This is a genomic window from Enterobacter cloacae complex sp. IR5428, from assembly GCF_049238585.1.
In the GTDB taxonomy this organism is placed as follows: domain Bacteria; phylum Pseudomonadota; class Gammaproteobacteria; order Enterobacterales; family Enterobacteriaceae; genus Enterobacter; species Enterobacter intestinihominis.
This window is the reverse complement of record NZ_JBMKHV010000017.1, coordinates 1-57,671: the sequence shown is the minus strand read 5'-3', so window position 1 is coordinate 57,671 and position 57,671 is coordinate 1. Positions and strand designations below refer to the sequence as shown.

The following is a 57,671-nucleotide window of genomic DNA, read 5'->3' as shown; positions in this document are numbered from 1 at the left end:
GACGGACACGGTGGAAAGGGTAAACGGGATGCCTTTGGCATCTGCGGCGGCGGCGGCCTGCACTTCGCCCCGGCGGGCATACATGCCGCATAAGCCGACGGGCGCAAGCGCCACCGGCATGGAGAGCGTCTCGTTAAACAGCTTCGTCTCAAGGCTCAGGTCAGACATATTCTTCAGCACGCGCTGGCGCAGGGCCACTTCCGACAGGTCCTCCACGTTGCGGCGCAGGGTATATTCGGCGTACGCCCCGCCGTCAATGTAGTGGAACAGGAATGGCGGCAAAATGCGCTGTGCCGCGGCGCGATAGTCACTGGCTGCGGAAATAATCATGCTTTGTTCTCCCTGGAAATATCACTCTCGCCAGGCAGACGGGTAATACGCGCCTGTCGGGCCTGATCTTCATCGAATCGTTTAATGGTGGTATGCACGAAGCCGAGATGCGCCATCATCGCCTTGCGCGCGGCCTCGGCATCACCGGCCAGAATGGCGTTGAGCACCGCCTCGTGCTGTTCGGTCAGTTGGGCAAATACCGGCGGCACCAGATACATGCGCTGGCGGCTCTGCTTCACGGAGGATTGCAGCAGGTCGAAGAACCCGCGCATGGTTTGCAGCAGAACTACGTTGTGCGAGGCCTCGGCAATCGCGAGGTGAAAACGCACGTCCGCCTGGGAGGCGATGTCCGGATCGCTGCTTTGCGTGGCCTCAAAGCAGGCTTTGAGCTTCTCTTTGTCGGCCTCGGTTGCCCGCATCGCCGCATGCCACGCGGTGCTGGTTTCGATGGCGTGACGCGCTTCGAGGATGTCAAAGCTGTAGTCCGGGTCGTTTTCCATCAGCGTTTTAAGCGGCTGCACGATGTTTTGTTCGGACCAGTCGTCATGCTGCCAGCGCACGAAGGTGCCGCCGCCTCGACGGCTCAGCAGCACCCCTTCGCTGACCAGCGTCGCCAGCGCCTCGCGCAGTGAATTGCGCGACACGCCAAGCTGGGCGGCAAGCTGACGCTCGGCGGGCAATCTCATGCCCGCTTCCAGCTGTTGTTCTTCTATCAGCGCCCGTACGCGAGTGGCAATCTCGTCGGACAGGCGTCTGGGCATCACTATCATGGAATCATCCAGGTTAAGACATAGGCCTGCAATGTGGTGATCACGCCCACCATGCAGGTAAATATCAGGCTGTGTTTAACGGTAAAGCGGAACAGATCCGACTCTTTGCCTACCAGCCCCACCGCGGCACAGGCAATGGCGATGGACTGCGGTGAGATCATCTTCCCGGTCACGCCGCCGGTGGTGTTCGCGGCGACCAGCAGCACGTCCGAGACGCCAATCTGCTGCGCGGCTGTGGCCTGTAGGGCGGCAAACAGGGCGTTAGATGACGTATCTGAACCGGTCAGGAACACCCCCAGCCAGCCGAGGAACGGCGAGAAGAAGGTAAACGCGTGGCCGGTATGCGCCAGCGCTAACGCCAGCGTCGACGACAGGCCGGAGTAGTTCGAAATAAACGCGAACGCCAGCACCATGCCGATGGAGTAAATCGGCAGCATCAGCTCTTTAATCGTCGCCGCAAAGGTCTGCACCGCGGCGGCAGGCTTCATGCGCAGCCACACTACGGAAAGGATAGCGGCAAACAGGATCGCCGTGCCGGTGGCTGAGAACCAGTCGAACTTAAACACTGCCGCATACGGCGTGGCGTCGTGTACCACCGGCGGCATACGAGCGACCATCTTGTCGAGGAACGGCACGGAGATATTAATCACCATGTCGTACAGCGCGCCGCCCGGGGCGAACAGGGCCTTAAACGGCGGAATGCTCCACAGCGTCACGGTGGCGGTCAGGAACAGGAACGGTGACCATGCGCGTACAATCTGTCCGGCGGTATAGCCGGTGCGCGCCAGCGTCTGATCCACGTGCGATGCGCCCATGTCAGCAAAGCGGAAGATACGTACCGGCTGCCAGCGTTTCAGGAACAGCGTCAGACAGACCAGCGACACCAGGGAAGAGATTATGTCCGGCAGTTCCGGGCCAAGGAAGTTGGAGCTGAGATACTGGGCAATGGCGAACGAACCGCCCGCTACCATCACCGCAGGCCAGGTCTCCTTCACGCCGCGCCAGCCGTCCATAATCGCCATGATCCAGAACAGCACGATAATGGTCAGGAACGGCAGCTGGCGGCCCACCATCTGGCCGATCTCGAAGCTGTCCAGCCCGGTCACCTGGCCCGCCACCAGAATAGGAATGCCCATCGCGCCAAACGCCACCGGGGCGGTATTCACAATCAGGCACAGGCCAGCGGCATACAGCGGGTTAAAGCCCAGACCGACCAGCAGGGCGGCGGTGATGGCCACCGGTGCGCCGAATCCTGCCGCCCCTTCCAGAAATGCTCCGAAGGAGAAGCCGACGATCAGCATCTGCAAACGCTGGTCCGGCGTGATGGAGAGAATCGACGAGCGAATAATGTCGAACTGCCCGGTTTTGACCGAGATTTTGTAGACAAAGACGGCGGCGATGATGATCCACGCAATCGGCCACAGGCCGTAGAAGAAGCCATAGACGACGGAGGCCAGCGCGCGATCGACCGGCATTTTGTAGAAGAACAACGCCACCATCAGGGCGATGGCAACGGTATACGTCGCGGCGAGGTAGCCCTTCAGCTTGAGCTTAATCAGCGCAAAGAAGAAAAACAGGATCGGTAGCGATGCGATCAGGCTCGACAGCCAGATATTTCCGGCCGGATCGTAGTTTTGTTGCCAGAGGCTCATGCAGGTCTCCTGAGGACCACACAGTGTTCGTCGGGTGAGTCTCTGCTCATCTCTGCGTCACACTTAGTGTAAAAGTGGTCCTTCCAATATTGTGATGTAGGGTTAATGACAACAAATGGTTAACCAAGTGTTGCTATTCAGCAATTGTTTTGTGAAGTGGAGCATCGAAATTGTGAACGATGGATAGCTTTGTACGTGATTGGTAGGACCAAACCCGCAAAATCAAATCACCGTGTGCATTGGGAGCGGTGGTCAGGTGGAGAGCCTTACATTCGCCTTTTAAGCAGATACGGCGCGTAAAAGAGGTTATATAAAAAGGAGAGGTGATAATATTGCGTGAATTGAATGAGGTTTGTTTGTTTTATTTGTGTTTTTGAGAAGCTGTATATGTGTGAGCATAGTGATATATTTCCTATAAATAAAAATTTTTTTTGGTTAAAAATGCGAAATCTAAGCTGTAGCAAAAAATTTTAATTAAGGTAAATTTCACATATAGATTTTAACAGTGTATTACAAACGATCAATTGATGATCGATAAGGAAATATCCTGTTCAATTGCGGTTTTTCAGGATAAAGGGTAAGAATTTTGCGCTGAACAGACATTTTTTTGGCTAATAATATTCTGAAATAAATTGATCAAACAATGATCAGTTGACTCTCTTGTAATTTAGTTGCGGTATTAAAAGCAGATTAATAATTATTATGGCAATCGAAAGGGGTTAAATTTGTTAGTTGAGTGTTAATTTCTGAGTGTTTACAGACACGGCATATTGCTTTTCAATGCGTAGACGTTAAAAGGCATTTGATTTACTATTTATTCAGAAGCAACGTAACAGAAGATTTTAAATTTATTACTAACCACAACGTATTCAGTGTTATTTTCGGCCAGAAGTCATTCCTCAGTTGAAGGATATCTGTGTATGGCCTTCTGAAAATATACGGATTATCACCATGGGATGGACCCTGCTTTATTCTATAAGGTCGCGTCACCCATTCTGCTAAAAACCTTTCGGTGGCATTTTTAAATCCTTATAGCGGTTATTGTACCTGGTACAACAAGTCTATATCTGTTTAATTTACAGAGGGGAAAGTGTTCCAAATGAAAATCAAAAATGTGGCGCTGGCGATTGCCGCGGCGGGGCTGCTGTTATCTTCTCAATCAGTACTGGCAAGCAGTGATTCTGGCGTTAATGCTTCTCTGGATACCGGTGCGGGTTCGCAAAGTACGGGCGGGGTGATCAATTTTACCGGGAAAATTACCCTTATTTCCTGTGATATTACTCCGGCCTCTAAAAACAAAACGGTAGACCTTGGGGCGTGGGCAAAAAGCTACTTTGACGATCACAACGAAACGACGCCGCGCGAGTTCAAAATCAACGTGGAAAACTGCCCGGAGACGGTTGAATCGGTTGCGGTACTGTTTGACGGAACCAAAGATACGGTGAATGACACACTGCTTCAGGTTACGCCGGGTGAAGGTATGGCGACGGGTGTCGGCGTGAAGCTTTATAACAGCGATCGCAGCACGGCGATTAAACCGGGTACGGTATCTGAAACAACCGCACCGGATGATGAAGGCAATGCTGAATTAACTTTCTATGCCGCACTTGACAAAGATGGCACGGAAATCAACGCCGGCGATGTTAACGCCGTATCCAACTTCCTGATGGTTTATAACTGATTTCACTGTCAGCCACCTCCAGAGATAATAATGATGAAACGTTTATCGTATATTATGCTCACTGCATTAATGGTTAGTTCTGCGTCAGTTTCTGCTGGCGTTGTAATGGGGGGAACACGGATCGTATACCCGCAAAACAGCAAGGAGGTGGCATTTTCTGTTTCTAATATGGAAAGTGCGGTTCCCTATCTTATTCAGTCGTGGGTTGAAGGCGATGGGCCGGATAAAAATAACGCTGCGCCATTTATTGTCACACCACCTCTGTTCAGACTTGATCCGGAGCAGACCAACACGCTGCGTATTCAATATACCGGCGCTCCGCTGCCCACAGATCGTGAATCTGTATTCTGGCTCGATATTAAAGCGATAGCGCCAAAGCCAAAAGAGAGCAGCAACGAATTACAGGTAAACGTCAAATCGAAATTTAAAATATTCTACCGCCCGGACAACCTGAAAGGGGACGCCGCCACGGCCTGGCAGAAAATAACGTTTTCGCGAACGGGAAAAGGGCTTAAGGCCGCTAACCCGACGCCATACTACGTCTCTTTTTATCGTCTGACCGTTGGCGGGCATAAAATTGAGCAGCCGGGCATGATCGGTCCAGGGGAAACCCGGGAATGGCCTGTGTCCGCCTCCGGGGGCGTAAGCTGGTCGGCTATTAATGATTTTGGTGCCATCACCGCCACCCACACCCAGCCTCTTTAAGACCATGCGTTTTCGCCTGTTTCGTTATGCGCCGCTTTCGGTGTTGCTGCTTAGCTTCAGCCGCACGGGGATGGCCGAGGATTACTTTGATCCCGCCGCGCTGGAGCTTTCCTCTACTGAACAGAAAACGGCGGATCTGCACTATTTCTCTGAAAAGGGCGGGCAGATGCCAGGCACCTGGCTCGTGACGCTGGAGATTAACGGACGCGAGGAGCGGCATCAGGAGATCACCTTCGTCAATGAGAAAGGCAGCCTGCAACCCGTTTTTAGCGTATCGCTGCTGGAAGCGCTTGGCGTAAATGTAGGGGCCATTCCTGCATTCTCCCGGTTGCAGGAGGGAGAAACGTTCACGCACCTCGAGGATTTTATTCCGGCAGCGCGAACCTCTTATGATTTCAACCAGCAGCGTCTCTTTCTCAGCCTGCCGCAGGCGGCAATGAAACACCGCAGCCGTGGCTACGTGCCGCAGTCGCAGTGGGACGATGGTATCCCGGCGGCATTTACTGATTACAGTCTGTCGGGCGGTCAGGCCCGTCATCAGAGCGGGGTCACAACATCCAGCTATCTGAGCCTGCGTAACGGCATCAATCTGGGGGCGTGGCGGCTGCGTAACACCTCGGCCTGGAGCCACAGCGACGCGGGCGGCGACCATTTTCAGTCGCAAAGTAGCTGGCTGACCCGGGATATTCGCCGTCTTAACAGCCAGCTACGGATCGGTGATGCCTGGACCACAGGCGACGTCTTCGATAGCGTGGCGTTTCGCGGGGTACAGCTCTCATCAAGCGAAAGCATGTTGCCCGACAGCCAGCGCGGCTTCGCACCAACCATCCGCGGCGTCGCACACAGCTTCGCTAAAGTCTCCGTTTCGCAAAATGGCTATGTGATCTATGAAACCTGGGTGGCCGCCGGGCCATTTATCATTAACGATCTGTTCCCGGGCGCACAAAGTGGCGATCTACAGGTTACGGTCACGGAAAGTGACGGCTCAACGCGCGTCTTTACCCAGCCCTATTCTGCGGTGCCGTTTATGCGACGTCAGGGCAGCCTGAAATACAGTCTCAATGCAGGACGATTTCACTCCGGCTCCGGTGATGCGCGTTCGCCCGAATTTGTTGAAGGCGCTTTCTTCTACGGTCTGCTCTCCAGGATGACGGTGTATGGCGGCTTTCGTACGGCGAGCAACTATCAGGCCGGTGCAATTGGCGTAGGCAGAGGGTTTGGCGCATTTGGCTCGCTGGGTATTGACGATACGCTGGCAAAAAGCCGTTTACCCGACGGCAAAAGCGCGATGGGGCAGGCGTGGCGCATTCAGTACCAGAAAGATTTCAGCGCTACCGGCACCGCCTTCAACCTGGCGAGCTATCGCTATGCCTCGCGCAATTACTACGAATTTAGTGAACTGAATCAGTCTGACAGCCAACAGCTGCAACTCAATAATCGCCGTAGCCGCTCGCAGGTCACTTTTTCACAGACGCTGGGTCAGTTCGGCAGCCTCAGCGTCTCGGCATGGATGCAGGATTACTGGCATACGTCCGGGCAGGATAAAACCATCCACATCGGCTGGTACACCAGCTGGCGGGGTATTTCCTGGGGCGCGGGGTATGACTACACCGACTCAGCGCTTGAGCAGCATCCCGATCGCACCGTGTCGTTTAACGTCAATGTTCCGCTTGGCAACTGGCTGCCGGGCAGTTCGGTCAGTTACTACGCCAACCACAACAATCGTGGGATGACCACGCAGCAGGTGTCACTCAACGGCAGCGCGCTGGCGAACCGCAACCTGAATTACAGCGTTCAGCAGAGTAAGACCAGTGAGGGAGAGGCCGACAGCACCAGTCTGGCGCTGCAATACAACGGTGGCTACGGCAACGTCAGCCTCGGTTATGACCACAGCCGAAACGGTAGCAACGCGAGTCTTGGACTCGCCGGAGGCGTTATCGCCACGCAGTATGGCGTCACGCTTAGCCAGCCGCTGGGCGATACCGTCGCCCTGCTGCGCGTGCCCGGCGCGGCGAACGTTGAGCCGGAGGGCTACAACGGGATCCATACCGACAGCCGCGGCTATGCGGTCATGCCAACGCTCTCGGCGTATCGCAAAAATACCGTCAGCCTTGATACGGCGACGCTGGGTGAGAACGTCGACATTGAGCAAAGCGGTCTGACGCTCATTCCCACCAGCGGCGCGGTGGTGCTGGCCAATTACACAACCCACATTGGTTATCGCGTTCTGTTTTCCCTGCGCTACCACGGCGAACCGTTGCCGTTTGGCGCGCAGGCTGAAGTGGTGGAGCAGAACCGCCATTCTGCAAACCGAAGCATGGTCGCTGACGGCGGTCAGGCCTACCTGAGCGGGGTACCAGAGCGCGGCACCCTGCGCGTCACCTGGTATGAAAACGGGGAGCAGCAGCAATGCCAGACACCTTTCAGACTGGGGAAAGCTCATATGGCCCCCGGTATCGCCACGCTGTCCGTTGAGTGCCATTAGAGGAATATCATGCGTCGTTTTATTCACTGGTTTTTCTATCTGAGCCTTCTTTCGCTTTTTGGCATGCTGAGTTTTCATGCGCACGCTCAGGCCTCGCCCTGCCGCACCACGCGCGATCAGTGGGTTGTCCAGGTACCCTACGCCATTGGATATGCTCCCGGCACCGCGGATTGGACGCCGGTTTCCGCGCCGATACAGTCTACCGGGCAAGACTTCTACAACTGTGATGGCGGTAGTGACCCCTGGCGTAGTATCGGATTTGTCGAGCTGGATAACCCCGTCGGCACCGTGGTGGGGGAAGACGGTGCGTCGCGGCACGTCTACAAAACCCAGATTGACGGCATCGGCTACGCGCTCGGGTTCCGCGAGCAGCAGTACTGTGGTGCGGATGCCGTACAGTATATTGACGGCACCAGCCCGGTAGACGGCAACGAGTCCCGGCGTATCTGCGATGCCTCACAGAATCCTGCCTTTGCCAGCGCCCCAACGTATAAATTGCAGTTCTGGGTGGTGTTTTACAAAATCCCGACGACCAGCCCCATGCCTGACGATAACGCCAACTCCCAGGAGCAAAATGTCGGATCGCTGATATTGCAGGCGGGAGAAAATCAAGCCAGCGCCACCAACGTGGCGACACCAGTACAGATTCATCTCGCCAGCTTCACCGTCAGGCGTACCAGCTGCTCAGTGGGCTCTCGCAGCATTCTTGTTCCCATGGGGAGCGTGAGCCAGCGTGAATTTCACGGCATCGGCTCCCGTGCCGGAGGCGGACGCTTCAGCATTCCGGTGACCTGTGAAAATAACACGGCGGTTAAGATGGGTTTCTTTGGCGATACCACGCCGGGCAACGATCGGGCGCTGGCGTTGACGAAGCAGGAGGATAGCGCCAGCGGTGTCGGGATCGAACTGCTTTACGGTGACAATACCGGTTCGGTTCAGGGGCAGGTGGTATCGTGGAACACCCCGCAGGTGTCAGCGCTTGGCCAGGTAGGGGATAACCAGACGCAGACCTTCTGATTTGATGCGCATTACATTCAGACGGAAGAGAACGTAACGGCGGGAAAAGCGGATGCGATGGCCACGTTTAACCTGATTTACAACTGAGTTTCCCCTGCGCAGCGGCAGGGGAGAGCGATCAGAACGCGGTCTTACTAAAACCCGTCATCTCTTTCAGGCCCATTTCGCGGCCAAGCTCAGTCATCGGGTGCACCACCACCAGGCCACGGACGCTTTTCTTCAGCTTGCCCATGTCGGCCTGCTCTTTTTTGGTGATCGCGCGGCGATGCGGCATGTTCATCAGCTTCTGCGCCTCTTTACTCAGCTTCTGGCCTTTCACATCGCGCAGGCGCTCAATTTCCGCCTCCAGCTTCACGGACTCTTTTTCCAGCTCGGCATATTTCTCGGCGGAATCAACAAGGGAGAGGCCAGCCATTTGATGGCGGATCAGATCCAGACGGTCGCTCAGGCGTTTAATTTCGTTCTTTTCGACTTCTTTCATGACAAATAACTCTGAAAACGGGGAATTTACAGGGAAGGATACACCAATGTGTGCGGGCTTACTTCTGAAACGCTTTTTTTAAGCTGATTTTAGAAATCAGCTCAGTCAGGGAAAGCACCATGGTGGAGCGGACAACTTGTTGATAACGCAGCTTTTGCATCATGTACAGCTCTGGGTCGCTGTCATCAAACTGAGGTGCGGGAGGGAGCGCGGCTACGCAGTGCAGTTCGCCGAAGGGCCCGAGTATCTCATCATCGGTGAAGGTGTACTCATTGCCGTCATGATTGAGCTCTTCGCGCAGCGCCATTAACAGCTCGGCGTCTTCATACTCCTGACGGTTGAGCACGCCAAGACCGTAGATCAGCTTCAGCCGTACCGATAAATCGCCCAGCGGTCCGTCTCCGTCCAGTAACGGTTCTACAGCATACTTTACCGCGTAGTCGTCTTTGCGAAACACCTGAAGCACCAGAATGTTCACCGCCTCGGTTAACAGCTCGACGGCGGCGATCAGGAAACTTCGTACGGTTTTGCCAGCATTCAGACGCTCAAGCACACGATTTTCAAAGGCCTGGGTTTGTTCCATTATTGCCTGCATATCTGACAATCTGTTATTCGGGCGCAGGCTAACCTGCGCCGGACTCTGCATCATTTGGTTGCGTTGTATGCGCTGACCGCCTCCGCAACCACGTCACTGTTGGCATCCAGACCGGAAATCTGCGCCAGCGCAGCCTGTGCGCCTTTGTCATCAATCAGCTGAGCCAGCTCAATCGCCTGCGGGTCCTGCTCGCTGCGGTAGTGCATTGCGGCAGCAATCCCTTTCACCAGGTTAGCGTGCGGCAGACCGTATTCCAGCGTGCCCAGCAGCGGTTTAATCAGGCGGTCGCCCGCGCTCAGTTTACGCAGCGGCTGACGACCCACGCGCTCAACGTCATCTTTCAGATACGGGTTTTCAAAACGACCGAGGATTTTCTGGATGTATGCTGCGTGTTTATCAGCATCAAAACCGTAGCGTTTGATCAGCACCGCGCCGCTCTCTTCCATTGCCCCTTTGACCACCGCACGGATGTTCTCATCGAGGATCGCGTCACGAATCGTCTGATGACCGGCCAATTTCCCGAGGTACGCGGTTATAGCATGCCCGGTGTTCAGCGTGAAGAGTTTACGTTCGACAAATGCCATCAGATTATCGGTTAATTCCATTCCCGGAATGGTCGGCAGCGCGCCTTTAAACTGAGTTTTATCAACGATCCACTCGCTGAAGGTTTCCACCGTCACTTCCAGCGGGTCGTTGGTGGCGGATTCTGATGGCGGAACGATGCGGTCAACGGCGGAATCCACAAAACCAACGTGCGCTTCAACCCAGGCTTTATCTTCCTCAGCCACAGCGGCCAGAACGTGGCCTTTCAGCTGCGTGGTGCCGCGCACCATGTTTTCACAGGCGATGATGTTCAGCGGCGTTTCAACGCCTTGTGCTTTACGCTTCGCCAGGCCTTTCGCGACCGCCGGGGCGATACGCTCAAGCACCACCGGACCCACGGCTGTGGTGACCAGATCAACGCTTGCGATGAGGTCAATCACGTCGTCGCCAATGCTGCTTACCGCGTTGACGCCAGAGACCGTTTCAACCTGTTCGTTTTCACCCACCACGTGAACCTGATAGCTATGACGGGCATTCAGGGCATCAAGAACCACCTGATTCACATCGGCGAATGTCAGGGTAATGCCTGCGTCTGCCAGCAGTTTACCGATAAAGCCACGTCCGATATTACCTGCGCCAAAATGTAATGCTTTCATAGTGTTAACCTTCATCAATGTTTTTACCCGAGAGGGCTGGGGTGAGGAACGTTTTCCCCCTCACCCTAGCCCTCTCCCGGGGGGAGAGGGAAGAGGCGCTGTTACTTGTTAAGCAGAGCCAGAACTTCTTCAACGCTGGTGGTGTTGGCCAGACGCTCAATAACCGTTTCGTCATCCAGCGCGTTGGTCAGGCTGGTAATCACCTGGATATGCTCGTTGTTGCGAGCGGCGATACCAATCACCAGACGGGCGATGTCGTCCTCTTCTTCACCGAAGCGCACGCCATCAGGATACTGACAGAACACCACGCCGGTTTTCAGCACGCGGTCTTTGGCTTCAACCGTACCGTGCGGAACCGCGATGGATTCACCCAGGTAGGTTGGGGTCAGCTTTTCACGCTCCAGCATCGCCTCAACGTATTCCGGCTGAACGTAGCCGCCTTTCACCAGCTGCTCACCGGCGAAGCGAATGGCCTCTTCTTTATTGGTCGCCGTGCGGCCAAGGAAGATGTTTTCTGCGCCCAGTTTGAACAGATGCGCGTTGCTCTCGTCGAAGCTGTCTTGCAGGCTGGTGCGCACCTTCACTTCGTTATCTTCATGGCGCTGGGCCGCAACCAGACGTTCGGTCAGGCTGGTGTACAGGCCGCTGTCGAGGAAGTTGGTCAGGGAAATGTGCTGCGCCTGCGGCACCTGACGCATGGCGCGCTCGGTCAGATCGCGGTGCGTGATCACCAGGTCAACGTCCGGCGGCAGGTTGTTAATCGCGCTGTTGGTCACGGAGATGTTGGTCAGACCCGCATCCTGCACTTTCTTACGCAGCACGCCCGCACCCATTGCGCTGGAACCCATACCGGCATCACAGGCCACGATAATTTTACGCACGTGGCTCAGGTCGTTAGAGACATCACCCGCCGCCAGCGGCGTTGCGCCTTTGGATTCGGCTTTCATGTCATGCATACGACGGGTTGCCGCTTCGATATCGTCGTCTTCTTTCACCTTGCTGGTTTTCAGCAGGATAGCGGAGACCACGAAGGAGACGGCCATGGCCGCACAGATCGCCGCGATGTTCGCGAAGTAGGCGCCTTTCGGGGTCATCGCCAGCACCGCCAGAATAGAGCCTGGAGAAGCAGGAGACACCAGACCACCGCCCAGTACGCTCAGGGTGAACACGCCGGTCATACCGCCAAGGATAACGGCCAGGATCAGACGTGGGTTCATCAGCACATACGGGAAGTAAATTTCGTGAATACCGCCCAGGAAGTGAATGATAGCCGCGCCGCCAGCAGACTGTTTCGCGCTGCCGCGACCAAAGAACATGTACGCCAGCAGAACGCCCATACCCGGACCCGGGTTCGCTTCAATCAGGAAGAAGATGGACTTGCCGAGATCGTGTGACTGCTGGATACCCAGCGGTGAGAAGATACCGTGGTTGATGGCGTTGTTCAGGAACAGGATTTTCGCCGGTTCAACGAAGATAGACGCCAGCGGCAGCATGTCGTGCGCCACCATGAAGTTAACGCCCGCCGCCAGCAGCTTGGAGAGCACTTCAACCGCAGGGCCAATGCCGAGGAACGCCAGAATCGCGAGGATCATCCCGATGATGCCCGCGGAGAAGTTGTTCACCAGCATTTCGAAGCCGGATTTGATCTTGCCATCAACCCAGACGTCAAATTTCTTGATCGCCCAGCCGCCCAGAGGACCGGCAATCATCGCACCGAGGAACATCGGCATATCCGCACCGACAATCACCCCCATGGTTGTGATGGCACCCACGACACCACCACGGTCACCGCCCACCAAACGACCACCGGTATAACCGATGAGCAGCGGCAGCAGGTACGTAATCATTGGGCCAACAAGTTTCGCCAGCGTTTCGTTAGGCAACCACCCTGTCGGAATAAATAATGCGGTGATAATACCCCACGCGATAAACGCGCCGATATTTGGCATCACCATGTTGCTGAGGAAACGACCAAAGCTTTGCACTTTGATCTTGAAATCGGATGACATAAAACACCCCTTCTTATGTTTACGCTTAGGCTTGTGGCCCGAGGTTTATCGTTAATGTGCGGCGGCAGAGGTAGCCGGGCCCTGTTCTGATGCTGTGAAATCTGGCACTGAATCGTTCAACTGTCCAGACAGCGGAATTTTGTGTGATCTGAATCACATGAATGTAGGGGGTGAGGATATTAATGAAGTGATCGCGATCACATAATGGGTGTGTAAAAAAAATACATTGCTCAGAATTACGCCAAAATGAGGGCTATTTTGTGATTAATATCACAATGTTAAGTTGGTTGTTTGTTTCCAGATTGTGATTTGATTCACAAAATATTTTTATGCAGATTTCTCCCGTATCCCCTCACGGCAGGAATGCGATACGTACACCTGCCTTTTTTCACGGCTTGATCCATACTGACCTCTTTATGGGCATTAAGGATAAGCAATGAAACTCATCGGCAGTTATACCAGTCCTTTCGTGCGTAAGATTTCGATTCTCCTGCTGGAGAAAGGGATTGAATTTGAATTCGTAAATGAACAACCGTACAACGCAGAGAACGGCGTTGCGCAGTACAACCCGCTGGGGAAAGTCCCGGCGCTGGTAACGGACGAGGGCGACTACTGGTTTGATTCCCCGATCATTGCGGAGTACATCGAGCTGCTTGGCGTTGCGCCAGCCATGCTGCCGGCGGATCCAAAAGCAGCGCTGGCGATGAAGCAAATTGAAGCCCTGGCGGATGGCATTATGGATGCGGCATTAACGTCCGTACGCGAGCAGGCAAGGCCCGCCGCCCAGCAGTCAGAAAATGAGCTGCTGCGCCAGCGCGAAAAAATCAGCCGCAGCCTGGATATGTGCGAACAGCTGATCCGCGACGGGAAAATTCAGAGCGATAGCCTGAATCTGGCGACGATCGCCATCGCCTGCGCCATTGGCTACCTCAATTTCCGCCGCGTCTCGCCGGGCTGGTGCGTGGATCGTCCGCTGCTGGTCAAACTGGCGGAGACGCTCTTCCAGCGCGAAAGTTTCGCCCGGACTGAACCACCAAAGGCTTGATGCGGGTTATAACACTTCCTGGCGGGAGGCGGTACAATCCCCCCACATGTTAACTCCCTCTCCCGTCGGGAGGGGGGAAGATATTTACTCGCCAGGCGCATTCATGACTACTCATCATTCCCTCTACAGCCAGATCCCCGCTACCGATCGTCTGCTTCGTGATCCGCGCATCACTGCGGTGCTGGAGCAGTTTGGCCATACTGCAACGGTCGACATGCTACGCCAGCTTCAGGACGATGCGCGTCGCCATATTCAGGCTGAAAACGCGCTACCCGGCTGGTGCGAGGCATGGGCGCAGGAAGTTGAATGGAGGCTGAGCAAGCACGCGCAAAGCGCGTTGCGCCCGGTTATTAACCTGACGGGCACGGTTCTGCACACCAATCTGGGCCGGGCACAGCAGGCAGAAGAAGCAATAGAGGCCGTCACCCGGGCCATGCGCTCGCCGGTGACGCTGGAGTACGATCTGGACGGCGCCGGGCGCGGGCATCGCGATCGCGCACTGGCGGATCTTCTCTGCCAGATCACCGGCGCGGAAGATGCCTGCATTGTGAATAACAACGCGGCGGCGGTGCTGTTAATGCTGGCGGCCACCGCGAGCGGAAAAGAGGTTGTCGTCTCTCGCGGCGAGCTGGTGGAGATCGGCGGGGCGTTTCGTATTCCGGATGTCATGCGCCAGGCGGGCTGCACGCTGCATGAAGTGGGCACAACCAACCGTACCCATGCAAAAGATTATCGCGCGGCGGTGAATGAAAACACTGCCCTGCTGATGAAAGTGCATACCAGTAATTACCACATTGAGGGATTCACCAAAACGGTGGAAGAGGCCGAACTGGCCGCCATCGGGCGCGAGCTAAACGTGCCGGTGATTGCCGATCTCGGCAGCGGGTCGCTGGTGGATATGCGCCAGTACGGTCTGCCGAAAGAGCCAATGGTGCAGGAAATGGTTGCTGCGGGCGTAAGCCTGGTCAGTTTCTCCGGCGACAAACTGCTGGGCGGGCCGCAGGCGGGGATTATCGTCGGCAAGCGCGAACTGATTGCGCAGCTACAGCAGCACCCACTGAAGCGCGCCCTGCGTGCCGATAAAATGACGCTGGCCGCGCTGGAAGCCACGCTGCGGCTCTATCTCCACCCGGAGAAACTGGCTGACCGCCTGCCCACGTTGCGTTTGCTGAGCCGTGATGAAGCCTCTGTTCGCGCGCGGGCGGAAGCGCTACTGCCGCAGGTTGCTCCTCATTACCCTGAGTTTGACGTTCGTATCGAGCCTTGCCTGTCGCAAATTGGCAGCGGCTCGCTGCCCGTGGACAGGTTACCGAGCGAAGCGCTGACGTTCACCCCGCGCGACGGACGCGGAAGCCAGCTTGAGGCGCTGTCGACGCGCTGGCGCGCATTACCGACGCCAGTGATTGGCCGGATCGGTGATGGTCGTATGTGGCTGGATTTACGCTGCCTGGAAGATGAAGGGCGGTTTCTGGAGATGATGTTGAAATGATTATTGCCACCGCCGGTCACGTTGACCACGGCAAAACCACGTTATTGCAGGCCATTACGGGCGTGAATGCCGATCGCCTGCCGGAAGAGAAAAAGCGCGGCATGACCATTGACCTGGGTTACGCCTACTGGCCACAGCCCGACGGTCGCGTGCTGGGCTTTATCGACGTGCCCGGCCACGAGAAGTTTCTTTCCAATATGCTCGCGGGCGTGGGCGGGATCGATCACGCTCTGCTGGTTGTCGCGTGCGATGACGGGGTGATGGCGCAAACGCGCGAGCATCTGGCGATCCTGCAACTGACGGGAAACCCGCAGTTGACCGTCGCCCTTACCAAAGCGGACCGTGTGGATGAGGCGCGTATCAACGAGATGCGTGAAGAGGTACTGGCGGCGCTGAGTGAATATGGTTTTAAGGATGCCGCTCTGTTTGTCACCGTGGCGACAGAAGGCCGCGGTATCGACGCTCTTCGCGACCATTTGCAGCAGATCCCGTCTCGTGAGCATGCCAGCCATCACCGCTTCCGTCTGGCGATCGACAGGGCGTTTACCGTGAAAGGGGCTGGGCTGGTGGTGACCGGTACCGCGCTGAGCGGCGAAGTTAACGTGGGCGATACCCTGTGGCTGACGGGCGTGAACAAACCCATGCGCGTGCGCGGGCTTCACGCGCAAAACCAGCCGGTGGAACAGGCCCATGCCGGGCAGCGTATCGCGCTGAATATTGCTGGTGATGCCGAAAAAGACCAGCTTAACCGCGGCGACTGGCTACTGGCCGACGCGCCGCCGGAGCCTTCTGAACGGATTATCGTTTCTCTACAGACCCACACGCCGCTGACCCAGTGGCAGCCGCTGCATATCCATCACGCGGCCAGCCACATCACCGGACGCGTGTCGCTGCTGGAAAACGATCTCGCCGAACTGGTGTTCGACTCCCCGCTCTGGCTGGCGGATAACGACCGCCTGGTTCTGCGCGACATCTCCGCGCGCGAAACCCTGGCGGGCGCCCGCGTGGTGATGCTGAATCCGCCCCGTCGCGGCAAGCGTAAGCCCGAGTATTTAGCGTGGCTGGCCTCGCTGGCCCAGGCCCGTGACGACAAGTCTGCGTTAGATATCCACCTTGAGCGTGGTGCGGTGGATCTGGCTGCGTTCGCCTGGGCGCGCCAGCTCAGCGGTGAAGGATTGCGTCTTCTGACGCAGGAGCCGGGTTTTATTCAGGCTGGCAACAGCCTGCTGAACGCGCCGGTGGCGGCGCGCTGGCAGCGTAAAGTGTTGAGCACGCTGGCGACCTATCATGAACAGCATCAGGATGAGCCCGGTCCGGGCCGTGAACGTCTGCGGCGTATGGCGTTGCCCATGGAAGACGACGCGCTGGTGCTGTTGCTGATTGAAAACATGCGTGAAAGCGGCGTGATTGCAAGTCATCACGGCTGGCTACACCTGCCGGAACATAAGGCCGGTTTTACCGCTGAGCAGGACGCGGTCTGGCAAAAAGTGGCGGCGCTGTTTGGCGATGAACCCTGGTGGGTGCGCGATCTGGCGCGTGAAACCAATACCGATGAGCAGCTGATGCGTCAGGTACTGCGGCATGCGGCGCAGCAGGGCATGATTGTGGCGATCGTGAAAGATCGTTATTACCGCAACGATCGGATCGTTGCGTTTGCGAACCTGATCCGGGAGCTGGATCAGGCGCGCGGATCAACCTGCGCCGCAGACTTCCGCGATCGGCTGAACGTAGGACGCAAACTGGCGATTCAGATCCTGGAGTATTTCAACCGCATCGGGTTTACGCGTCGTCGTGGCAATGACCATGTGCTACGCGACGCGCAGTTATTTCCGTAAGCGTTAAGCGCTGCGCGCCTGCTTCTGCTTAGCCAGCCAGACCGCGCCCAGCCTTCCCGCCTGGTTACCCAGCTCGCAGGGAAGGATGGGCACCCGGAGCGCTTCCCACTCCTCGAATCGCTGTAAATATTTATCCAGCAGGAGATAGATTTTCTCCTGCTCACTAATGCCGCCGCCAATCAGCACCGCCTGCGGATCAAACATAGAGATCACGCTGTAAATACCGCGCGACAGACAATGCGCCCACGCTTCAATGGCTTCGCGCAGATGCACGTCGCTGTCCATGCGTTTAAACAGCTCCTCACCATCAGGCATCTCATCTTCCGACACGGCCAGCGCGCGGCGGCAGGCTTTCATCAGGCCACTGGCGGACGCCACTTCATGCATCGGCTCGCCCTCATTGCCTACGGGCAGCACGCCAAACTCACCCGCCCGGTAGTGCGACCCGCGGTAGAGATCGCCCTCCATGACGATACCGCCGCCGATGCCGGTGCCGATGGTGATGCAGACGAAATGCTCATAGTCCTTGCCCGCGCCCTGCCAGCGCTCGCCCAGCGCCGCGCAATTGGCATCGTTTTCGATTGTCACGGGGAGATCGGTCAGCTGTGCGAACAGTTCGCACAGGTTTTCGCCGTCAAGATAGTCCAGCGCTCCGGCTTTGGCCGCTTCGCCGGTATGGTGATTGATATGTCCTGGAAAACTCACGCCAATACTGGCGATCTCGTGCTCCTGGCAGTACTTATCCACTACCGCTTTCCACTTCTCTTTGAAGGTGCTTTCATCGTCCGGCGTATCATATTCATCGGATGTCAGTTCTTCGCCGTTTTCATTAATTACGCCGTGTTTGATGTGGGTTCCACCCACGTCAAAGCCGATAAATAGCTGCATTGCATCATTCCTCATGAGCCCTTGAGCTATTAAGTATGGCTGCGGCGGCAGAAACGAAACGTAAAGTACGGTAATCCGTGATGCGGCTCGTAAACCCGCTACCCGCTGGCGAGAAAATCACCAGCCGGAACTACCCTTGTTGTACAACAACAGCAAGGAGACGGTCATGACAAACAATCCTCCCTCATCGCGTATCCAGCCTGGCGAGTATGGTTTTCCCCTTAAGCTGAAGCCCCGCTATGACAACTTTATCGGCGGCGACTGGGTGGCGCCCGTCGACGGTGAATACTATTCCAACCTGACGCCCGTTACCGGCCAGCCGCTGTGTGAAATTGCCAGTTCGGGCAAGCGGGATATCGATTTAGCGCTGGATGCGGCGCATAAGGCGAAAGATAAGTGGGGGCAAATGTCCGTTCAGGACAGAGCGGCCATTTTGTTCAAAATCGCCGATCGGATGGAGCAGAATCTGGAGCTGCTGGCGACCGCAGAAACGTGGGACAACGGCAAGCCGATCCGCGAAACCATGGCGGCGGACGTGCCGCTGGCGATCGACCATTTCCGCTATTTTGCGTCCTGCATCCGTGCCCAGGAGGGGGGAATAAGTGAAGTTGACAAAGATACCGTGGCGTATCACTTCCACGAGCCGCTCGGCGTGGTGGGGCAAATTATTCCGTGGAACTTCCCGCTGCTGATGGCGAGCTGGAAAATGGCGCCCGCGCTGGCGGCGGGTAACTGCGTTGTGCTGAAACCTGCACGCTTAACGCCGCTTTCGGTACTGCTGCTGATGGAGGTAATTGGCGACCTGTTGCCGCCGGGGGTCATTAACGTGGTCAACGGGGCCGGGGGAGAGATCGGCGAATATCTGGCTACTTCAAAGCGTATCGCCAAAGTGGCGTTTACCGGCTCAACGAAAGTGGGTCAGCAGATTATGCAGTACGCGACCCAGAACATCATTCCGGTCACCCTGGAGTTGGGCGGGAAATCGCCGAACATCTTCTTTGCCGACGTGATGGATGAAGAGGACGCCTTCTTCGACAAAGCGCTGGAAGGGTTTGCGCTGTTTGCGTTTAACCAGGGCGAAGTCTGCACCTGTCCGAGCCGCGCGCTGGTGCAGGAATCCATTTATGAGCGCTTTATGGAGCGGGCGATCCGGCGCGTGGAGTCGATTCGCAGCGGTAATCCGCTGGATAACGTTACCCAGATGGGGGCGCAGGTATCGCATGGCCAGCTGGAAACCATCCTCAACTATATTGATATCGGTAAAAAAGAGGGGGCCGATGTGTTGACCGGCGGTCGTCGTAAGGTGCTGGGCGGCGATTTGCAGGAGGGCTACTACCTTGAGCCGACTATCCTGTTCGGTAAGAACAACATGCGCGTTTTTCAGGAGGAAATTTTTGGACCGGTGCTGGCCGTCACCACGTTTAAAACCATGGACGAGGCGCTGGAGCTCGCCAACGACACGCAGTATGGCCTGGGGGCGGGCGTCTGGAGCCGTAACGGTAACCTTGCCTATAAAATGGGCCGCGGCATTCAGGCCGGACGCGTATGGACAAACTGCTATCACGCCTATCCGGCTCATGCGGCGTTTGGCGGCTACAAACAGTCGGGCATCGGGCGCGAAACCCATAAAATGATGCTGGAGCACTACCAGCAAACGAAATGTCTGTTAGTCAGCTACTCCGATAAACCGCTGGGGCTGTTTTAATCTCCGGGCTCAGGTCGTTCCGGGTAGGGTGACCTGAGCCGGGTTAAAGCCGGGTGGCGGCTTCGCCTTACCCGGCCTACGAGAGTGTCCGCATTTTTATCTGCAACATGACATGCCTCCTTCTTCTTTTCTCGACGCCTCTTCCTGTTTCGACAAAGCCTGGCTGCACTGCCTTTTTTAATGCGCTAATGTCATTCAATCCAGTAGTGGTGGTGTGTATCATGTGTATAATCAGGGAAGGGTTGGGATGTGAAAAGTGCGGATATCATTGCTGTTCTGGTTAGCCATGGCTGGAAATGTGTAAGAACGAAGGGAAGCCATCATCAGTTTCGCCATCCAGTGCAAAAAGGGTTGGTAACCGTTCCGCATCCTAAAAAGGACATTAAACCGGGCACTCTCGCACAGATCTGGCGACAGGCGGGCATTAAACACTGATATCAGGAGTAGTTATGTTTTATCCGGCTTACATTCATTCTGATTCCGACGGTAGCGCCAGCGGTTTCTTCCCCGACGTTCCGGGATGTTTTTTTGCGGGGGATTCACTTGATGACGCTTTTCAGGATGCACGTGATGCGCTCACGGCGCACTTCGAAGCGCTGTTTGAAATGGATGAAACATTGCCTCTCCCGGGTAGTGTCGAAGTGCACCTTGAAAATCAACCTGACGACTTCACAGGCGGGCAATGGTTGCTGGTGGATATTAATATGAAGCAATTCGACGGCAGAGCCGAACGCATCAACATCACGATGCCTCGACGTTTGCTGGTGAAGATTGATTCCTTTGTCAGCGAGCATCCTCAATTCGGCAATCGAAGCGCATTTCTGGCCGAGGCAGCACGTCGCGTGCTGCCTCGGTGAAGATTAGATGTAAAGAGCAGCAGTTGCTTTCAGGATATCTGCAAAGGAATAAATATCATCAACTGTAGAAATTGGGTGCCGTGTTTCATTTTTTTCGAGATCAAAGAGCCCGATGTATTTTTGAGTCCGATTAAAATGCAGCCGGCAAAGAGGCTTGCGGTTATTGTCGTCTACAAGAATGCCGCAATAGCTCTTTGTATCTCTATGGGTAATGCGAGGTGCCTCCAACACTGCTCGCGTGATTGCTTTAACAATATGAAAACCTTCCAACTCTTCTAAAGTCGTGATGATTTCACTCTCATCTTTTTGTTCATCATCTTCACTTTGCTGTGTTTCCGTTGGCGCTTCGACGACAGCCGGAGTAATACCTGTAATGGCAGACTTAAGCCTCTCATTAACTTGATCGTTTATGTACTGACTTGCTGCCTTTTTCGTGAGATTTTGAAAAGATTCTCTGACTTTTTGGGTTAGCATTCCGTCATATACTCGCGAAGCAAAAAACTTAACGAAATCGTCTTCTGGATTGTTAAGTTGAGTATGCAATATTCTCTTGATTTGACTAACGTATTTTAATTCTCCAGCCGCGTTTATGATGGATTCAAGATCAAAAGAAGATTTGGTGAGTTTTTTTAATTCAGGTATAACGTTTTCATCAATATCAAGCAGGTCTACTTCTAAAAAAGGTTTCTCATCCATTTTATTAGGAGCATCGAGGTCGGTATAAAATCTGTATATTTGCCCATTCGTTAAGATGGAGATCCTTGCATTTGTAACGTGAAAGTATCTGAAAAGTTGTGAAGCATGATTTATATGCAAAGGCTCACCAATTTTTTTACATTCGATGAGTATTTGCACATCGTTATTTTTCATTATCGCATAGTCAATTTTTTCACCTTTTTTTGTACCGATATCACAAACAAATTCAGGCGTAACCTCTGACGGATCAAATACGTCATAACCTAAAACATTATGAATAAAAGGCATTACAAATGCCGTTTTGGTTGTTTCTTCTGTATTAATTACTTCAATTTGCTGCCTAATTTTAGTAGATAACGCATTTAGTCTTTCTGTAAATTCCATGGGATATCCTTATTTCTTTGCTGTGTGCCTTGATGAAATATCATTAAAATGCATGCCATTCAATAAGCGCTTGTGGGTGGCACCAGTAAAAAAACGTTTCCGGGGTTTGGATCACAGAGTGATTAAAATCATTCAAAGAAAATAAACCCGACAACGCCGAGCTTATTGAGTATATTATATATATAACGATGTATTATTTTTTTAAATTATGCCCTCATCCATCCATATCCGCATTTCCCCTTCTCCCCGGTTTGCCCAGCTAAACCACGGAATAAAGGTCAGGGTCCGGGGCTGACGTTCTACCGGCGAGTGGTCGTACTGCCACAGGGCATCAGTGTCCTTCGCCTGACACCCGATCTCTTCCGCCTGTATCAGCATCTTGTGCGCGAATATGCCTTTGCCTTCGAAGACCCGAAACGCGCTGTCCTGGGGCAAAGAAAGGTTATGCAGATTTGCGCCGTTATCGGCTTCTTCCAGGCAGTAAACCAGCGGTCCACGCTGCAATGCGACTTTCCTCGCCTGCTGGCGCACCTGCGGGTTGCCGTACACACGGCGGACCGGCATCGGTAACGTCAGCGTGGACTGCCCCTGTCCACTTCACAGCTGGCGAAAGAGCTGCACTGCAACGCAGATTACCTGGGGCGAGTATTTCGCCGGACGTTTCATTTAACCCTGACGGAGGCAATACACCGCCAGCGCGTCAGGGCCGCTGAAAAATTGTTGCTGAACGATGCGGCCTCATTAACTGAAGTGGCCACCCGGTGCGGTTTTAATGACGTGGGTTATTTCCGGCAGATATTCTCGAAATATACCGGGTTAACGCCCGCCGTCTGGAAACGGCGGTACTGTAAAGAGCATATTAATTCCGGATGATTACTGGCCGTAATAGGCATTTGCGCCATGCTTGCGCAGGTAATGCTTATCCAGCAATTCCTGCTGCATAACCGGAAGCTGTGGTGCAAGCTGGCGCGAGAAAAGCCCCATATAGGCGCACTCTTCCAGCACCACGGCATTGTGTACCGCATCGGCAGCGTCTTTGCCCCAGGCAAACGGGCCGTGAGAGTGTACCAGCACCGCCGGGACCTGCATCGGGCTTATGTCGCGCTCCTCGAAGGTTTTGATAATGACTTCCCCCGTCTGGTATTCATATTCACCCGCGATTTCAGCCGTGGTCATCAGCCGCGTGCAGGGGATCGCACCGTAGAAATAGTCCGCGTGCGTCGTGCCCCATGCGGGTAAATCCTGCCCCGCCTGCGACCAGATGGTGGCGTGGCGGGAATGGGTATGCACGATGCCACCAATTTCCGGGTAACGACGATACAGCGCGAGATGGGTCGGGGTGTCGGAGGAGGGTTTTTTACTCCCCTCGACCACTTTACCCGTGGCGATATTTACCACCACCATATCTTCTGCGGTCATCACGTCGTACTCCACGCCGGATGGTTTGATCACCATCATGCCGCTGTCACGGTCAACCGCGCTGACGTTGCCCCAGGTGAACGTCACCAGCTGGTGGGCGGGCAGGGCGAGATTTGCCGCCAGCACCTCGGCTTTGAGTTGTTCTAACATGTCATGCCTCCTTCCTGCATTCGGGCCTCAATCCAGCGGCGCGCCTGGATGATCTCCAGTACCGGCTCTTTGGCTTTCTCGGTCCACATTTCAATCAGAAATGCGCCGCGATAGTTAAGTTGATTTAGCGTGTTAAACACGCCAACGAAATCGACGCAGCCCTCGCCAAACGGCACATCGCGGAACTGGCCGGGGCTTTTTTCGGTTACGGGCCGGGTATCTTTCAGATGGATAGCGGCGATGCGGTCAATGCCCAGCGTCAGCTCGGCGGTGACGTCGTTGCCCCACGCGCTCAGGTTGCCGACGTCCGGGTAAACGCTGAACCACGGCGAGGCGAGCATGTCGTCCCACTTTTTCCACTTGCTGATGGAGTTCATAAACGCGGTGTCCATGATCTCTACCGCCAGCATTACCTGCGCGGCAGCGGCCTGCTCTACAGCCCACGCCAGCCCTTCGGCAAAGCGCTGTTGCGTGCCCTCGTCGTGCTCCTCGTAGTACACGTCATAACCCGCAAGCTGGATGGTGCGAATACCCAAATCACGGGCCAGCCGGATGGCTTTGGTCATGATCTCGCGGGCGCGTTCGCGCACGGTGTCATCGCGGCTGCCAAACGGGAAGCGACGATGGGCAGACAAGCACATCGACGGGATGGCCACGCCGGTCTCCAGCATCGCTTCCACAAGAGAGGCGCGCTGCGTGGTACTCCATTCAAGGCGCGATAAACGCTCGTCGGTCTCATCCACCGACATCTCCACAAAATCGAAGCCGCAGCTTTTTGCCAGAACCAGGCGCTCCGGCCAGGAGAGATCTTTTGGCAGCGCTTTTTCGTAAATCCCTAACGGATGCTGACGCATGGTTACTCTCCCCAGATGTCGCGAATTTGTGAATGGAATGCTTGTGCCACCTGCGGCGGATTGGCGGCGCCTGCCAGCGCGCGCCCGGCAATGAAGGCTTTGACGTTGATCTGCTTAAACAGCGGCAGGTCAGCGGGGGTGATACCGCCAGTGATGGAAAGCTGTAGCCCGATATCGGACAACGCCTTCATTTTGCTGAGATCCGCCTCGCCCCACTGCTGGCCGCTGGCCTGTGCGTCGCGTCCACGGTGGTATATCGCCTGCTTCACCCCGATGCGGTGCCACGCGCGCGCGTCGTCCAGCATCCAGTTGCCAAACAGCTCCATCTGGATCTCGCCGCCGCCGCGCAGTGCGACCTCGTGGCCACGTTCAACGGTGGCCAGCGGGGCGGCACAGATGATGGTCATCCAGTTTGCGCCTGCGCCAAACGCCTGCTCAGCCAGCGTTTCTCCGGCATCGGCGACTTTCCAGTCCGCCACGATAATTTTATCCGGACACTGTGCGCGCAGGGCGCGAACGGCGTTTAGCCCTTCGGTCAGGCACAGGATGGTGCCGGCTTCGACGATGTCGACGTGATCGGAAAGCGTCGCGACATCCCGCTGCGCGGCCTGAAGTGAGGTGTGGTCGAGCGCCAGTTGCAATAATGGTCGGCTCATAGGTCGTACTCCTTAACACGGGCGTGATAGCCCTGTAATGCTGAAATCAGTAGCTGGTAACGGTGATATTTGCGCTGGTAGGCGGCATGGGCACGCATGTCAGGTTCAATCATCCGGATGTCATGCCTGAGGGCGCGCTGAGCGGCGTAAAAATCGGGATAGAGACCTGTACCGACGAGCGCGGCCAGCGCCGCACCGGAACAGCCGGTCTCCTCCACCTGCGGGAGTTCAATCGCCAGGCCGCTGACGTCCGCGAGCATCTGCATCCACACGTCCGAATGGGTGGGGCCGCCCGTCACGCGCAGGGTCTGCACGTGGGGAAAGCGTTCGAGCATACGGTTGAGGTGGGTCATGTGGCTGAATACCACCCCTTCATAAACCGCCTGGAGGAGGTGCGCGCGGGTATGCAGCGCCTGCAAACCATAGAAGCCGCTGGTCATCTCCAGTCCGGCGTTGCTGCCGTAGAGGAAAGGCAGGAAGAACACATCGCTTTCAGCTTTTGGCAGGCTGGCCACGGCGTGGTTAATCTCATCGAATGACATTTCGCCCCATTGGGCCGTCAGCCATTCCAGGTTGCCGGACGAGGTGGGGCTGGCTTCGTGAACGATGAACTGCTGCGGATGGACATAGCGGCCATAGACGTAGGGGAACGGCTCGTTGTCGCGGATGCCGTGGGCAATCCCACTGGTCACGGCCCAGGTCCCCATTACGGCATTCAGCGTATTTTCGTCATGCAGCCCGGCGCAGATCGCGGTGGAAACCACATCAAACAGTCCACCAACGACGGGAGTACCCGCCGTGAGACCGGTCAGTGCGGCTGCCTGAGCGGTGATTTCCCCGCAAATTTCTGCTGAACCGATAATAGGCGGCAGGGCACCGTCAATGTCGCTGATGCCGAGCCAGCGCGTGAGCTGCGGATCGTACTGCCCGGTATTCATGTTGTAGAGATTGGATTCCGAGATGTTGCTCTCTTCGCAGCCTTTGACTCCGGTCAGACACCAGCGCAGGTAATCGTGCGCCATCATCACGCTGCCGATTTGCTGATACCGCTGCGGCTCGTTCTCTTTAACCCAGCGCAGGAGTGAGGCCGGATGCCCCGTCCACAGCGTCTGGCGAGTATGCGGATAGAGCTTTTCGGGTATACCGTCCTGCTGCCAGCGTTGCACGATCTCCAGCGCACGGCGATCGGAGGAGAGTATGGCGTTACCCAGGGGGCGATCCTGTTTATCGAGCAAAAATAGCCCCTTGCCCTGGGCTGAAATGCCAACGCCTTTAATCTGACCGCCGTCAGCGCCTGAATTTTTAAGCAGCAGGGCGACGGTTTTGTGGCAGTGCTGCCAGAGCTGGTGCATATCCCGCTCGGCGTAGCCAGCGCGTGGGCTGAGCGTGGCCACTGAGCGGCGCTCAATACAGACTTCTTTGCCCTGGCTGTTGTATAAACCGGCTTTCAGATAAGTACCGCCACAATCGATACCCAGCCAGAAGGGCTCTTTTTCACTCATCTTCTTCTCGCTTAATTGCCGGGTGGCGCTTCGCTTACCCGGCCTACGGTTTGGTTTAGTGAATCAGGTGAGGGCCTCAGGCCGCACGCTTATGCGAGTTCACCGTGGGGTTGGGCTCTGCTCCGGCATCGCATTTCGCCGGTAACATCAGGGCCAGCAGCGATGCCAGCGCCAGCGAAACCGCCAGGCAGTAAACGCCTGCGTCTTTGCTGTACAGGGTGATCAGTACGCCTACCGCATAAGGACCGCAGAACCCGCCGAGGTTGCCCAGGGCATTAATCACGCCGCGAGCGCCACCCGCCATCTCAGCGCTGAACAGACGCGCCGGGATGGTCCAGAACACGCCCGCTGCGGATTGCAGGAAGAAGCCACAGCCCACCAGCGCGGCATAGGCCAGCCAGGTGTGCTCTTTCAGCGCCACGGAGAGGAACATGCAGAGCGCAAAGCCAATCAATGGCAGGGAAACAAACAGCTTGCGCTTGCCGGTGCGGTCAGAGAGCGTAGAGAACAGGAACATGCCGGCAATGGCGCCGATGTAAGGCAGAATGGCGAGCATTCCCACCTGGCCGATGCTGGTGTGCGTCAGTTCTTTCAGAATGGTGGGCAGCCAGAGGGTGTAACCGTAAATGCCGGTCTGGTAGAAGAAGTTGAGGGCGATCAGCTGCCACATGGTTTTGTCAGACAGCACTGCGCTGAGCGAGGCGTTTTTCACCTCTTTACCCGCAATGGCCTGCTGCTCTGCCGCCAGTGTTTGTACCAGGTAGTTTTTCTCGGCCTCAGAGATCCAGCGCGCTTCCTGCGGCCGGTCGTAGACGGTGAACGCCCACAGCACCAGCACAACAACGGACATCAGACCTTCAATAATGAACAGCCAGCGCCAGTCGAGAGCGGTGATAATCCAGCCCGACAGTGGGGCGGTGATGATCCCGGCGATGGGCACGAACATGATCACAATCGCGTTGGCGCGGCCGCGCTCGGCATCCGGGAACCAGTTACTGATCATCGTGAGCACAACGGGCAGCATCCCGCCTTCCGCCACGCCGAGTAAGAAGCGCAGCACCAGCAGCTGATACTGGTTGGTTACAAGCCCGGTCAGAACCGAGATCACCGCCCAGGCAACCAGCGACCAGCCGATAAACTTCTTACCGCTGCCGTGCACGGCAATTTTGCCGCCGGGAACTTGCAGGAACAAATAGCCAATAAAAAAGATCCCCCCCGCCAGGCCCGCCATCGTGGCGGAAATGCCCAGCTCTTCGTCCATACCGCCGGGCATCGCAAAAGCTATATTTACGCGGTCCATATAGGAAATAATGCAGGCGATAAGAATAGGGGGAATGATCCTTAGCCAGCGCTGGCGCGGAATGTCCGCGTGTAGAGCATTAGAAGAAATATTCATAGTTAATATCTCAGTGAAGGTAACCGGAAAATGTATTCTTTATTTTTATTGTGATGCTTTATTCATAGCGCTAATGCCGTCGCGCAAAATAGCGATGCGATGGCTGACGTCAGCATTAGCATTTATTTCCAGTAATTTAATACCGGAGAATTTCAATGTTGCGGCGCTCGCCGCAGTAAACAGCGTTTTTACATGTTCAGTGGACATGAGACTGTCGGCACAGAACGAAGAAAACGGCGCGTGCAGATCCTGCCATTCTCCGTACTCACCGCGAGGGGTCGTGCCCGAGAACATCAGCGCCCCCAGTTTCCCGGCAGCGAGTGCCGCCTGAACATGTTCCAGCGGAAGGGCGGTGTTGCGACCTTCGATGGCCGAACGTGCCCAGTTGATACAGACGCTGATATCGGTCTCTCTCACTACCTCCAGCACCTGCTCTAAGGGCAAGAACCCTTTACGCGGCGCCGGGCTATTCATCGCATCACAGTGTTCCAGCACCAGATCGCAGCCCCAGTCCCAGCTCGCGATTTCCCTTACCGAGCGGGAGAATGCTTCTGTCGCTTGCTCGACAGAATCATTACCCGCCTGTGGTGCGGCCTGCATTTCCAGAGCGACCACTTTCCCGGGAAAGCGGGTGTTAACGGCATCAATCTTTTGATGCAGATGGCGGTAATATTCAATGCACGCTTTACGTTGTTCTTCGTCCGCGGACGCCAGGCCAAACGCGCCGTTGCTGCCGCGGCGGCGCATGGTTTCCATAACGGCTGTGACAACGATCTGCCAGTTGCCCGGCGTATGACGAAACAGCCATTCATCACCAAACGGATGGAGATTTTCAAGGCAAGGTTGTTCCAGCCCGCGAATATTTGGCGTGTCGGAAAGTTCCCGCCAGAAGGCGTGTTCTTCCTGCTCCCCTTTCTGGTGAAACGAGGGTGCGCAGGGGTACGCACCAATAATAAAACCGGTGTTGGTCATTTCGCATTCCTGTATTTATCAGAAAATTAATCTAATTCGCTGATGGCCACTTTCACCACAATTTTACGAATTGCGGATCCCTTGTTTTTAATACAGGCAGGACGGTGAACATCCTGCGGGAAAAATATGGCGTAACTGCCAGGGATCATTTCGATAAACGACTCGTGTTCGCTGTCGTGATAAAAAATAATATCCCGTTGCTCCAGCAATGATTCGCTGATTTTGTTATTCCCGGTATCAATAGCAATACCGATTTTTTCTTCGCCCCAGGCCAAAAACTGGATATCCAGATAGCGGCGATGGACTTCAGGGCGGTTCTCGTGCTGTTCCTTTGTGGTGAGGTCGAGAACCTGGGCAAAAATGTTGCGGCCTTCAATTTCGATCACGCCCGGCGCCAGGGTGGTGAAATCCGTGGTACGCAGAAAATTAAGCGCCTTTTCAATCGCCAGCGGCAGGCGACATGGATTTGGCTGTGTAATATGTCCGAATATCATGACCCACTCCTTACAGAGACTGGATTTTCGCCCACACGCTGTCGTCAATCGTGATGCCGTTGCGGCGGTTCTCCTCCAGCAGGCGTGTGAACTCATGGCCTGGCAGACGGACGGCGACATTTTCATCAGCGCGTTCTGCGGTGGTGATGAAGTCCATGATGCGCTGTAGTTTGGCATCGCGGGTTGGACCGTCGATCAGGCGATCCACTTCGATGGCGATAAAGATCTGCGATACGCCGTATTCGTCGCTGTTGTCCTGGGTCACTTCCGCGACGGACGCGCCGTCAGAGAGCAGGGTGGCGATCATGTCGAGCACAATCGACAAGCCGGAACCTTTCCAGTAGCCCATGGGCAGAATGCGACGGTTTTTCTCAATCACGCCCGGCTCTCTGGTCAGATTGCCTTCATCGTCAAAGCCGCCGTCGACCGGTAATTCGCGTCCGGCCAGGCGATTCACCTCCAGCATGCCGTAGGAGAACATCGACATCGACATATCGACCATGGTGATTGGATTCGACGGGATAGCGACGATCAGCGGGTTTGTGCCGATGCAGCATTCTTTTGATCCCCACGCGGGCATCACGGCAATAGAGTTGGTCCAGCAGATGCCGATATAGCCTTTCTCCGCCGCCTGCCAGCCGTAGCTGCCGCCGCGCATCCAGTGGTTAGCGTTACGCAGCGCCACCAGGCCGATCCCGTGATCGGACGCCAGCTCGGTAGCACGGTCCATCATCTTCTTCGCCGTCAGGTTGCCGATGGAACGCTGGGCATCCCACTGTTCGATGGCGCCTAATGTCGTTACGCGTTTCGGCTGGGCGTCAGGGAGGATGTCGCCTGCGTCAAGCTGCTGAATAAATCGCGGGAAGCGGTTGACGCCGTGTGAATAAACGCCGGACTCCGTGGTGCGGGCGAACATCTCGGCGCAGGCGTCTGCGGTATCCGCTTTTACACCGCGATCGAGCAGAACCCGATTGAACGCCGCTTTCAACTCTTCGAAGGTCACTTTCATCCCTGTTCTCCTGTTTTTTTAGGGGCAAGTGCGAGTGTTTTTTTATCGCTAAATTTCACTATGCGAAATCTGATTTCAAATATAGCGATCAAATTTTGTCAGATCAACGACATTCACGTTTTTAAAAACCGATTAAAATCAAATGGTTGTGTTTTTTCTGTTGAGATCGTGAACTAAACCACACTTTGCGCTACCATCAGGGCGCGATAAACAGGAGCCATTTGATGAGCATAAAAGAGAGCGAAATGACGCAAGAAAAAGAGAGGCCAGCAGGTAGCCAGAGCTTGTTTCGCGGCCTGATGCTGATTGAAATCCTCAGTAACTATCCGAACGGGTGTCCGCTTGCGCATTTATCAGAACTGGCGGGGCTGAATAAAAGCACCGTGCACCGGTTATTGCAGGGGTTGCAGTCGTGCGGGTACGTGACGCCGGCGCCGGCGGCAGGGAGCTATCGTCTGACCACTAAATTTATCGCCGTCGGGCAAAAGGCGCTTTCATCGCTCAATATTATTCACGTGGCGGCGCCGCACCTCGAGGCGCTGAACATTGCCACCGGCGAAACGGTCAACTTCTCCAGCCGTGAAGATGACCACGCGATCCTGATTTATAAGCTTGAGCCGACAACCGGTATGCTGCGCACGCGCGCATATATCGGCCAGCATATGCCGCTCTATTGTTCTGCGATGGGCAAAATCTATATGGCGTTTGGTCATCAGGATTACGTGGCGAGCTACTGGGAAAGCCACCAGGAACAGATCCAACCTTTGACCCGCAACACCATCACCGAACTGAGCGCGATGTATGATGAGCTGGCGGAAATTCGCGATCACAGTATGGCGATGGATAAAGAAGAGAACGAGCTGGGTGTGTCATGTATCGCCGTGCCGGTCTTTGATATTCACGGGCGCGTGCCCTATGCCATCTCCATTTCGCTGTCGACGTCGCGCATGAAGCAGGTGGGCGAGAAAAACTTGTTAAAACCGCTGCGTGACACGGCGGAAGCTATCTCGAAAGAACTGGGGTTTAACGTGCGCGAGGCGTAACTGATGAACCGATTTATTCTGACGGATCCTGAAAAATGTATCGGGTGCCGCACCTGTGAGGTGGCGTGCATGATGTCGCATCAAAGCAGCGCCACGCCAGAAGCGTTTACGTCACGTATCCGCGTGGTTAAGGGGGGAACCTTCACCACAGCCGTGGGCTGCCATCAGTGTGAAGATGCGCCCTGCGCGAATGTCTGCCCGACGGGGGCCATTCACCGTGCTGCGGGAGCCTGGCTCGTTGAGCAGGCTCGCTGTATCGGCTGCAAAAGCTGTATGGTGGCGTGCCCGTTCGGGGCAATGCAGGTTCGGGTTGTGGGAGATCGCGTTCAGGCGCTGAAATGTGATTTGTGCATGCATCGCGAGGGCGGTCCCGCCTGCGTCGAAGCCTGTCCCACCCACGCGCTGCGCTGCATAGACCCCGCCAGACTACGCGTGGAACGGCTGCGTAATCTGGCCTGAGGTTTTATTAACCGGCCTCGCGCCAGGCGTTCTCAATCTCTTCGGCGAGAATTTTCACACCCGCTTCGATTTTTTCCGGGTCCGGGACGTAGTTCATGCGCATGCACTGGTGCGTATGCGGCCACGGCTTATCCAGACCCGGGAAGAAGTAATCCCCCGGGACCATCAGCACGCCACGCTTTTTCAGACGCTGATAAAGCAGCTCTGTCGTGATGGGCAGATCCTTAAACCACAGCCACAGGAAAATTGCCCCTTCCGGTTTATGGATCAGGCAGCGTTCCTCCGGTAAGTAGCGGCGAAGGATGGCGATAGTTTCCTGAACGCGCTGAGAGTAAAACGGCTTGATCACCTCATTTGACAGGCGCAGCAGGTCGTTACGCCTGATCATCTCGCACATCATCGCCGGGCCGATGCCGCCAGGGGAAAGGCTGATAATGCCGTTCATGTTGGTAATGGCGGTGATGATTTTCTCGTTAGCAATGATAATGCCGCAGCGGCTGCCCGGCAGGCCCAGCTTGGAGAGGCTCATGCAGAGGATGATGTTCGGGTTCCACAGCGGACGCGCTTCGCTGAAGATGATCCCCGGGAACGGTACGCCATAGGCGTTATCGATCACCAGCGGGATGCCGTGCTGATTCGCCAGCGCATCCAGCTTCATCAGCTCGTCGTCGGTGATCACGTTCCCCGTCGGGTTGGTGGGACGAGATACGCAGATCATGCCCGTCTCTTCACCGATATGCAGATGTTCAAAATCGACGTGATATTTGAACTGGCCCTCTGGCAACAACTCGATATTCGGACGTGCGGAAACAAACAGGTCTTCTTCGAGGCCGGCATCGGCATAGCCGATATACTCCGGAGCCAGCGGGAACAGCACTTTTTTCGTGGTGCCGTCGGCGCGGCGTCCTGCGAACAGATTGAATAAGTAGAAAAACGCGCTCTGACTGCCGTTTGTCAGTGCAATGTTCTGTGGTTCGATATCCCAACCCAGCGCTTCCCGCAGCATTACCGCCAGAAGCGTCAGTAGTTCTGTTTTACCCTGAGGGCCGTCGTAATTACATAGCGCATCGGTTGCTTTACCGTTTTCCAGCATGTCTGCCAGCAGCGTCTGGAAGTAGGTGTTCATCTCCGGAATTTGAGCCGGGTTTCCGCCGCCAAGCATGATAGCGCCTGGGGTGCGCAGCCCGTCGTTGAGGTCCTCCATCAGGCGGGTAATGCCTGAATGGCGGGTAAATTTGTCGCCGAATTGTGAAAACGTCATAGCAGGTGATCTGTCGGGCTTAATATGAAAGGCAGTAACCATAACGCCAGCACCGTGTTGGTGCAAATCGGCGGATGTGGTCGGATTTGTTGTTTTGTATGGTGGAGAGGGATTATTGCAGTGAATCGTTCTGATGAATGTCCCCTCACCCCGGCCCTCTCCCCAAAGGGGCGAGGGTGAAAGACCGCACCGTGCAATCCCCTTGCCCCTTAGGGGAGAGGATTAGGGTGAGGGGGCTGTTCTACTGATTACCCGCCCACACCACCATCACCTTATCGCCCTTGTGCTCGCGCACAAAGCCGTAGCCTTCTTTCATTGACAGCGTTGTTTGCTTGCCTTCACCCACAGCCGGATGACGGGCGCGGAACTGCCCCAGAAGCTGCCAGTGGGCGACAGTTAACGCCTGTTTACCTGTGACGTCCTGCCAGTTCATATCCGAACGGGTTCCCTGTAGCGGATCGGAGCCTGTCGGGCCAAATGGACGCTCTGATTCATCGCCGTAATAGATCTGCACGCTTCCCGGCGCCAGCAGCAGTAACTCAGCGGCGCGCTGGCCCCCTTCACGGAACAGACGCGTATCGTGGGAGGAGAGATAGCTCAGCACATTAAAACTTTGCAGCTTTTCTGCCATTTGCTGCCAGGTCAAATCCATATCTGCCAGACAGTCCACTGCTTTCGCCGCCTGCTCCTGATAGTCAAAGTTGATCATCGCATCGAAGCCGTGACGGTAATAATCGCTCTGCATCACGCCGTGGCCCCAGGATTCACCGGTCATCCAGAACGGCGCATCGTCGAGTTTTTTGTCCGGGTTGGCGGCCTTCCACGCGGCCAGCGCCTGGCTGGCCTGGTCTTTCAGTTGTTGCCAGGCTTCATGCTCAACGTGTTTGGCGGTATCGACCCGGAAACCGTCGATGCCGTAGTCACGTACCCACTGGCTAAGCCAGTGGGTCAGGTAATCTCGCGGCGTGAAATTCGTCATCACTTTCGCGTTGGTGTCGGGCTTGTGTTGATAAAAGTTCGGCAAACCTGACGGGGTTTTTGATTCCGTTTTCAGATCCGGCAGGAAGGCCAGGGACATGGTCAAGTCGTCAAAGCCCGGGTTGTCGTAATCACCGATATCGGTACGGATCCATTTTTTACCCCACCATTTTTCCCATGCGGCTTTGTCACTGAAGTTGATGTAATCGTTGAAGCTGTGCCAGCTTTGACCCGCGCCTGGCTTCCAGTCAGTCCAGCGTTCGCCGAGCGTTTTTTTCAGCTCATCTCCCTGTAAATAGAGTGCGCCAAACTGATATTGCTGCATATCTGCAAGCGTCGCATAGCCCGCGTGGTTCATGACAACGTCAAACAGGACGCGGATACCGCGCCTGTGCGCGTCGTCGACAAGCTGGCGTAAATCATCTTCGTTGCCCATGTTGGCGTCGAGTTTCGTCCAGTCCTGGGTGTAATAACCGTGATACGCGTAGTGGGGGAAATCCCCTTTGGTGCCGCCGCCAACCCAGCCGTGGATCTGCTCTAGCGGGGAGCTTATCCAGAGCGCATTCACGCCCAGTTGCTGAAGGTAATCCAGTTTGCTGGTAAGCCCTTTCAGATCGCCGCCGTGGAAAGTACCTATCTCCTGCATACCATCTTTATGGCGGCCATAGCTGTTGTCGTTGGTGGGGTCGCCATTCACGAAGCGATCGGTCAGCACGAAATAGACGGTGGCGTTTTGCCAGCTGAACGGCGCGGGTTTGTCCGTTTCGGCGCGCTCAAGCAGCAGCAGGCCATTGCTGTTGGCGGCTGGCTGAAGAGTCACTTTGCCATTTTGAACGGTCGCGGTCTGTTTGCTGTAAAAATCACGCACCACCGTGCCTTCCGGGAACGTGTTAACGACGTCGATCGTGAGCGGTTTGCCGTCCCACTTCGGGCACTGGCGGGTAACGTTTGCGACAGGCTGTGGCGCCGCACTTTGTACCGTCAGCATCAGCGTCGGCGTTCCAGAGCGCGTATCAATACGCATCTGATAAACGCCGTCACGGAATAATCGCCACTGCGGTGGCGTGCCTTCGCACGGTTTGAGCGACAGCATCTCGTTGAGCTTAATGGCCTTTGTCGGCTGCCAGCACGCGTTGTCAAGACTCAACGTCAGTGGACGGGTACCCTTCGCAAGCGTTGCCTGGCTGGTAAAGACGCCGGTACCTTCAGCGTTGAATGCGTCAAATCCCGGCGATGACCAGTCGGCATGCGCGAATGCGGGTAACATCAGAACAGCTAATGCAGTGCGTTTCATTCCATTTTCCTGTCGCGGCATTTTTGACCAGTGTGCCATTCGGCTCAGGGGAAAAACTCCTCCTCTGAGGCTTTCTGCCAGGAGGACGCGAAGGGATGAGTGATCCCGCGCAAAATTAGGCAGTTATCTGCGATATCGCGCACATTTTTCCAGTGTTGGTGCTTTAATGAGCATGTTCCGGATGACATAGTTTCGGAATTGGACTATTTATAGACGTGCTCTTGAAGACTATTTTTGGTACGATTTGAGATTCCGCTCTCAAATTTTGAAGAAAATAAGGTGTTGGAATGCTTATATCCGACCAGGAGACCTAATGATATCGACTCCCATTCGACGATATGGGGCCGCGATACTCATGTTACTCACCATGGCATTTTCAGGTGAGGTGCTTGCAAAGACGCACACGGATACAACGAGTAAGAAAGCCCACGTAATAAAGACGACAAGCAGTAAGGTTAGCAGTAAACAAGAGTATTCTCGCAATAGTGCAAAGAGTAGTTCACTTCCTGATTTGCGAAAATACCCTTCCGGGACACCAAGGAAAAAAGCGTTTCTCCGGACGGTAATGCCTTACATTAAAAGTCAAAATGCCGCGATTACTGCGGATCGTAACTGGCTGATCGCCAAACAGTACGATAGCCGCTGGTCGCCGTCTGAGCGCACTCGCCTGAAAGACATCGCCAAACGCTATAAAGTGAAGTGGAGCGGGAACACGCGTCGTGTGCCGTGGAACACTCTGTTAGAGCGTGTGGACATTATTCCAGGCAGTATGGTCGCGACAATGGCCGCCGCCGAAAGCGGTTGGGGCACCTCGAAGCTGGCGCGCAACAACAACAATCTGTTTGGCATGAAATGCGCAAAAGGTCGTTGTACTAATGCACCCGGCAAGGTGAAGGGCTATTCACAGTTTGAATCGGTGAAAGATTCCGTGAATGCCTATGTGGTGAATCTGAACACCCACCCGGCCTACTCTTCGTTCCGTAAGTCACGCGCGCAGCTGCGTAAGGCGGATCAGGAAGTGACGGCCACGGCGATGATCCACAAGCTGAAAGGTTATTCCACCCAGGGACAGCGCTACAACAACTACCTGTTCTCCATGTACCAGGATAACCAGCGTCTGATTGCCGCACATATGTAATGAAAAACGCCTTCCACTGGAAGGCGTTCTTTTTTCTAGAGCAGGACTTCACTGTACCGTTCCCGGTACTCCTTCGGCGTGGTGTCATACTCTTTCCTGAACACCGAATAGAAATACTGAAGCGACGGATAGCCGCACATCTGTGAAATCTCGTTGATCGACAGCGAGGTGGAGATCAGCAGACTGCGCGCTTTCTCCAGCTTTTCCGCATGGATCACGGCGTGGATCGTCTCACCGACTTCCTCTTTAAACCGCTTCTCCAGATTCGAACGTGAAATGCCGACCGAATCCAGCACCTGATCGACCTTGATCCCTTTGCAGGCATGATTGCGAATGTAGTGCATCGCCTGAATCACGGCCGGATCGTTTAGGGAGCGGTAGTCAGTTGAGCGACGCTCGACCACGCGAACGGGCGGAACCAGCAGACGCTGGAGCGGCAGGGATTCGTTGTCTAACAGTCGGTGCAGCAGCTTTGCGGCCTGATAGCCCATCTGACGGGTACCCTGCGCCACGGATGAGAGCGCCACGCGCGACAGATAGCGCGTAAGCTCTTCGTTATCAATACCAATCACGCACAGCTTTTCAGGCACAGGAATATGCAAATGTTCGCACACCTGTAATACGTGGCGGGCGCGGGCGTCCGTCACGGCGATAATCCCTGTCTGGGGCGGCAGTGTTTGCAGCCAGTCAGCCAGGCGATTCTGTGCGTGCTGCCAGTTTTCTGGCGCGGTTTCCAGCCCCTGATAAACGACGCCGCGATACTTCTCCTGGGCAACCAGCTGGCAGAAGGCATACTCACGCTCCATCGCCCAGCGCTTTCCGCTGGTGGCGGGCAATCCGTAAAACGCAAAACGATGGACGCCTTTCTCCTTTAAATGGAGGAAGGCGGTCTCAACCAGGGCATGGTTATCCGTGGCGATGTAGTGAACGGGGGGGTAATGTTCCGCTGAATGGTAAGAGCCGCCAACGCCCACGATAGGTACGTCGACACCACTCAGCAACTGTTCAATCACGGGGTCGTCAAAGTCAGCGATAACCCCGTCTCCCAGCCAGTCTTTGATGTTCTCCAGACGGGTACGGAAATCTTCTTCGATGAAAATATCCCATTCGGATTGCGACGCCTGCAAATATTCACCAACCCCCTCAACCACCTGACGGTCATAGGCTTTGTTGGCATTGAATAACAACGTAATGCGGTGACGCTTTTCAAACATGGCTCACTTTCCCAAATTAGTCACGATACGGTTCTCAGGCGCGCCGCTTGGTGGCAGAGTCCATCCAGACTGCCAGCAAAAGAATGGCCCCTTTGACGATATACTGCCAAAACGTCGGCACGTCCATCATACTCATCCCGTTATCCAGCGAAGCCATAATAAATGCGCCCATCACCGCCCCCGCCACGCTGCCAATGCCTCCGGCGAGGCTGGTCCCGCCAATCACGCAGGCGGCGATGGCGTCCAGCTCGGCAATATTACCGGCAGACGGGGAACCCGCACCCAGTCGTGAGCTGAGGATCAGCCCCGCGATGGCTACCATCAGGCCGTTGATGGCAAAGACGGCGAGTTTGGTGCGCTCGACGTTGATACCAGATAAACGCGCGGCTTCAAGATTGCCGCCGATAGCATAAATACGGCGACCGAATGCGGTACGTGTGGCCATAAACATCCCACCTAACAGCAACAGCGCCAGCAGCAGAACGGGCGTTGGGACACCGCGATAATCGTTTAGCAGCCAGATGGCCCCCAGCACAATCACCGCAGTAAGCGCCTGACGGCCGACAACCGAGGTTGAGGCAGGCGAGGCCAGCCCCAGCGCCTGGCGACGCATGCGTCCTCGCCATTGCCACGCGACAAACGCCATCAGCCCAACCACGCCGATCGTAAAACCGACGCCATCAGAGAGGTAGCTTTGGCCAATCTGGGACATCGAGGCGCTGGTCGGGGAGACGGTAGTGCCGTTGGTGATCCCAATCAGAATACCGCGGAAGGCCAGCATCCCTGCTAAGGTGACAATAAACGACGGGACTTTACGGTAGGCCACCCACCAGCCGTTCCACGCACCCAGCAGCAGACCCAGTACCAGCGTGACCGCAATCGTCAGCGGCAGCGGCCAGCCGAGCCAGACGTCAAAAATTGCCGCCACGCCGCCGAGCAGACCCATCATCGACCCTACCGACAGGTCAATTTCCGCTGAGATAATCACAAAGACCATCCCCACCGCCAGGATCCCGGTGATGGCGGTCTGACGCAGCAGGTTAGAGACGTTACGTGCGCTCAAATAGGAGCCATCGGTCATCCAGGTAAAGAACAACATGATGACGATAATGGCGGCAATCATTACAAAAACTTGCAGATTCAGCGATTTAAGTCCTGCGAACGCACCGGGCGTCGGAACAGCGACTTTGATATCAGACGGGTTGCTTTTCGACATGGCGTTCGCTCCTTAAGGCAGCTTCCATCACCTGCTCTTGCGTCAGGTTCTGGTTGTTCAGGTTGGCTTTGAGTTTCCCTTCATGCATGACCAGCACGCGGTCGCTCAGCCCCAGCACTTCAGGCAATTCGGACGAGATAACAATGACGGCAATCCCTTGCTGCACAAGCTGGTTGATCAGCTTGTAGATTTCATACTTCGCGCCGATATCGATCCCGCGCGTGGGTTCGTCCAGAATTAAAATGCGCGGATTAAGCAACAGGCAGCGTGCCAGAATCGCTTTCTGCTGGTTGCCGCCGCTCAGGCGACCTATCGCCAGTTCCGGCGAGGAGGTTTTCACCTTGAGCCTGGCAAGTGACTGAAGAATACACTGCTGTTCTGCGGCATCATCCAGGCTGCTCAGCGCGCCGGAAAACTGGCTGAGCGCCGCCAGCGTGATATTTTTTCCCACCGCCATGACCGGCACGATGCCGTCTTTTTTGCGGTCTTCGGGCACCATAGCAATGCCTTTGGCAATGGCCTGCTGGCAGTTGTCGATTTTTACCGGCTGACCGTCGATATAAATTTTGCCTTCCCAGCGCCCCGGCCAGACGCCAAACAGACACTGCACGGCCTCGGTTCTTCCGGCACCCACTAAACCCGCAATACCGAGAATTTCGCCGCGGTGCAGCGAGAAGGAGAGGTTATCCACGCGCTTGATGTGGCGGTTAACGGGATGCCACGCCGTCAGGTTTTCCACGCGCAGGAGTTCTTCGCCTATGGTGTGTGGTTCGTTGGGATACAGTGCGGTGAGCTCGCGACCCACCATCATGGTGATGATGTCATCTTCGCTCATGCCTTCTGCTTCACGCGTGCCAATGTGCTGCCCGTCGCGGATGACGCAGATGGTGTCGGAAATAGCTTTCACCTCATTGAGCTTGTGCGAAATATAGATGCAGGCGATACCGTGGTTTTGCAGATCGCGGATGATATTGAGCAGAACGGCGGTTTCCTGTTCGGTGAGCGAGGCGGTTGGCTCGTCGAGGATCAGCAGGCGTACCTGTTTATTTAGCGCCTTGGCGATCTCCACCAGCTGCTGCTGGCCCAAACCTAAGTCGCCCACGCGCGTATCCGGTGAGATAGCGAGACTCACCTGGGCCAGCAGTTTTTCGCAGCGCAGCGTCATGGTGTCGTAATCCAGTACGCCGTGGCGCGAGAGTTCGGCCCCAAGAAAGATATTTTCCAGCACGGTAAGGTGCTTCACCAGTGCCAGCTCCTGGTGAATGATAGCGATGCCTTTACGTTCGGTATCACGAATGTGCGTGGCCTGAAGCACCTCACCGGCAAAGACGATTTCGCCCTCGTAGCTGCCGTGCGGATAGATCCCGCACAGCACCTTCATCAGCGTGGATTTCCCCGAGCCGTTTTCGCCGCACAGCGACATCACTTCGCCGGGGTTCAGCCGCAGGCTTACGTTGTCGACCGCTTTCACCGCCCCGAAGGCTTTGGTGATGCTTTTCATTTCAAGTAAATAAGACATAACTGCTCCGCATAGCCCGACAGATGAACAGGGCAGGTCGATGCGCCCCCGCCGGGCAGGGGCTGCGCTGGATTACAGTTCACTCTTCTTATGGAAACCGTCTTTCACCACCGTGGCGTCAATATTCTCTTTGTTGACTTCGATAGGGGTAAGCAGGCGAGCTGGCACGTCTTTCAGGCCGTTATTTAACGTCGCGTCTGCTTTAGGTTGCTGGCCATTTCCCAGCTCAACGGCAATTTCGGCGGCGGTATTGGCAAGCTCGGTAATGGGCTTATAGACCGTCATAGTCTGGGTACCCGCGATAATGCGTTTTACACCCGCAAGGTCGGCGTCCTGTCCGGAAATAGCGACTTTCCCGGCCAGACCCTGCGCGCTCAGCGCCTGAATGGCGCCCCCCGCAGTGGCGTCGTTAGAGGCCACCACTGCATCGATTTTGTTGTTATTTGCGGTCAACGCGTTTTCCATAATTTTCAGCGCGTTTTCCGGTAACCAGCCGTCAGCCCACTGATCGCCGACGACTTTAATTTTGCCCTCGTCGATATACGGCTTCAGCACTTTCATTTGTCCCTGACGGAACAGTTTGGCGTTGTTATCCACAGGCGAGCCGCCCATCAGGAAATAATTCCCTTGAGGCACTTTTGCGATCAGGCTTTTAGCCTGTAATTCACCCACCTTTTCATTGTCGAACGAAATATAATAATCAATATCCGCATTATTAATCATGCGGTCATAAGCCAGGACTTTTATGCCTTCCTGTTTTGCTTCTTTCACCACGTTGCTTAATACCTGGCCGTTATACGGGATAATGACCAGCACATCGACGCCACGGTTGATCATATTCTCAATTTGCGACATTTGCGTCTCTTCGTTGCCGTTAGCGGACTGAACGAACACCTCCGCACCGAGAGATTCCGCTTTTTTAACAAAGATATCGCGATCTTTTTGCCAGCGCTCCAGGCGTAAGTCATCAATCGCCATGCCGATTTTGACCTCTTTGGCGTGGCCGGCAAAGCTTGCAAGCAGGAGAGTAGTGCAGAGCGTTAGGGTCAGGTTCTTTATCTTCATAATTATTAGGCCTTTTTGTAGGGGTATGTGTAGCTGAGATAAAAGAAACATTCACTGCTGAGACGCAGCAAATTTTTAACGTGGAAAGGCCTGCTGGCAATTACAGATTTTTATCTTCTCATTACGATATTTGGTTTATTTCTGAATTTATGACCGCGATCGGATTTTAAAAAGCGTAACCTATTAATTACATTTGATTCTGGAATGCGCGCCGAAAAATAGTTTGTCTGCACATTATTTTGCGAGCCAGCGCACAATTGCGCATTCTCTCAATAGCAGTGTGAAATAACGTAATTGAGCAACCTCCAATGTCTATTCACTATTACTCCAGAAGCAAGACCACGCCGCATACCCTGATTATGGAGCTCAATATGCAAGCTTATTTCGACCAACTCGATCGCGTTCGTTTCGAAGGCACGAAAACGACCAATCCTTTAGCATTTCGTCACTACAACCCGGATGAGCTGGTGCTGGGTAAGCGCATGGAAGATCACTTGCGCTTTGCCGCCTGCTACTGGCACACCTTCTGCTGGAACGGTGCCGATATGTTCGGCGTGGGCTCTTTTGACCGTCCATGGCAACAGCCGGGCGAGGCCATTGAGCTGGCGAAGCGTAAAGCCGACGTCGCGTTCGAGTTCTTCCATAAGTTGAACGTGCCGTACTACTGTTTCCACGATGTGGACGTGTCGCCGGAAGGGGCGTCGCTGAAAGAGTATCTGAACAATTTTGCGCAGATGGTCGACGTGCTGGCTGAAAAACAGCAGCAAAGCGGCGTGAAGCTGCTCTGGGGTACGGCTAACTGCTTTACCAACCCTCGCTATGGCGCGGGCGCGGCAACCAACCCGGACCCGGAAGTCTTCAGCTGGGCGGCAACCCAGGTCGTGACTGCGATGAACGCCACGCATCAGCTGGGCGGTGAGAACTACGTTCTCTGGGGCGGTCGTGAAGGCTATGAAACGCTGCTGAATACTGACCTGCGCCAGGAGCGCGAGCAGATTGGCCGCTTTATGCAGATGGTGGTGGACCACAAGCACAAAATCGGCTTCCGCGGTACGCTGCTGATTGAGCCAAAACCACAGGAGCCAACCAAGCATCAGTACGACTACGATGTCGCCACCGTGTATGGCTTCCTGAAGCAGTTTGGTCTGGAAAAAGAGATCAAAGTGAACATTGAGGCTAACCACGCCACGCTGGCGGGCCACTCGTTCCATCACGAAATCGCCTCTGCGATTGCGCTGGGCATCTTCGGATCGGTGGATGCGAACCGCGGCGATCCGCAGCTGGGCTGGGATACCGACCAGTTCCCGAACAGCGTCGAAGAGAATGCGCTGGTGATGTACGAAATCATCAAAGCGGGCGGTTTCACCACCGGCGGCCTGAACTTCGACGCCAAAGTGCGTCGCCAGAGCACCGATAAATACGATTTGTTCTACGGGCATATTGGCGCGATGGACACCATGGCGCTGGCGCTGAAGGTGGCGGCCCGTATGATTGAAGACGGTGAGCTGGATAAGCGCGTGGCGAAGCGCTACAGCGGCTGGAACAGTGAGCTGGGCCAGCAAATTTTGAAAGGTCAGTTATCGCTTGCGGAGATCGCGAAGTACGCTGAACAGCATCAGTTGGCACCGCAGCATCAGAGCGGCCATCAGGAACTGCTGGAAAACCTGGTCAATCACTACCTGTTCGATAAATAACAGCATTCATGCCCGGTAAGCGCAGCGCCGCCGGGCATTTCTGTCAAAGGAGTCACCACATGTATATCGGGATCGATCTTGGCACGTCGGGGGTGAAAGCCATCCTGTTAAGCGAGCAGGGCGATGTGTTAGCCACGCAGACTGAAAAGTTGCAGGTTTCACGCCCGCAGCCACTTTGGTCGGAACAAGATCCGGAGCAGTGGTGGCAGGCGACGGACCGCGCGATGAAAGCCTTAGGTGAGCAGCACAGCCTGCGCTACGTGAAAGCGCTGGGCATTGCCGGGCAAATGCATGGCGCCACGCTGCTGGATAGCCAGCATCGCGTTCTGCGCCCGGCTATTCTCTGGAACGATGGCCGCTGTGCGGAAGAGTGCGCGATCCTTGAGGAGCGTGTGCCTGCGTCCCGCGAGATTACGGGCAACCTGATGATGCCCGGTTTTACCGCGCCAAAACTCCTGTGGGTGCAGCGCCATGAGCCTGAGATTTTTCGTCAGGTGGCGAAAGTTCTGTTGCCGAAAGACTACCTTCGTTTTCGCATGACGGGGGATTTTGCCAGCGACATGTCTGACGCCGCGGGCACGATGTGGCTCGACGTGGCGAAACGGGACTGGAGCGAAGCGATGCTGGATGCCTGCCAGCTGACGCGCGATCATATGCCTGCGCTGTTTGAAGGCAGTGATATCACGGGCGCTTTGCAGCCTTCTGTTGCTGAACGCTGGAATATGCCAGCCGTACCTGTCGTTGCCGGCGGTGGCGATAATGCGGCGGGTGCGGTCGGCGTGGGGATGGTGGAGACAGGACAGGCCATGCTCTCGCTCGGCACTTCCGGCGTCTATTTTGCCGTCAGTGACGGCTATCGTAGTAACCCTGAAAGCGCCGTACACAGCTTCTGCCACGCGTTGCCGGGTAAATGGCATTTGATGTCGGTGATGCTGAGCGCGGCATCCTGCCTCGACTGGGCGGCAAAGCTGACCGGAATGGCGGACGTCCCGGCGCTTATCGCAGCGGCACAGCAGGCGGATGATACTGCCGGTGCGGTCTGGTTTTTACCGTACCTTTCAGGCGAGCGGACGCCGCATAACAACCCGGAAGCGAAAGGGGTCTTCTTCGGCCTTACCCATCAGCACGGCCCGGCAGAGCTGGCGCGCGCGGTGCTTGAAGGGGTCGGTTATGCGCTGGCGGACGGCATGGATGTCGTGCATGACTGTGGCCTGACGCCATCCAGCATTACGTTAATTGGCGGCGGGGCACGAAGCAGCTACTGGCGGCAAATGCTTTCCGATATCAGCGGGTTGCAGTTGGACTATCGTACTGGGGGAGATGTTGGTCCGGCGCTCGGTGCGGCACGGCTGGCGCAAATTGCGCTGAACCGGGATAAACCACTGCCCCAGCTTTTGCCCCAGCTGCCGCTTGAACAGCAGCATCGTCCTGATGCGAAAAATCATGCTCGCTACGCTGAAAGACGAGACGTTTTCCGCAAAATCTATCAGCAGCTTTTACCGCTAATGTCATAAACAGGAGCCGGGTGGCGCTAACGCTTACCCGGCCTGCCAGCCTTCAACCGGGTTAGCTCACAAACCTGCGTGTATCGATGCGTTGCAGCAGCATTGAGAGCAGCAGGCTGACAACCAGCGTAACGGTAAATATCCAGACAATATCCAGCACCGGCCAGCTTTTAAGCTCAACGCCGCGGGTGCGCAGGGCGTGGATCACCAGCGCGTGAAAACCGTAAATGCCCAGCGAGTGGCGAGAGATAAACCCCAGCACCGGAAGCGGGCGGGCATTCAGGGTGTTTTTAAACAGGGTCAGCAGCGAAACCGCGCAGATAAAGACCATCGGCCCGCAGTAGAGATACCAGGTATCGGCAAAGTTTCCGCGCCATTGCAGCTCGTGCAGCGTCCCTCGAGAGATAATAAACACACCGGCGATAAATGCTGCCGCGCAAAGCCAGTTTATTCCTCTCTTTTGCGTCTCCATCATGCCGATGGCGCGCCCCAGCATGCCGTACAGCACGTAATAAAACGTATCGCCGTTGATATAGAGGTTAACGGGCAGCCATTCAAAGCCATCAATTTTCTGTGAGACGGTATTCGGGTTTGCCACGATCCCGATTATTACCATCAAGGCCAGCAGCATTTTACCGCTAACGTTTTTTACCTGAATTAACGGCGAAACCAGATAGATAACCATTATCGCGAAGAAAAACCACAGATGATAGAACACCGGTTTTTGCAACAAATTGAGCAGGGAACGTTCAGCGTTAATTGAAGTGAACAGGATGATATAGAGCAGCGAAATGGCGCTGTAAAACAGCAAACAGGAGACAATACGGATGAAATGTCTCGGCTGCGCGCTACGCTCGCCAAAAAAGAGAAAACCGGAAATCATAAAGAACAGCGGGACGCTCACGCGTGAGGCTGAGTTCAGAATATTGGCGACATCCCAGTTAACAGGGCTGATACTGTGCGCGTTCGTGACATACCAGGTCGTAGTGTGGATCATCACCACCATCAGACAGGCTATTCCCCGCAGGTTATCAATCCAGTTAATTTTTGACTGCATCAGTTCCTCTGTATTCCTGATAAAGAAAGTGTGACTGCGATTGCGTAAAACTTTTCCCTTGGAAAATTCTGAGTTTAACCAGGCTGTCTTGTCGGGAGCTGGCGAGATTCGCAGAATGTTGAACATTAATCTATAAACGTGTTGCTACTAAAAATAACAGCCACTGACCAGGGCGGTAATAAAAATGATGATGAAGCGTGGGGCGTCACTCTTTCTGCTGCTTTTATTAGCAGGGTGCAGTGCTTCTCAGGAGGCTCCAGTCCAAAAAGCGCAGCAGGGGAAAATGAGCCCGGAGCGTTCCCTGAATATGGAACAGCTGTGCAGGGATCAGGCGGCTCACCGCTATAATTCCGAAGCACAGAAAATTCATATTAACGGCTTCGAGCGCTTTCAGGGCAGCTATGAACTGAAAGGCTATACGGCGCGTAAAGAGGGCTTTGTCTGCTCTTTTGATGCAGACGGCCAGTTTTTACATCTCTCAATGCGCTAAATTGCTCGTATAAGCAGCAACCAGAGCCTTCGCAGGTTCTGGCTGTAGGGCTTATTCCCCAATTTTCCCTAAACAACCCCGTTTCGTACTGTATATCTTGCAGCCAGCGGGTATACTGATCCCTTCCATTTAAAACCACACGTATCCAGCACGAAATACTATGCAAAAGTTTGATACCAAGACCTTCCAGGGCCTGATCCTGACCTTACAGGATTACTGGGCTCGTCAGGGCTGCACCATTGTTCAACCTTTGGACATGGAAGTTGGCGCAGGCACCTCACACCCGATGACCAGCCTGCGCGCGTTAGGGCCAGAGCCAATGGCAACCGCCTATGTTCAGCCATCCCGTCGTCCGACCGATGGCCGTTACGGCGAAAACCCGAACCGTTTGCAGCACTACTATCAGTTCCAGGTGGTGATTAAGCCATCACCTGACAATATTCAGGAACTGTACCTCGGGTCACTGAAAGAGCTGGGTATGGATCCGACCATTCACGACATTCGTTTCGTGGAAGATAACTGGGAAAACCCAACGCTGGGTGCCTGGGGTCTGGGTTGGGAAGTGTGGCTGAACGGCATGGAAGTGACCCAGTTCACCTACTTCCAGCAGGTTGGCGGTCTGGAATGTAAACCGATCACCGGCGAAATCACCTATGGTCTGGAACGTCTGGCCATGTACATTCAGGGCGTAGACAGCGTTTACGACCTGGTCTGGAGTGACGGCCCGCTGGGTAAAACCACCTACGGCGACGTGTTCCATCAGAACGAAGTGGAGCAATCCACCTATAACTTCGAATACGCGGACGTGGACTTCCTGTTCACCTGCTTCGAGCAGTACGAGAAAGAAGCCCAGCAGCTGCTGGCGCTGGAGACTCCGCTGCCTCTGCCTGCCTACGAGCGTATTCTGAAGGCTGCCCACAGCTTCAACCTGCTGGATGCCCGCAAAGCGATCTCCGTGACTGAACGTCAGCGCTACATTCTGCGTATTCGTACCCTGACCAAAGCCGTTGCTGAAGCTTACTACGCGTCCCGTGAAGCCCTTGGCTTCCCGATGTGCAACCGAAACAAATAAGAGGCGGCCATGTCTGAGAAAACTTTCCTGGTGGAAATCGGCACTGAAGAGCTGCCACCAAAAGCCCTGCGCAGCCTGGCTGAATCTTTCGCTGCGAACGTCACTGCTGAGCTGGATAACGCTGGCCTGGCGCACGGTAAAATTGAGTGGTTTGCTGCACCGCGTCGTCTGGCGCTGAAAGTGGCAAATCTGGCGGCGTCTCAGCCGGATCGCGAAGTTGAAAAACGTGGCCCGGCCATTGCCCAGGCGTTCGACGCGGAAGGCAAGCCGAGCAAAGCGGCTGAAGGCTGGGCGCGCGGCTGCGGTATCACCGTCGATCAGGCCGAACGTCTGACCACCGACAAAGGTGAATGGCTGCTGTATCGTGCCCATGTGAAAGGCGAAAGCGCGGAAGCGCTGCTGCCAGATATGATTGCGACCTCGCTGGCTAAGCTGCCGATTCCTAAGCTGATGCGCTGGGGCGCGTCTGACGTACACTTTGTGCGTCCGGTTCACACCGTGACCCTGCTGCTGGGCGATACCGTTATTCCGGCGACCATTCTGGGCGTGGCGTCCGATCGCGTGATCCGCGGCCACCGCTTTATGGGCGAGCCGGAGTTCACCATCGACAATGCTGATCAGTACCCGCAGATCCTGCTGGAGCGCGGTAAGGTCATTGCTGACTACGAACAGCGTAAAGCCAAAATCAAAGCTGACGCCGAAGAAGCGGCGCGCAAAATTGGCGGTAATGCCGATCTGAGCGATAGCCTGCTGGAAGAAGTGACCTCTCTGGTCGAATGGCCGGTTGTGCTGACCGCGAAATTCGAAGAGAAATTCCTGGCCGTTCCGGCTGAAGCGCTGGTGTACACCATGAAGGGTGACCAAAAGTACTTCCCGGTTTACGCCAACGACGGCCAGCTGCTGCCAAACTTCATCTTCGTCGCGAACATCGAATCGAAAGATCCGAGCCAGATTATCTCCGGTAACGAGAAAGTGGTGCGTCCACGTCTGGCGGACGCCGAGTTCTTCTTCAACACCGACCGTAAAAAACGTCTGGAAGATAACCTGCCGCGTCTGCAAACCGTACTCTTCCAGCAGCAGCTGGGTACGCTGCGCGACAAGACTGACCGTATCGCGGAGCTGTCCGGCTGGATTGCCCGTGAAATTGGTGCCGACGTTAACCACGCTACCCGCGCGGGCCTGCTCTCCAAGTGCGACCTGATGACCAACATGGTGTTCGAATTTACCGACACCCAAGGCGTGATGGGCATGCACTACGCGCGTCATGACGGCGAAGCGGAAGACGTGGCTGTGGCCCTGAACGAGCAGTATCAGCCGCGCTTTGCCGGTGACGATCTGCCGTCTAACCCGGTTGCCTGCGCCGTGGCGATTGCCGATAAGATGGACACCCTGGCGGGTATCTTCGGTATCGGTCAGCATCCGAAAGGCGACAAAGACCCGTTTGCGCTGCGTCGTGCTGCGCTGGGCGTGCTGCGCATCATCGTAGAGAAGAACCTCAATCTCGATCTGCAAACGCTGACCGAAGAAGCGGTCCGTCTGTACGGCGATAAGCTGACCAACGCGAAGGTTGTGGATGATGTTATCGACTTTATGCTCGGTCGTTTCCGCGCGTGGTATCAGGACGAAGGTTACTCCGTTGATACCATTCAGGCGGTGCTGGCGCGTCGTCCGACCCGTCCGGCAGATTTCGATGCGCGTATGAAGGCGGTATCCCACTTCCGTACGCTGGAAGCGGCGTCTGCGCTGGCCGCGGCCAACAAGCGTGTATCCAACATCCTCGCGAAATCCGACGAGACGCTGAACGAACGCGTAAACGCTGCAACCCTGAAAGAGCCGGAAGAGATTTCTCTGGCGATGCAGGTTGTGGTGCTACGCGACAAGCTGGAGCCGTATTTCGCGGAAGGTCGCTACCAGGAAGCACTGGTGGAGCTGGCGGAGCTACGTGACGTCATCGATGCCTTCTTCGAGAAGGTGATGGTGAACGTGGAAGATAAAGAGCTGCGTATTAACCGTCTCTCGATGCTTGAGAAACTGCGTGAGCTGTTCCTGCGCGTGGCGGATATTTCGCTGCTGCAATAATGTAAAAAACCCGCCCCTGACAGGCGGGAAGAACGGCAACTAAACTGTCTCTCTTCGCCAATGGCGCCATAACTGCGTTGGCTGCGCTCGTTCACCCGAATCACTTACTAATGTAAGCTCATCGGGATTCGCTCGCTTGCCGCCTTGTTCTGACGTCATTGGCTTTAAGATACTTTTCCTTATTTACATTTACACTCTCTCAAACACCGTCGCGATCCCCTGACCCAACCCGATACACATCGTCGCCAGTCCGAACTGGGCATCTTTGCGTTCCATCAGGTTGATCAGCGTGGTGCTGATACGCGCCCCGGAGCAGCCCAGCGGGTGACCGAGGGCGATCGCGCCGCCATTGAGGTTAATCTTCTCGTCGATCTGATCCATCAGCCCCAGATCTTTAATGCACGGCAGGATCTGCGCGGCGAACGCTTCATTCATCTCAAAGAGGTCGATATCACTTGCGCTCAGCCCCGCTTTTTTCAGCGCCAGTTTTGACGCCGGGACCGGACCATAACCCATGATGGAAGGATCGCAGCCCACGACTGCCATCGAACGCACGCGGGCGCGTGGCGTCAGGCCTAATTCGCGGGCGCGGCTTTCGCTCATCACTAACATGGCGGCGGCACCGTCGGACAGGGCAGACGAGGTGCCCGCCGTTACCGTGCCGGTGATCGGATCAAACGCCGGACGCAGGGTAGAAAGCGCTTCAACAGTGGTTTCAGGACGGATAACTTCGTCGTAGCTGAACTGCTTCAGTACGCCGTCTGAGTCGTGACCGCCGGTTGGGATGATCTCATTTTTAAAGGCACCAGACTGCGTGGCGGCCCAGGCGCGGGCATGCGAGCGCGCGGCAAAGGCATCCTGCATTTCACGGCTGATGCCGTGCAGACGGGAGAGCATCTCGGCGGTCAGGCCCATCATACCGGCGGCTTTTGCCACGTTGCGGCTCATGCCCGGATGGAAATCGACCCCGTGGCTCATCGGCACGTGGCCCATGTGCTCCACGCCGCCCACCAGACAGGCCTGCGCATCGCCGGTCATGATCATCCGTGCCGCGTCGTGCAGCGCCTGCATCGACGAACCGCAAAGACGGTTGACGGTGACCGCCGGAACCGAATGCGGGATCTCCGCCAGCAGAGACGCGTTACGGGCGATGTTGAAACCCTGCTCCAGCGTCTGCTGGACGCAGCCCCAGTAAATATCGTCCAGCGCAGCAGGGTCCAGCGCCGGGTTACGCGCCAGCAGGCTACGCATCAGGTGCGCCGAGAGATCTTCCGCACGCACGTTACGGAATGCACCGCCTTTTGAACGGCCCATCGGGGTGCGAATTGCATCAACAATGACAACCTTTTCCATTGTGACTCCTTAAGCCGTTTTCAGCGTGCCAACCGGACGGGCTGGCTCAACTGCTGGATAGTAGGGTTCGTTATGGCGCGCTTTGTTACGCAGACCTTCCGGCACCTCATAAAGCGGACCGAGGTGCTGATATTGCTGAGCCATATCGAGATAGCGAGCGCTGCCGAGCGTATCCAGCCAACGGAACGCGCCGCCGTGGAACGGAGGGAAGCCGAGGCCGTACACCAGCGCCATATCCGCTTCTGCCGGGCTGGCGATAATGCCTTCTTCGAGGCAACGCACTACTTCGTTGATCATCGGGATCATCATCCGGGCGATGATCTCATCGTCAGTGAAGTCGCGTTTTGGCTGACTGGCGTCGGCCAGCAGGCCATCCACCGCCGGATCTTCTTCTTTCTTCGGTTTGCCTTTGCTGTCTTCTTTATAGCGCCAGAAGCCCAGACCGTTTTTCTGCCCAAAGCGGTTGGCGTCGAACAGGGCGTCAATGGCGTCGCGATAATCTTTCTGCATGCGCTGCGGGAAGCCCGCCGCCATCACCGCCTGCGCGTGATGGGCAGTGTCGATGCCGACAACGTCCAGCAGATACGCCGGCCCCATCGGCCAGCCGAACTGTTTTTCCATCACTTTGTCGATTTTGCGGAAGTCTGCGCCGTCGCGCAGCAGCTGGCTGAAACCGGCGAAGTACGGGAACAGCACGCGGTTAACGAAGAAGCCCGGGCAGTCGTTAACGACGATTGGCGTTTTGCCCATCTTACTCGCCCACGCCACCACTTTGGCGATGGTTTCGTCGGAGGTTTTTTCCCCACGGATCACTTCGACCAGCGGCATGCGATGCACCGGGTTAAAGAAGTGCATCCCGCAGAAGTTTTCCGGACGCTTCAGCACGCTCGCCAGTTCGCTGATAGGAATGGTGGAGGTGTTAGAGGCCAGCACGGTTTCCGGACGTACCTTGTCTTCGGTTTCGGCCAGCACCGCTTTTTTCACTTTCGGGTTCTCGACGACCGCTTCAACCACCACGTCCACACGGTCGAAACCGCTGTATTCCAGTACTGGCTGGATGGTGGAGATCACGCCTGCAAGCTTCAGACCGTCAATTTTGCCGCGCTCAAGCTGTTTATTCAGCAGCTTGGCCGCTTCGGTCATGCCCAGCGTCAGGGATTTCTCGTTGATGTCTTTCATCACTACCGGCACGCCTTTCCATGCAGACTGGTAGGCGATGCCGCCACCCATAATGCCCGCGCCGAGTACCGCCGCGTGTTTTGGCGTTTCAACGTTTTTGGTGAGTTGTTTGGCTTTGCCCTTCACGAACTGATCGTTAAGGAAGATACCAACCAGCGCGCGGGCTTCGTTGGTGTGCGCCAGCGGGACAAAGCTCTGGTTTTCCAGCTTCAGGGCTTCATCACGGCCCAGACGGGCTGCCGCTTCAATGGTTTTCACCGCCGTGATCGGCGCCGGGTAGTGTTTACCCGCCGTCTGCATCACCATGCCCTTGGCGATGGTGAAGCTCATGGTGGCTTCAATTTTGCTGAGCTTCAACGGCTCCAGCTTTGGCTGACGTTTGGCTTTCCAGTCGAGATCGCCGTTAATCGCCTGACGCAGAATGGCTACAGCGCCTTCAATCAGTTTTTCAGGCTTAACCACGCCGTCCACCAGACCGATTTTCTGCGCCTGTTCCGCGCCGACATCTTTACCTGCGGCAATGATTTCCAGCGCGCTGTCGGCACCCAACATGCGCGGCATACGCACCGAGCCACCAAAGCCCGGCATAATGCCCAGTTTGGTTTCCGGCAGGCCGATGCGCAGGTCTGGGGTCGCCAGACGGTAATCAGTGGCTAACACGCATTCGCAGCCGCCGCCCAGCGCGTAACCGTTAACGGCAGAAAGGGTCGGGACAGGCAGATCTTCCAGACGATTAAAGACGCTGTTCGCAAAGTGCAGCCACTGGCTCAGCTGCTCTTCGGGCACCAGGAACAGCGACAGGAATTCGGTGATATCCGCGCCAACGATAAAGGCCGCTTTGTTGGAGCGCAGCAGCAGCCCTTTCAAATCTGATTGCTTTTCAAGTACATCCAGCGCCTGGCCAAGACTGGCCACCGTCGCGGTATCAAGCTTGTTCACTGAGCCGGGGGCATCGAACACCAGTTCGGCAATGCCATCTTCCAGCCAGTCTACGTACAGGGTGTCGCCTTTGTAGAGCATGTCGGTCTCCTGAATCCAGCAATTGGATCTGGTCATACCAGATGAAACGGAGTGTGGAATTTATGTTAATAAAATGCAAATTAGTCATTAAGAAATTGCTGCACTGATCACGGTCGGTGGAAATCACGCAGCCGGAGTGAGGTGTGCTAAGATGCGATGACTTGAGGTCAAAAAAACGAAAGGAAGAATGATGGACTCACTGGCTTCGCTTTATAAAAATCATATCGTTACCCTACAGGAACGTACCCGCGATGTACTGGCCCGCTTCAAGCTGGATGCCCTGCTGATCCACTCCGGCGAGCTGATGAATACTTTTCTTGATGACCACGCTTATCCCTTCAAGGTTAACCCGCAGTTTAAAGCCTGGGTGCCTGTCACGCAGGTTCCAAATTGCTGGCTGCTGGTGGATGGCGTGAACAAGCCGAAACTGTGGTTCTACCTGCCGGTCGATTACTGGCACAACGTGGAGCCGCTGCCGACCTCATTCTGGACCGAAGAAATTGACGTGATTGCGCTGCCAAAAGCAGACGGCATTGGCAGCCAGTTGCCAGCGGCGCGTGGGAACATCGGCTACATTGGTCCGGTTCCTGAGCGTGCGCTGGGTCTGGATATTCCGGCAGATAAACTCAACCCGAAAGGCGTGCTGGATTATCTGCACTACTATCGCGCCTACAAGACCGACTACGAACTTTACTGCATGCGTGAAGCGCAAAAAACGGCGGTGAATGGCCACCGTGCGGCGCACGAAGCGTTCCAGTCCGGTATGAGCGAGTTCGATATCAATCAGGCCTACCTGACGGCGACCGGCCACCGCGATACCGACGTGCCGTACAGCAACATCGTGGCGCTGAATGAACATGCCTCGGTTCTGCACTACACCAAACTGGATCATCAGGTTCCGGCTGAGATGCGCAGCTTCCTGTTGGACGCGGGGGCTGAGTACAATGGCTATGCGGCAGACCTGACCCGTACCTGGGCGGCGAATGCGGATACTGATTTTGCGCAATTGATCAAAGACGTGAACGACGAACAGCTGGCGCTGATTGGCACCATGAAGGCCGGAACCAGCTATGTGGATTATCACATCCAGTTCCATCAGCGCATCGCTAAACTGCTGCGTAAGCATCAGATTGTCAAAGACATGAGCGAAGAGGCGATGGTTGAGAACGATTTGACCGGGCCATTTATGCCGCACGGTATCGGCCACCCGCTGGGTTTACAGGTTCATGACGTCGCGGGCTTTATGCAGGATGATACCGGTACGCACCTGGCGGCACCGTCTAAATATCCTTATCTGCGCTGCACCCGCGTTCTGGCGCCGCGTATGGTATTGACCATTGAGCCGGGCATCTACTTTATTGAATCCCTGCTGGCGCCGTGGCGGGAAGGGCAGTTCAGCAAGCACTTCAACTGGGAGAAAATTGAAGCGCTGAAGCCGTTTGGCGGCATTCGTATCGAGGATAACGTGGTTATTCACGAGAACAGCATTGAGAACATGACGCGAGATCTGAAGCTGGCCTGATGGAAAGCTGGCTGATACCGGCCGAGCCGGTCACCTTTGTTGAGGAAATCAAGAAAAGCCGCTTTATCACGCTGTTGGCGCATACTGACGGCGTGGAGGCGGCGAAGGCGTTCGTCGAGTCCGTCCGCGCGCAGCACCCCGATGCCCGCCATCACTGTGTGGCGTGGGTCGCAGGGCCGCCAGACGACTCACAGCAGCTCGGGTTTTCTGACGACGGTGAACCGGCGGGTACGGCCGGAAAACCGATGCTATCCCAGTTGATGGGCAGCGGCGTGGGTGAAATCACCGCCGTCGTGGTCCGCTACTACGGGGGCATTTTGTTAGGCACCGGAGGGCTGGTTAAAGCCTACGGAGGGGGTGTCCAGCAGGCGCTTAATCTGCTGATAACAACCCGCAAAACGCCACTTACTGAATATACTTTGTTATGCGATTACGCCCAGCTATCGGGTATCGAAGCACTGCTTAAACAGTTTAACGGCGTCATCGCACACAGTGATTATCAGGCAATGGTGCAATTACGCGTGGCGCTTCCTCAGGCGGAACTGGCTGCTTTTTCAGCAAAACTCGCTGATTTTAGTCGCGGTTCATTGCAATTACTGCCGATTGAAGAATAATCCCCACCTCACAATTTTGAATACCTAAGGAAGCGGCAGAGATGCATTTTCGTGCCATTACCCGAATCGTTGGATTGCTGGTCATACTTTTCTCCGGGACAATGATCATTCCCGGACTGGTGGCGCTCATCTACCGGGACGGCGCGGGGCGTGCATTTACGCAAACCTTTTTTGTCGCGCTGACGATTGGCTCCCTGCTGTGGTGGCCAAACCGCCGTGAGAAAGGTGAACTGAAATCCCGGGAGGGTTTTCTGATCGTGGTCCTGTTCTGGACGGTACTGGGAAGCGTGGGTGCGCTGCCGTTTATCTTCTCTGAACAACCGAATCTCACCGTCACGGATGCGTTTTTTGAATCGTTCTCCGGATTAACGACCACCGGGGCCACCACGCTTGTGGGGCTGGATTCACTCCCGCATGCAATTCTCTTTTACCGGCAGATGCTCCAGTGGTTCGGCGGTATGGGGATCATCGTGCTGGCGGTGGCTATCCTGCCGATTCTGGGCGTCGGGGGGATGCAGCTTTACCGGGCTGAAATGCCTGGCCCGTTGAAAGATAACAAGATGCGCCCGCGTATTGCGGAGACGGCGAAAACCCTTTGGCTTATTTATGTCCTGCTGACGGTGGCCTGCGCGCTGGCGCTGTGGTTTGCCGGGATGCCTGCGTTTGATGCCATCGGGCACAGCTTTGCCACTATCGCTATCGGCGGGTTCTCCACCCACGATGCCAGCGTTGGGTACTTCGACAGCCCGACGATCAATACCATCATTGCCATCTTTTTGCTGATCTCAGGCTGTAACTACGGTCTACACTTCTCGTTGCTTAGCGGACGGAGCCTGAAGGTGTACTGGCGCGACCCGGAATTCCGGATGTTTATTGGCGTCCAGTTGACCCTGGTGATCATCTGTACCCTGGTACTGTGGTTCCACGATGTCTATAACTCGGCGGTCACGACCCTGAACCAGGCCTTCTTCCAGGTGGTATCGATGGCGACAACCGCCGGTTTCACCACGGACAGTATTGCGCGTTGGCCGCTGTTCCTGCCGGTGCTGCTGTTGTGCTCTGCGTTTATCGGCGGCTGTGCCGGGTCGACGGGCGGCGGCCTGAAGGTGATCCGTATTCTGCTGCTGTTCAAGCAGGGGAACCGTGAACTTAAACGTCTCGTCCACCCGAATGCGGTTTACAGCATCAAGCTGGGCAATCGTGCACTGCCGGAGCGTATCCTCGAAGCGGTGTGGGGATTCTTCTCCGCTTATGCGCTGGTCTTTATTGTCAGTATGCTGGCGATTATCGCCACGGGCGTGGATGATTTCTCTGCCTTCGCCTCTGTGGTGGCAACGTTAAACAACCTGGGGCCGGGGCTGGGTGTCGTGGCGGATAATTTCGCCAGTATGAACCCGGTGGCAAAGTGGATCTTAATCGCCAATATGCTGTTTGGTCGTCTTGAGGTCTTTACGCTGCTGGTGCTGTTTACCCCAACATTCTGGCGTGAGTAAGGAGACATTGGTGAAAACGTTAATTCTTTTCTCAACGCGTGATGGGCAAACGCGTGAGATTGCTTCATATCTGGCTTCTGAACTCAAAGAGCTGGGCATTTATTCTGATGTGGTGAACCTGAATCGCACTGAACAGATTGCCTGGCAGGATTACGACCGTGTGGTCATTGGCGCTTCAATTCGTTACGGTCATTTCCATCCGGCGCTGGATCGCTTTGTGAAAAAGCATACGGCGGAGCTCGCTAAGCTGCCCGGCGCGTTTTACTCGGTCAACCTGGTTGCCCGTAAAGCAGAGAAGCGTACACCGCAGACTAACAGCTATACGCGCAAGTTTTTGCTGAGCTCGCCATGGCAGCCCGATATCTGTTCTGTCTTTGCGGGCGCGCTGCGTTACCCGCGTTACCGCTGGTATGACCGCTTTATGATCCGCCTGATCATGAAGATGACGGGCGGGGAAACGGATACGCGTAAAGAAGTGGTTTATACCGACTGGGATCAAGTGGCCAGTTTTGCCCGTGAAATTGCACGTTTAACGGACGATTCGCGGGTTAAATAAGCGTTGAGTTTGAAAAGTGAGCGAACGAAAAGTTTTTTGTATTTAGTGCTTGTCACTTCAGAAGAACTCCCTATAATGCGCCTCCACTGACACGGAACAACGGCATACACGCCGCCGGGTCAGCAGAGAAAAGCAAAATAAACGCTTGACTCTGAAGCGGGAAAGCGTAATATGCACACCCCGCGCCGCAGCGAAAACGTAGCGGCACTGCTCTTTAACAATTTATCAGACAATCTGTGTGGGCACTCAAAGTGACATGGATTCTTAATGTCCTCGGACACTAAATGAATACCAAGTCTCAACGAGTGAACACGTAATTCATTACGAAGTTTAATTCATTGAGCATCAAACTTTTAAATTGAAGAGTTTGATCATGGCTCAGATTGAACGCTGGCGGCAGGCCTAACACATGCAAGTCGAACGGTAACAGGAAGCAGCTTGCTGCTTTGCTGACGAGTGGCGGACGGGTGAGTAATGTCTGGGAAACTGCCTGATGGAGGGGGATAACTACTGGAAACGGTAGCTAATACCGCATAACGTCGCAAGACCAAAGAGGGGGACCTTCGGGCCTCTTG

The 57,671-nt window shown here is 55.4% G+C and carries 48 protein-coding genes, 1 rRNA gene and 2 pseudogenes (1 of these 51 running past the window's edge); 24 read left to right on the top strand and 27 right to left on the bottom strand.

Features of this window, described 5'->3' with window-relative positions; translation table 11 throughout:
• The 3 genes in view from lldD to lldP are tightly spaced (each overlapping or abutting the next) and all read right to left on the bottom strand, a layout consistent with a single transcriptional unit that may run on beyond the window.
• A protein-coding gene (gene lldD / locus ACOTXC_RS19945; protein WP_022649770.1) for an FMN-dependent L-lactate dehydrogenase LldD crosses the window boundary here: on the bottom strand, nt 1-330 show its 5' portion. 858 nt of this gene lie to the left of the window's left edge; only the first 330 of its 1,188 coding nucleotides appear in the window; its start codon is at nt 328-330; its stop codon lies beyond the left edge, outside the window.
• Nucleotides 327-1,100 (bottom strand): transcriptional regulator LldR, encoded by a 774-nt coding sequence (lldR, locus tag ACOTXC_RS19940; RefSeq protein WP_023298877.1) that lies wholly within the window; start codon nt 1,098-1,100, stop codon nt 327-329. The genes lldD and lldR overlap by 4 nt, the downstream gene beginning before the upstream one ends.
• A complete protein-coding gene (lldP, locus tag ACOTXC_RS19935; RefSeq protein ID WP_022649769.1) occupies nt 1,097-2,752 on the bottom strand; it encodes an L-lactate permease in 1,656 nt (551 codons plus the stop codon). The genes lldR and lldP overlap by 4 nt, the downstream gene beginning before the upstream one ends.
• Nucleotides 2,753-3,851: 1,099 nt before the next feature.
• Between lldP and ACOTXC_RS19930 the strand changes: the two genes are divergently transcribed.
• Genes ACOTXC_RS19930 through ACOTXC_RS19915 form a run of 4 tightly spaced genes read left to right on the top strand, consistent with a single transcriptional unit; the run spans nt 3,852 to nt 8,640 of the window.
• Nucleotides 3,852-4,433, top strand: coding sequence for a fimbrial protein (locus ACOTXC_RS19930; RefSeq protein WP_003860173.1), 582 nt, complete (start codon nt 3,852-3,854; stop codon nt 4,431-4,433).
• Between the two features lie 30 nt (nt 4,434-4,463).
• A complete protein-coding gene (locus tag ACOTXC_RS19925) occupies nt 4,464-5,138 on the top strand; it encodes a fimbrial biogenesis chaperone (RefSeq protein WP_022649767.1) in 675 nt (224 codons plus the stop codon).
• Between the two features lie 4 nt (nt 5,139-5,142).
• Complete coding sequence (locus tag ACOTXC_RS19920; RefSeq protein WP_421767923.1) at nt 5,143-7,623, top strand: fimbria/pilus outer membrane usher protein; 2,481 nt, start codon at nt 5,143-5,145, stop codon at nt 7,621-7,623.
• Between the two features lie 9 nt (nt 7,624-7,632).
• Nucleotides 7,633-8,640: a fimbrial protein gene (locus tag ACOTXC_RS19915; RefSeq protein WP_421767922.1), complete on the top strand. Its 1,008-nt coding sequence runs from the start codon at nt 7,633-7,635 to the stop codon at nt 8,638-8,640.
• A gap of 118 nt (nt 8,641-8,758) precedes the next feature.
• Here ACOTXC_RS19915 and ACOTXC_RS19910 read toward each other — a convergent pair whose 3' ends face one another.
• The 4 genes from ACOTXC_RS19910 to ACOTXC_RS19895 form a co-directional block, all read right to left on the bottom strand.
• On the bottom strand, nt 8,759-9,121 hold the full coding sequence (locus ACOTXC_RS19910) for a YibL family ribosome-associated protein (RefSeq protein WP_022649764.1): 363 nt from the start codon (nt 9,119-9,121) through the stop codon (nt 8,759-8,761).
• Nucleotides 9,122-9,179: 58 nt separating this feature from the next.
• On the bottom strand, nt 9,180-9,770 hold the full coding sequence (gene mtlR, locus ACOTXC_RS19905) for a mannitol operon repressor MtlR (protein WP_023298873.1): 591 nt from the start codon (nt 9,768-9,770) through the stop codon (nt 9,180-9,182).
• Nucleotides 9,767-10,930 carry a mannitol-1-phosphate 5-dehydrogenase gene (gene mtlD, locus ACOTXC_RS19900; RefSeq protein ID WP_041907503.1) on the bottom strand — a complete coding sequence of 388 codons (1,164 nt, stop codon included), beginning with the start codon at nt 10,928-10,930 and terminating at the stop codon, nt 9,767-9,769. The genes mtlR and mtlD overlap by 4 nt, the downstream gene beginning before the upstream one ends.
• Nucleotides 10,931-11,016: 86 nt before the next feature.
• Nucleotides 11,017-12,924, bottom strand: a complete 1,908-nt coding sequence (locus ACOTXC_RS19895) for a PTS mannitol transporter subunit IICBA (protein ID WP_022649761.1) — start codon at nt 12,922-12,924, stop codon at nt 11,017-11,019.
• A 436-nt stretch (nt 12,925-13,360) separates the two neighbouring features.
• On the opposite strand from ACOTXC_RS19895, the gene ACOTXC_RS19890 reads away from it, so the two are divergent.
• The 3 genes from ACOTXC_RS19890 (at nt 13,361) to selB (ending at nt 17,293) form a co-directional block, all read left to right on the top strand.
• The gene (locus tag ACOTXC_RS19890; RefSeq protein ID WP_015572763.1) at nt 13,361-13,969 is read left to right on the top strand and encodes a glutathione S-transferase; all 609 of its coding nucleotides are present in this window, start codon (nt 13,361-13,363) and stop codon (nt 13,967-13,969) included.
• Nucleotides 13,970-14,072: 103 nt separating this feature from the next.
• Nucleotides 14,073-15,458: an L-seryl-tRNA(Sec) selenium transferase gene (selA, locus tag ACOTXC_RS19885; protein WP_048966143.1), complete on the top strand. Its 1,386-nt coding sequence runs from the start codon at nt 14,073-14,075 to the stop codon at nt 15,456-15,458.
• Complete coding sequence (gene selB / locus ACOTXC_RS19880; RefSeq protein ID WP_421767921.1) at nt 15,455-17,293, top strand: selenocysteine-specific translation elongation factor; 1,839 nt, start codon at nt 15,455-15,457, stop codon at nt 17,291-17,293. Before selA ends, selB begins: the two co-directional genes overlap by 4 nt.
• Before the next feature lie 3 nt (nt 17,294-17,296).
• Here selB and ACOTXC_RS19875 read toward each other — a convergent pair whose 3' ends face one another.
• Nucleotides 17,297-18,181, bottom strand: coding sequence for an ROK family protein (locus tag ACOTXC_RS19875; RefSeq protein ID WP_023298868.1), 885 nt, complete (start codon nt 18,179-18,181; stop codon nt 17,297-17,299).
• A 166-nt stretch (nt 18,182-18,347) separates the two neighbouring features.
• Here ACOTXC_RS19875 and aldB point away from each other — a divergent pair, with 166 nt between their 5' ends.
• From aldB to ACOTXC_RS19860, 3 genes are all read left to right on the top strand, one after another.
• Nucleotides 18,348-19,886 carry an aldehyde dehydrogenase AldB gene (gene aldB / locus ACOTXC_RS19870; protein WP_063150875.1) on the top strand — a complete coding sequence of 513 codons (1,539 nt, stop codon included), beginning with the start codon at nt 18,348-18,350 and terminating at the stop codon, nt 19,884-19,886.
• Between the two features lie 249 nt (nt 19,887-20,135).
• The gene (locus tag ACOTXC_RS19865; protein ID WP_071788668.1) at nt 20,136-20,321 is read left to right on the top strand and encodes a type II toxin-antitoxin system HicA family toxin; all 186 of its coding nucleotides are present in this window, start codon (nt 20,136-20,138) and stop codon (nt 20,319-20,321) included.
• Nucleotides 20,322-20,335: 14 nt separating this feature from the next.
• Nucleotides 20,336-20,743, top strand: coding sequence for a type II toxin-antitoxin system HicB family antitoxin (locus tag ACOTXC_RS19860; protein ID WP_421767920.1), 408 nt, complete (start codon nt 20,336-20,338; stop codon nt 20,741-20,743).
• Between the two features lie 3 nt (nt 20,744-20,746).
• Here ACOTXC_RS19860 and ACOTXC_RS19855 read toward each other — a convergent pair whose 3' ends face one another.
• Both ACOTXC_RS19855 and ACOTXC_RS19850 read right to left on the bottom strand, forming a co-directional pair.
• A complete protein-coding gene (locus ACOTXC_RS19855) occupies nt 20,747-21,823 on the bottom strand; it encodes a type I restriction endonuclease (protein WP_421767919.1) in 1,077 nt (358 codons plus the stop codon).
• Between the two features lie 201 nt (nt 21,824-22,024).
• Nucleotides 22,025-22,402, bottom strand: a pseudogene (locus ACOTXC_RS19850) (glycoside hydrolase family 127 protein); the annotation flags it as partial.
• A gap of 3 nt (nt 22,403-22,405) precedes the next feature.
• Between ACOTXC_RS19850 and ACOTXC_RS19845 the strand changes: the two are divergent.
• A pseudogene (locus ACOTXC_RS19845) lies at nt 22,406-22,696 on the top strand (helix-turn-helix transcriptional regulator); the annotation flags it as partial.
• On the opposite strand, the gene araD reads toward ACOTXC_RS19845, so the two are convergent.
• The 8 genes from araD to yiaK form a co-directional block, all read right to left on the bottom strand.
• The gene (gene araD / locus ACOTXC_RS19840) at nt 22,697-23,392 is read right to left on the bottom strand and encodes an L-ribulose-5-phosphate 4-epimerase (RefSeq protein WP_038416909.1); all 696 of its coding nucleotides are present in this window, start codon (nt 23,390-23,392) and stop codon (nt 22,697-22,699) included. It lies immediately after the preceding pseudogene.
• Nucleotides 23,386-24,246: an L-ribulose-5-phosphate 3-epimerase gene (locus ACOTXC_RS19835; RefSeq protein WP_023298863.1), complete on the bottom strand. Its 861-nt coding sequence runs from the start codon at nt 24,244-24,246 to the stop codon at nt 23,386-23,388. Before ACOTXC_RS19835 ends, araD begins: the two co-directional genes overlap by 7 nt.
• Nucleotides 24,247-24,248: 2 nt before the next feature.
• Nucleotides 24,249-24,902, bottom strand: a complete 654-nt coding sequence (ulaD, locus tag ACOTXC_RS19830) for a 3-keto-L-gulonate-6-phosphate decarboxylase UlaD (RefSeq protein ID WP_421767918.1) — start codon at nt 24,900-24,902, stop codon at nt 24,249-24,251.
• Nucleotides 24,899-26,404, bottom strand: a complete 1,506-nt coding sequence (locus ACOTXC_RS19825) for an FGGY-family carbohydrate kinase (protein WP_048966139.1) — start codon at nt 26,402-26,404, stop codon at nt 24,899-24,901. Before ACOTXC_RS19825 ends, ulaD begins: the two co-directional genes overlap by 4 nt.
• A 76-nt stretch (nt 26,405-26,480) precedes the next feature.
• The gene (locus tag ACOTXC_RS19820; RefSeq protein WP_038416906.1) at nt 26,481-27,800 is read right to left on the bottom strand and encodes an MFS transporter; all 1,320 of its coding nucleotides are present in this window, start codon (nt 27,798-27,800) and stop codon (nt 26,481-26,483) included.
• A gap of 45 nt (nt 27,801-27,845) precedes the next feature.
• A complete protein-coding gene (locus ACOTXC_RS19815; RefSeq protein WP_023298859.1) occupies nt 27,846-28,772 on the bottom strand; it encodes a DUF4862 family protein in 927 nt (308 codons plus the stop codon).
• A 26-nt stretch (nt 28,773-28,798) separates the two neighbouring features.
• Complete coding sequence (locus ACOTXC_RS19810; protein ID WP_045308999.1) at nt 28,799-29,266, bottom strand: YhcH/YjgK/YiaL family protein; 468 nt, start codon at nt 29,264-29,266, stop codon at nt 28,799-28,801.
• A 10-nt stretch (nt 29,267-29,276) separates the two neighbouring features.
• Nucleotides 29,277-30,275, bottom strand: a complete 999-nt coding sequence (gene yiaK / locus ACOTXC_RS19805; RefSeq protein WP_063854006.1) for a 3-dehydro-L-gulonate 2-dehydrogenase — start codon at nt 30,273-30,275, stop codon at nt 29,277-29,279.
• A 224-nt stretch (nt 30,276-30,499) separates the two neighbouring features.
• Here yiaK and yiaJ point away from each other — a divergent pair, with 224 nt between their 5' ends.
• Both yiaJ and ACOTXC_RS19795 read left to right on the top strand, forming a co-directional pair.
• On the top strand, nt 30,500-31,318 hold the full coding sequence (yiaJ, locus tag ACOTXC_RS19800) for an IclR family transcriptional regulator YiaJ (RefSeq protein WP_015572751.1): 819 nt from the start codon (nt 30,500-30,502) through the stop codon (nt 31,316-31,318).
• Nucleotides 31,319-31,321: 3 nt separating this feature from the next.
• Nucleotides 31,322-31,777 carry a 4Fe-4S dicluster domain-containing protein gene (locus ACOTXC_RS19795; RefSeq protein WP_045309001.1) on the top strand — a complete coding sequence of 152 codons (456 nt, stop codon included), beginning with the start codon at nt 31,322-31,324 and terminating at the stop codon, nt 31,775-31,777.
• 7 nt (nt 31,778-31,784) lie between these two features.
• Here the strand turns inward: ACOTXC_RS19795 and avtA are convergent, their stop codons facing one another.
• Together avtA and ACOTXC_RS19785 are read right to left on the bottom strand one after the other, a co-directional pair.
• Entirely contained in the window at nt 31,785-33,038 is a 1,254-nt protein-coding gene (gene avtA / locus ACOTXC_RS19790) for a valine--pyruvate transaminase (protein WP_421767917.1), read from the bottom strand.
• Between the two features lie 241 nt (nt 33,039-33,279).
• A complete protein-coding gene (locus tag ACOTXC_RS19785) occupies nt 33,280-35,310 on the bottom strand; it encodes an alpha-amylase (protein WP_421767916.1) in 2,031 nt (676 codons plus the stop codon).
• Nucleotides 35,311-35,623: 313 nt separating this feature from the next.
• Between ACOTXC_RS19785 and ACOTXC_RS19780 the strand changes: the two genes are divergently transcribed.
• Nucleotides 35,624-36,448, top strand: a complete 825-nt coding sequence (locus tag ACOTXC_RS19780) for a protein bax (protein ID WP_022649749.1) — start codon at nt 35,624-35,626, stop codon at nt 36,446-36,448.
• A 35-nt stretch (nt 36,449-36,483) separates the two neighbouring features.
• Here ACOTXC_RS19780 and xylR read toward each other — a convergent pair whose 3' ends face one another.
• From xylR to xylF, 4 genes are all read right to left on the bottom strand, one after another.
• Nucleotides 36,484-37,662, bottom strand: coding sequence for a D-xylose utilization transcriptional activator XylR (gene xylR, locus ACOTXC_RS19775; protein ID WP_038416899.1), 1,179 nt, complete (start codon nt 37,660-37,662; stop codon nt 36,484-36,486).
• A 34-nt stretch (nt 37,663-37,696) separates the two neighbouring features.
• Nucleotides 37,697-38,878 carry a xylose ABC transporter permease XylH gene (gene xylH / locus ACOTXC_RS19770; RefSeq protein ID WP_003860151.1) on the bottom strand — a complete coding sequence of 394 codons (1,182 nt, stop codon included), beginning with the start codon at nt 38,876-38,878 and terminating at the stop codon, nt 37,697-37,699.
• On the bottom strand, nt 38,856-40,397 hold the full coding sequence (locus tag ACOTXC_RS19765; RefSeq protein WP_015572746.1) for a xylose ABC transporter ATP-binding protein: 1,542 nt from the start codon (nt 40,395-40,397) through the stop codon (nt 38,856-38,858). Before ACOTXC_RS19765 ends, xylH begins: the two co-directional genes overlap by 23 nt.
• A 72-nt stretch (nt 40,398-40,469) precedes the next feature.
• Nucleotides 40,470-41,462 (bottom strand): D-xylose ABC transporter substrate-binding protein, encoded by a 993-nt coding sequence (gene xylF, locus ACOTXC_RS19760; RefSeq protein WP_022649746.1) that lies wholly within the window; start codon nt 41,460-41,462, stop codon nt 40,470-40,472.
• 371 nt (nt 41,463-41,833) lie between these two features.
• On the opposite strand from xylF, the gene xylA reads away from it, so the two are divergent.
• Nucleotides 41,834-43,156: a xylose isomerase gene (gene xylA / locus ACOTXC_RS19755; protein WP_026080557.1), complete on the top strand. Its 1,323-nt coding sequence runs from the start codon at nt 41,834-41,836 to the stop codon at nt 43,154-43,156.
• A 59-nt stretch (nt 43,157-43,215) separates the two neighbouring features.
• Complete coding sequence (gene xylB, locus ACOTXC_RS19750) at nt 43,216-44,670, top strand: xylulokinase (RefSeq protein WP_421767915.1); 1,455 nt, start codon at nt 43,216-43,218, stop codon at nt 44,668-44,670.
• 52 nt (nt 44,671-44,722) lie between these two features.
• Here xylB and ACOTXC_RS19745 read toward each other — a convergent pair whose 3' ends face one another.
• Complete coding sequence (locus ACOTXC_RS19745; RefSeq protein ID WP_022649743.1) at nt 44,723-45,718, bottom strand: acyltransferase; 996 nt, start codon at nt 45,716-45,718, stop codon at nt 44,723-44,725.
• A gap of 184 nt (nt 45,719-45,902) precedes the next feature.
• On the opposite strand from ACOTXC_RS19745, the gene ACOTXC_RS19740 reads away from it, so the two are divergent.
• The 3 genes from ACOTXC_RS19740 (at nt 45,903) to glyS (ending at nt 49,359) form a co-directional block, all read left to right on the top strand.
• Nucleotides 45,903-46,208, top strand: a complete 306-nt coding sequence (locus tag ACOTXC_RS19740) for a YsaB family lipoprotein (RefSeq protein ID WP_022649742.1) — start codon at nt 45,903-45,905, stop codon at nt 46,206-46,208.
• A 160-nt stretch (nt 46,209-46,368) separates the two neighbouring features.
• A complete protein-coding gene (glyQ, locus tag ACOTXC_RS19735; RefSeq protein WP_003860141.1) occupies nt 46,369-47,280 on the top strand; it encodes a glycine--tRNA ligase subunit alpha in 912 nt (303 codons plus the stop codon).
• Between the two features lie 9 nt (nt 47,281-47,289).
• Nucleotides 47,290-49,359 carry a glycine--tRNA ligase subunit beta gene (gene glyS / locus ACOTXC_RS19730; RefSeq protein WP_022649741.1) on the top strand — a complete coding sequence of 690 codons (2,070 nt, stop codon included), beginning with the start codon at nt 47,290-47,292 and terminating at the stop codon, nt 49,357-49,359.
• Nucleotides 49,360-49,548: 189 nt separating this feature from the next.
• Here the strand turns inward: glyS and fadA are convergent, their stop codons facing one another.
• Together fadA and fadB are read right to left on the bottom strand one after the other, a co-directional pair.
• A complete protein-coding gene (gene fadA / locus ACOTXC_RS19725; RefSeq protein WP_421767914.1) occupies nt 49,549-50,712 on the bottom strand; it encodes an acetyl-CoA C-acyltransferase FadA in 1,164 nt (387 codons plus the stop codon).
• 9 nt (nt 50,713-50,721) lie between these two features.
• Complete coding sequence (fadB, locus tag ACOTXC_RS19720; RefSeq protein ID WP_063163877.1) at nt 50,722-52,911, bottom strand: fatty acid oxidation complex subunit alpha FadB; 2,190 nt, start codon at nt 52,909-52,911, stop codon at nt 50,722-50,724.
• A gap of 190 nt (nt 52,912-53,101) precedes the next feature.
• Between fadB and pepQ the strand changes: the two genes are divergently transcribed.
• The 5 genes from pepQ to ACOTXC_RS19695 all read left to right on the top strand — a co-directional run.
• Nucleotides 53,102-54,433: a Xaa-Pro dipeptidase gene (pepQ, locus tag ACOTXC_RS19715; RefSeq protein WP_022649738.1), complete on the top strand. Its 1,332-nt coding sequence runs from the start codon at nt 53,102-53,104 to the stop codon at nt 54,431-54,433.
• Nucleotides 54,433-55,047, top strand: a complete 615-nt coding sequence (locus ACOTXC_RS19710) for an IMPACT family protein (protein WP_015572737.1) — start codon at nt 54,433-54,435, stop codon at nt 55,045-55,047. Before pepQ ends, ACOTXC_RS19710 begins: the two co-directional genes overlap by 1 nt.
• Nucleotides 55,048-55,088: 41 nt before the next feature.
• On the top strand, nt 55,089-56,540 hold the full coding sequence (gene trkH / locus ACOTXC_RS19705) for a Trk system potassium transporter TrkH (RefSeq protein WP_022649737.1): 1,452 nt from the start codon (nt 55,089-55,091) through the stop codon (nt 56,538-56,540).
• A gap of 10 nt (nt 56,541-56,550) precedes the next feature.
• Complete coding sequence (gene hemG, locus ACOTXC_RS19700; protein ID WP_022649736.1) at nt 56,551-57,096, top strand: menaquinone-dependent protoporphyrinogen IX dehydrogenase; 546 nt, start codon at nt 56,551-56,553, stop codon at nt 57,094-57,096.
• Between the two features lie 355 nt (nt 57,097-57,451).
• Nucleotides 57,452-57,671, top strand: a 16S ribosomal RNA gene (locus ACOTXC_RS19695); the annotation flags it as partial.

Bases quoted from the DNA above. Each gene is read 5' to 3' on its own strand.
- aldB (WP_063150875.1), top strand. From the start codon at position 18,348: ATGACAAACAATCCTCCCTCATCGCGTATCCAGCCTGGCGAGTATGGT.
- yiaK (WP_063854006.1), bottom strand. From the start codon at position 30,275: ATGAAAGTGACCTTCGAAGAGTTGAAAGCGGCGTTCAATCGGGTTCTG.
- ACOTXC_RS19860 (WP_421767920.1), top strand. From the start codon at position 20,336: ATGTTTTATCCGGCTTACATTCATTCTGATTCCGACGGTAGCGCCAGC.
- lldP (WP_022649769.1), bottom strand. From the start codon at position 2,752: ATGAGCCTCTGGCAACAAAACTACGATCCGGCCGGAAATATCTGGCTG.
- xylF (WP_022649746.1), bottom strand. From the start codon at position 41,462: ATGAAGATAAAGAACCTGACCCTAACGCTCTGCACTACTCTCCTGCTT.
- ACOTXC_RS19820 (WP_038416906.1), bottom strand. From the start codon at position 27,800: ATGAATATTTCTTCTAATGCTCTACACGCGGACATTCCGCGCCAGCGC.
- glyS (WP_022649741.1), top strand. From the start codon at position 47,290: ATGTCTGAGAAAACTTTCCTGGTGGAAATCGGCACTGAAGAGCTGCCA.
- selB (WP_421767921.1), top strand. From the start codon at position 15,455: ATGATTATTGCCACCGCCGGTCACGTTGACCACGGCAAAACCACGTTA.
- ACOTXC_RS19910 (WP_022649764.1), bottom strand. From the start codon at position 9,121: ATGAAAGAAGTCGAAAAGAACGAAATTAAACGCCTGAGCGACCGTCTG.
- ACOTXC_RS19780 (WP_022649749.1), top strand. From the start codon at position 35,624: ATGATATCGACTCCCATTCGACGATATGGGGCCGCGATACTCATGTTA.
- trkH (WP_022649737.1), top strand. From the start codon at position 55,089: ATGCATTTTCGTGCCATTACCCGAATCGTTGGATTGCTGGTCATACTT.
- fadB (WP_063163877.1), bottom strand. From the start codon at position 52,911: ATGCTCTACAAAGGCGACACCCTGTACGTAGACTGGCTGGAAGATGGC.
- avtA (WP_421767917.1), bottom strand. From the start codon at position 33,038: ATGACGTTTTCACAATTCGGCGACAAATTTACCCGCCATTCAGGCATT.
- ACOTXC_RS19855 (WP_421767919.1), bottom strand. From the start codon at position 21,823: ATGGAATTTACAGAAAGACTAAATGCGTTATCTACTAAAATTAGGCAG.
- ACOTXC_RS19915 (WP_421767922.1), top strand. From the start codon at position 7,633: ATGCGTCGTTTTATTCACTGGTTTTTCTATCTGAGCCTTCTTTCGCTT.
- fadA (WP_421767914.1), bottom strand. From the start codon at position 50,712: ATGGAAAAGGTTGTCATTGTTGATGCAATTCGCACCCCGATGGGCCGT.
- ACOTXC_RS19745 (WP_022649743.1), bottom strand. From the start codon at position 45,718: ATGCAGTCAAAAATTAACTGGATTGATAACCTGCGGGGAATAGCCTGT.
- pepQ (WP_022649738.1), top strand. From the start codon at position 53,102: ATGGACTCACTGGCTTCGCTTTATAAAAATCATATCGTTACCCTACAG.
- yiaJ (WP_015572751.1), top strand. From the start codon at position 30,500: ATGAGCATAAAAGAGAGCGAAATGACGCAAGAAAAAGAGAGGCCAGCA.
- ACOTXC_RS19890 (WP_015572763.1), top strand. From the start codon at position 13,361: ATGAAACTCATCGGCAGTTATACCAGTCCTTTCGTGCGTAAGATTTCG.
- araD (WP_038416909.1), bottom strand. From the start codon at position 23,392: ATGTTAGAACAACTCAAAGCCGAGGTGCTGGCGGCAAATCTCGCCCTG.
- ACOTXC_RS19740 (WP_022649742.1), top strand. From the start codon at position 45,903: ATGATGATGAAGCGTGGGGCGTCACTCTTTCTGCTGCTTTTATTAGCA.
- ACOTXC_RS19795 (WP_045309001.1), top strand. From the start codon at position 31,322: ATGAACCGATTTATTCTGACGGATCCTGAAAAATGTATCGGGTGCCGC.
- ACOTXC_RS19815 (WP_023298859.1), bottom strand. From the start codon at position 28,772: ATGACCAACACCGGTTTTATTATTGGTGCGTACCCCTGCGCACCCTCG.
- xylB (WP_421767915.1), top strand. From the start codon at position 43,216: ATGTATATCGGGATCGATCTTGGCACGTCGGGGGTGAAAGCCATCCTG.
- ACOTXC_RS19825 (WP_048966139.1), bottom strand. From the start codon at position 26,404: ATGAGTGAAAAAGAGCCCTTCTGGCTGGGTATCGATTGTGGCGGTACT.
- ACOTXC_RS19810 (WP_045308999.1), bottom strand. From the start codon at position 29,266: ATGATATTCGGACATATTACACAGCCAAATCCATGTCGCCTGCCGCTG.
- xylH (WP_003860151.1), bottom strand. From the start codon at position 38,878: ATGTCGAAAAGCAACCCGTCTGATATCAAAGTCGCTGTTCCGACGCCC.
- mtlD (WP_041907503.1), bottom strand. From the start codon at position 10,930: ATGAAGGTTAACACTATGAAAGCATTACATTTTGGCGCAGGTAATATC.
- glyQ (WP_003860141.1), top strand. From the start codon at position 46,369: ATGCAAAAGTTTGATACCAAGACCTTCCAGGGCCTGATCCTGACCTTA.
- ACOTXC_RS19765 (WP_015572746.1), bottom strand. From the start codon at position 40,397: ATGTCTTATTTACTTGAAATGAAAAGCATCACCAAAGCCTTCGGGGCG.
- selA (WP_048966143.1), top strand. From the start codon at position 14,073: ATGACTACTCATCATTCCCTCTACAGCCAGATCCCCGCTACCGATCGT.
- ACOTXC_RS19785 (WP_421767916.1), bottom strand. From the start codon at position 35,310: ATGAAACGCACTGCATTAGCTGTTCTGATGTTACCCGCATTCGCGCAT.
- lldR (WP_023298877.1), bottom strand. From the start codon at position 1,100: ATGATAGTGATGCCCAGACGCCTGTCCGACGAGATTGCCACTCGCGTA.
- ACOTXC_RS19925 (WP_022649767.1), top strand. From the start codon at position 4,464: ATGATGAAACGTTTATCGTATATTATGCTCACTGCATTAATGGTTAGT.
- ACOTXC_RS19875 (WP_023298868.1), bottom strand. From the start codon at position 18,181: ATGCAGCTATTTATCGGCTTTGACGTGGGTGGAACCCACATCAAACAC.
- ACOTXC_RS19835 (WP_023298863.1), bottom strand. From the start codon at position 24,246: ATGCGTCAGCATCCGTTAGGGATTTACGAAAAAGCGCTGCCAAAAGAT.
- ACOTXC_RS19895 (WP_022649761.1), bottom strand. From the start codon at position 12,924: ATGTCATCCGATTTCAAGATCAAAGTGCAAAGCTTTGGTCGTTTCCTC.
- ulaD (WP_421767918.1), bottom strand. From the start codon at position 24,902: ATGAGCCGACCATTATTGCAACTGGCGCTCGACCACACCTCACTTCAG.
- xylR (WP_038416899.1), bottom strand. From the start codon at position 37,662: ATGTTTGAAAAGCGTCACCGCATTACGTTGTTATTCAATGCCAACAAA.
- ACOTXC_RS19920 (WP_421767923.1), top strand. From the start codon at position 5,143: ATGCGTTTTCGCCTGTTTCGTTATGCGCCGCTTTCGGTGTTGCTGCTT.
- ACOTXC_RS19710 (WP_015572737.1), top strand. From the start codon at position 54,433: ATGGAAAGCTGGCTGATACCGGCCGAGCCGGTCACCTTTGTTGAGGAA.
- mtlR (WP_023298873.1), bottom strand. From the start codon at position 9,770: ATGATGCAGAGTCCGGCGCAGGTTAGCCTGCGCCCGAATAACAGATTG.
- xylA (WP_026080557.1), top strand. From the start codon at position 41,834: ATGCAAGCTTATTTCGACCAACTCGATCGCGTTCGTTTCGAAGGCACG.
- ACOTXC_RS19930 (WP_003860173.1), top strand. From the start codon at position 3,852: ATGAAAATCAAAAATGTGGCGCTGGCGATTGCCGCGGCGGGGCTGCTG.